This window comes from Mesopusillimonas faecipullorum, from assembly GCF_020539505.1.
Lineage (GTDB): Bacteria > Pseudomonadota > Gammaproteobacteria > Burkholderiales > Burkholderiaceae_B > Mesopusillimonas > Mesopusillimonas faecipullorum.
This window is the reverse complement of record NZ_JACDXW010000001.1, coordinates 230221-286656: the sequence shown is the minus strand read 5'-3', so window position 1 is coordinate 286656 and position 56436 is coordinate 230221. Positions and strand designations below refer to the sequence as shown.

Genomic DNA, 56436 nt, shown 5'->3' with positions numbered 1-56436 from the left:
TGTCCTTTGAGTGGCTGGGCCCGCCCATGCCCTCACGAGTGTTGCCACAAAGATTAGCCGAAGGTATCAACGTTTTCGCGCTGCTTTCTGTGCCGCTGTTTATCTTTGCCGCCGACATAGTGGGACGCGGCCAGATAGGCGCCAAGCTGGTTGCCTTGATGGAAGGGCTGGTTGGTCATTTGCGCGGTGGCTTGGCCATTGCAACGGTGCTGGCCTGCGCCCTGTTTGGCGCCATTTCGGGTATTGGGGCAGCGGCTGTCGTCAGTATCGGCCCCATCGTTTACCCCGCGTTGCTTAAGCAAGGTTACGGCCGTGGTTTTGCGGTGGGCTTGATTCTCTCGGCGTCTACCTTGGCCATGGTCATTCCGCCGGGGGTGGCCATGATCCTGTATTCCGTACAAACGTCTACTTCGGTGTCCAGAGTCTTTCTTGGCGGTTTGGCGGCAGGTGGATGGTTTGTGCTGTTTCTCAGTCTGTATTGCTGGTGGTATGCCGTGCGCCACAAGGTGGAAACTTCTGCGCGCATAGGTTGGAAGCAGAACCTGGTACGCGCAAAAGAGGCGATTTGGGCGGTGGGCTTGCCTGTGGTGATTTTTGGCGGCATTTATAGCGGCGTGTTTACGCCCACCGAAGCGGCGGCTGCGGCCTGCGTTTACGCCGCAATCGTCGAGACGCTGGTTTACCGACAGCTTTCAGTCAAAGATCTTTTCAAGCTTTCTCAGACGTCCTCCATCATGATTGCGACCTTGATGATTGTGATCTCGGTAGGGAGTCTGATGACTTGGTTCATGACGCTGGAGCGTGTGCCGGTCGCTATTACCAATCTGCTTAACGACGTGCCGCCTGCCGCAGTGCTTGCTGTCATCAACGCGATGTTCTTGATTGCCGGCATGTTCATAGATCCGAACTCAGCCGTCATCATTATGGCCCCGTTGATCTCCCCGGCTGCCACCGCTATTGGCATTGACCCTGTTCATTTGGGCACGGTGCTGGTGTTCAACCTGGCGATAGGCATGGTGACACCGCCTTTTGGTCTGAATATTTTTATTGGTATTACTACCTTCCGTCTCCCTTATCTGGAGGTGGTCAAAGCGTCGGTTCCATTCCTCATTTTGTCTTTGCTGACGCTGATGCTGATTACGTACTTGCCCAGTCTGCTGCTTTGGCTGCCCAACCTGGTGCATGGTTAGACGATTAACCCTTTTCCCTGTGTTCAGGAGTTTCCAATGAATCTAGGTGTAGATGTCGTTCGTCCCGCAGTGATTGCCATTGATTTGCACCGTGGCCATCTTGATCCTGAAGTCGCCACCATGCCGCTTTCGGCAGAACGCTCAAAGGCGGTCATTGAAACCAACCGAGTGTTCTTCGAAAAATGCCGCGCCGCCGGCATACCGGTTATTCATTTGCTGACCTTGTACCGCAGTGTTGAAGAAATTCGCACCAACCCGTTTTGGCGTACCCGTGCAGAGGACCCCACCGCGACACGCAAGAACGTGCTCAAACATAATTTATGGGGCTCGCCCGGTACCGAAGTGATCACTGAGCTGCTGGATGAGCGTGATTGGGTGGTAAACACCAAGCGGCGCTATGACTGCTTTATTGGCAGCGACCTTGAGTTCACGCTAAAAAACAATGGCATCAATACGCTGTTGCTGACAGGGGTCAATACCAACTCTTGCGTGTTGGCAACCACAGTTGCCGCGTGCGTGCGCGACTTTGCCGCTATTCTTATCGAGGAGTGTGTTGACACCATAGACGGCCCCAAAGCCCACGAGGCGGCTTTGACGTGCGTACGTGCCGCCTTCGGCTGGGTCATGTCCGGCGATGAAGCGCTGGCAGCGGTACGTAGCTAGGTGAAGTGCCCATGACAGTGCCACATTGGAAGATGATTATCGGCGGCAAAGAGGTTGATGTCGCCGGCACCGAGCCTATCGCTATCGAGAACCCCGCCAATGGTCGCGTCATTGCGAGCGTGCCGGCGGGGGGGGCGGCGCATATCAATGCCGCGGTCAACGCTGCGAGCGAAGCGCAACGCGAGTGGGGGGCACGTGAACCCATAGCGCGCGCCGTGGTGCTCGAAAAATTCGCACGCTTGCTGCGTGAACGCTTGTCCGAATTCATAGATCGTGAAGTCGAACAGATAGGTCGCCCCCTGCGTGAGATGCGTGCGCAAGTCTCGCGTTTACCTGAGTGGTACGAATATTTTGCAGCAGTTGCTCGTACGCATGAGGGGCGCGTGCACCCCTTTGGCGGCCCTTACGTCAACTACACGCGGCGCCAGCCTTTAGGTGTGGTGGGGGTGATCACGCCGTGGAATCATCCCATGTTGATTCTGACTAAAAAACTCGCGCCCGCACTGGCGGCGGGAAATGCGGTCGTGGCCAAACCCAGCGAATTAGCACCCATTACGCCCATTATGCTGGCCGAAGTATTGCGCGAGGCCGGTTTGCCTGATGGGGTTTACAACGTGGTAACGGGTGACGGTGCCACTGCTGGCAAGGAGCTCTCCGAACATCCTGGCATCGCCAAAATCGACGTGACCGGTGGTACGGAAACCGGCCGACATATTGGCGCGGCGGCAGGGCGTAATCTGGCGGGCTTTGCGGCCGAGCTAGGGGGTAAAGCCTCGGTGCTGGTGTTTGAGGACGTGGATATTGATAGGGCGGTCAATGGCGTGCTGTTTGCTTCGTTCATCGCCGCGGGCCAGACCTGCGTGCAAGGAGCCCGCCTCTTGGTTCACGAATCCATTCTGGATCAGGTGCTGAGTCGTCTGCTTACGCGCACGAAAGCCCTGCGGTTGGGAGACCCGACTGATCTGGCCACCGAGATAGGGCCGTTGGTGTCTAAGCGGCAGTTGGATCGCGTTATGAAATACGTAGATATTGGCCAGTCCGAAGGGGCGACGCTGGCAGCGGGTGGGCAGCGCCCCGGTGGTGCGCTGGCTGACGGCTACTATTTGCAACCTACCGTGTTCACCGACGTGAAGCCGGGGATGCGCATAGAGCAAGAAGAGATCTTTGGCCCAGTGGTGTGTGTCATGCCGTTCAAGGACGAAGCACACGCTATTGAACTTGCCAATGCTACCAACTTCGGGCTGGCCGGCAGCGTCTGGACGCGCGACATCGCGCGGGGACACCGGGTGGCTCAGGCATTGGAGATGGGCATTGTTTGGGTCAACGACCACCACCGAATCGATCCCTCTTCACCCTGGGGTGGGTTTAAGGAAAGCGGTATTGGCAAAGAAAACGGCATTGTGACCTATGAGGCCTATACGCGAACACAAAGCGTAGTGGTGAACGTTTCGGATGAGTCGTTTGACTGGTTTGACGACAACAAAACGGTAGAAAAAAGATATAGCTGATGACGGGCTATTTTCGTTTTTGCAAGTCACTTCACGACGAAGCTGCAGGCGGAGTCGCGACAAAACCCTATAAGGCAACGCCATGAATCAGAGCCTCAACGCTACGGTAGCTTGCTCATGCAGCTCGTGCAACGCTTTTCGAGCCATAGATATCCATGCCCATTATTATTCCCAAGAATATATAGACGTCGTTAAACGGCACGGCCCAGCAGACGGTGCAGAATGGGTGGATCTGAATGGCACTCAGGCACTGCGCGCCGGTCCTTTGTTTACTGGTCCTATCGCAAATAAGTTCATTGATCTAGATCTGCGTTTGGCTGACATGGAGCAGTCGGGCGTGACGCAGCAAATACTTTCGCTGACCCAGCCCATGGTGTATTGGGCGCAAGCCGGCTTGGCTGACCGCTTGAGCCAGGTGTTCAATGACTCACTTGCGCAAGCGCATGAAAAAGCGCCTACCCAGCTATTTGGTTTTGCAACGCTGCCCATGCAGTTTCCCGACCTGGCCATCGCCGAAGCCAAGCGCGTTGCAAAAATTTCGGGCATAAAAGGCGTGTACTTGGGTACGGCCATTAACGACACCCAGCTTTCAGCCCCTCTGTTCTGGCCCGTTTATCAGGTGTTGGAAGAACTAGGCCTGCCGATTTTTCTGCATCCGCTAAAAGTGGTGGGCATGCAAGACAGACTCAGCCAATATTTTCTGGCGAATCTGCTGGGCAACCCCTTTGATACCGCCATTGCGGCAGCGCATTTGGTGTTTTCAGGCGTCATGGATGCGTTTCCAAATTTGCAGGTAGCGCTGCCTCATGGGGGCGGCGCATTACCCTTTTTGCTGGGGCGCATTGCGCATGGCTGGTCTGTCCGCCCCGAATGCGCATCGCTGAAACGCAACCCACGCGAATACGCCACACGTTTCTACTACGACACCATTACCCACGACCCGGCAGCCTTGGCTTTCTTAATTCAGCAAGTGGGGGCAGAGCGGGTGATGCTGGGCAGCGACTACTGCTTTGATATGGGCGTAACATCGCCACGCACGCCCATCGAGACCCTGGAGTCATTAAGCGGTGGACAGAAAGACATGATCCTGAGCGGGAATGCCAACCGTCTGTTGAAGCTTGAGGTTAGTTGAGGTTGCGCATCGCCGTTTCCGACAATTGTTGGAAAGCCTCTCGCAGTTCTTCCGGTACGTCTTTCAGCCTGGCCTGCTCGGCATCCATGATGAGTTGGGTCAGGCGTTTACCTTCTTCCTGACCGGCAGGTGTTAGTTCCAACAGCCAAGCGCGTTGGTCTACGGGGTGTGGCTGGCGATCAAGCAAACCCTGGGCTTTGAGCTTATCTAACAAGCGCATCAGGCTAGAGGTTTCCACCCCACAGCGGGCGGCCAATTCTTTTTGCATGATGGGCCCGCCGCCATATAAATGCAGCAAAGGCACCCAGGAAACGTCGGTATAACCTTCGCGCGCCATCAGTTGTACGTCGGAACGTCGCCAGCGGCGTGCCAACTGCATAAGCTGGTAGCTGAACGAAGTGAGCAGATGACAGGGTGACGGCGTCATAATCGTAATGCTGCAATTTAGTTGAAATTCAAACTATATTGTATAGGCTCTCGTCCTCCGTGCTTTCTGTGCTCGGTCTACTTTTCAGAGCAGACACAGTAAATGCCTACCTCTTGCAGCTCCAAGGCAGAAGTTGAGAATTTTTGCATTCAATTTTTGTAGATAAGGGCTATTTGTATGTCAATTTCAAGAAGAGATTTTGTGCTGGGCGCAGGTTTTGGCGCGGCCGGCTTAGCCGTTGGTGCCACCTTGCCCGGCTTGTTCAAGAGCGACGTCCCTTCTGTTGCGCTGAATGTTTTCGACTACCGCGCTCTGGCCCAAGATCGTTTGCTAGGCATGGTGTTTGATTTTCTGGAAGGCGGTTCGGGTAGCGAGCGCTCTTTGCAGCACAACCTGGCGGTGTTCGACCAAATCAGCTTCAAGCCCCGGCGCTTGGTTGACATTAGTCAGCGCAACCAAGCCATAGAACTCTTCGGTAAACGCCAGAGCTCACCTTTCATGATTGGCCCTACCGGTGGTAACGGTGTGTTGTGGCCCAATGCCGACTTGGCGTTGGCTCGCGCTGCCCAAGAAGCCGGCATTCCCTTTACCTTGTCTACGCCTGCCAGTAATTCTATTGAAGAAGTGGCCAAGAACGTAGACGGCGACAAGTGGTTCCAGCTTTACGTTAGCAATCGCGATCAGTCCGAATGGTTTGTGAAGCGTGCCTTGAACGCCGGCTACACCACCTTGGTACTGACCATAGACGTGGCTGTTAACGGCCTGCGCGAGCGTGACATACGTAACGGCTTCAAGATTCCCGTCAGCATGACGCCCGGTGTGATTTGGGACGGTATTACCCACCCCAGCTGGACGATGGACTACATGGCCAACCAGCCCCAGCTTGCCAACTTTGTCAGCAACGACGCTTCAGACATCGCGGCACAGACGCAAGCCATGAGCCGCAGCCTGGACGCCACCTTCGATTGGGAAGCTCTGCGCCAACTGCGCGAAATGTGGCCACACACCTTGCTGGTCAAAGGTATTCTTAACTCTGACGACGCTGTGATGTGCATAGAGAACGGTGCTGACGGCATCATTCTTTCTAACCACGGTGGGCGCCAACTGGCTGAAGTGGTTTCCCCCCTGCAAGTTTTGGCCGAGACCCGTAGCAAAGTCGACAAACCCATCCTCATCGACAGCGGCTTCCGTCGCGGCTCTGACATTGTTAAAGCTTTCGCTTTAGGTGCAGACAGCGTGCGAGTCATGCAAGGCGTTTAATGCCTGGTGCAGAATAAGGCGGGGCCGACATCTGTGATGTCGGCCCCGTTTTTATTTAACTGACGGTGTTGGTGCTATTGCTCAAATCAATGATGGAATCCGCCGGCTTCTTTTTCGCTGAGTGGCTGCTGCACAGGCCGATCAGCAAAATACGTCAGACTGCGACGGATGTCCTCCAGCAACAGGTTAGCAAGGTCGCGGCTGACGCCGTGACGTACCAATATGCGTTGAATCACTAAATCTTCGCGGTTGGCGGGCATAGAATAGGCGGGCACTTGCCAGCCGCGACTGCGCAAGCGATCGGCTAGGTCGTAAAGCGTATAGCCGTCGTTCTTGTGTTCCTCTTTAAGCGTCCATGACAAGGCCGGAATGCCGCGCTTCATATCGCCATCAAAAAGAATTTTGAACGGGCCGATTTTCTCGATCTCGTCGGCCAGAAAGCGTGCCGTGTCATAGCACGCCATCTGTATTTTTGTGTAGCCTTCCCGACCCAGACGCAGGAAGTTGTAGTACTGCGCCACGATCTGGCCGCCAGGGCGAGAGAAATTCAGCGCGAACGTAGGCATATTGCCGCCCAGATAGTTCACGTCGAAAATCAGCTCTTCAGGTAGGTGTGCGGCATCTCGCCACACCACCCAGCCTACCCCCAAAGGCGCAAGGCCAAACTTATGCCCCGAGGTGTTGATAGAGTGCACGCGCGGCAAACGGAAATCCCATTCCAGTTCCGGCGCGCAAAACGGTGCCAGAAAGCCGCCACTTGCACCATCCACGTGAATAGGAATATCTAGGCCGGTGTCTGCTTGCAGCCTGTCCAGTGCGTCGCTGACAGCCTTAACCGGCTCGTAGTCGCACGTGAACGTGACGCCCAAGGTAGGCACCACACCAATGGTGTTCTCGTCGGCCCGCTTGATGACCTCTTCGGGGCTCATGATCAAGCGATCTCCCTCGAGTGGGATCTCGCGCAATTCGACGTCGAAGTATCGAGCGAACTTATGCCAGCATATTTGCACCGGGCCGCAAATCAAATTGGGGCGATCCGTGGGTTTACCGGCTGCCTGCTGCTTCTTGCGCCAAGCCCATTTCAGCGCCAAACCACCCAGCATTGCTGGCTTCGGACGAGCCCGTGGTCGAGCAACCCAGGGTGTTGGCAGCATCCGGAGAGTTCCAGAGGTCGGCCAGCATATGGACGCAGCGCGCCTCGATCTCGGCGGTTTGCGGATACTCGTCCTTGTCGATCATGTTCTTGTCTAGGCATTCGTCCATCAATTTGTGGACTTCATCATCGACCCAGGTCTGGCAAAACGTCGCAAGATTTTGACGCGAGTTGCCGTCGAGCATGAGTTCGTCGTGAACAACCTGGTAGGCATGGCGCGGGTTATGCGCAGATTCCGGGAATTTGTACTTGGGCATACTGACTGACAGATCAGTCGATGCGTAGACATCGTCGAGTAAATCGTCGCGCACTGCGTTCTTGGCGTGTAATGCCATGCGTTACCTCATTGCGTACAGGTGAAAAATGGCTAGGAAACCTTGGTGGATTCAGCCTCGGCCTAACGGGTGATTCGTATACGACGTAAGCTGCTTGGTGTGGTGAGCTTGTTCCGTCGCATCAGTGATGTCATGTGGCTGTGACTCGAGAACCCAGTGATTTTGGCAATTTCCGCTAGCTCCATATCAGTGCTTACAACCAGTTTCTCAGCCTGCTCAAGGCGGATCGCAAGAACATATTGATAGGGTGCTTGGCCAATTGTCTGCTTGAATGCGCGCAGGAAATGGCTGGGCGACAACTCAGCAATCTGTGCAAGCTGACTCACGGAGAGGTTGTCGCCGATGTGGGTCCTGATGTAATCCTCAACGCTACGTCGGGTCTTGGGAGACAACCCTCCTCGAGGCCTGGGTGAAGATCGGTCTCGAAAGGTGGAGTAATTGCGTAGTAGATGGGTGGAGTAGACTGTTAGAAGGGAATCGAGATAAAGGTGATTTAGCAAATTGCAATCTTGAAACTCCTTACGGATCAAATGCGCCAGCATAAGCGCTTGCTGATCCACATGTCCGCAGTCAGTGGGATGAAATTCAAAATCCTCTCTTTCAAATTCTAGCCCGGCGAGTTGTGACAGTTTGTGTGGTGACAACGCGACCAGCAGACATTCTTTAGTCTCCTTCCATTGTGCATAAAGTTCAGCGTTTGCCGGCACGATTTCCATCGTACCGATGGGGGCGGAAAAAACTGATTTCCGATCAGAGTTGAGAGACAGCTCCCTGTTTTGCTGTGGCGTCAAAAGCATCAGAGCCATATGAGAGGGGGCGTTGAATCGGATGGAGTTTGGCCCGATCTGCGTAAGCGTTACTGCCCCGCTTATCGATTGAAATTTTGGTCCCCATCCGTCAGGAATGACTTCTAGGAGTGGGCTCGTGTTATGGCTCAAGTTACTCCTCCCAAACGAAAAATCTCTCCATCAACTGTCGCTGTATGCTCGCATTATATCCAGCATCATTGGTGCCCAATGATGAGCTAATTGCGCATTTTTGGGCACCAGGAAACATCTTCTTTGCTATCGCTATCGTATTCCAATCGCGTTATCTGATCCTCATCATTTTTTCATCGTTCACGAATGCGAATCCTGGACGCAGAAAATGCTCGACCCTACTATTACAAACGCCCTGTGTTTGCCCGCTTTTGCGTGGGAACTAGTAGAAGGACAGGGTGCTAAGAATAGGAAGAGGGCGTGACGGGCATGATAAAGACAAAAGATAGAGGCGTTTGCCGTGATAGAGCACTGTATAGCCTGCTGTGTTGTGCGGTGGTCTCGTCAGCCATTCCTAACGCTTCGGCCCAGGCAGCAACTTCTGAAACGGTCGCAATTGTTCTTAAGCACGTTCCTTCTGACGATGACGCAAAGGATTTTGATGCGCTTGGCATCATGATCGGCGTAAACGGCTCCCAGCCTAGGCTTTATCAGTTTGACACCGGTTCGGACATGTTTATAGGGCAGATAGAAGATGCTCCAGGCGTCGTACCAGTTCCAGGAGTAAAGCCAGATCTATACAGCTATGGCGACGGCACCTACGGATACTGGATGCAACAAGTCATGTTTGAACAATTGTCTTACCATAATCCGGACAGACCTACCGAACTCATTACAAACACATCAGGTAGCTATATTGCAGCTCGGATGCTCGACTGGGTGTATAGCAAGCAGCATGATGGTTTCCAGGAACATAAGGTGTCCGATAAGCCGGTGGGCACTAGAGAAGGCACCCATTATTACGCAGACCTGGAGGTCCGAGAGCGGATCCGGAAAGGAGAGCCCAGTGACCACCCCCCGTTTTATGGCACGTATGGCGCAGGTAATTTCACCGATTACAGCACGGGGACGTCCGCTCCTGGAGGGCAAACTAAAACGGGTTATGTGATTTCAGCCAATGCCAATATGGGAGACAAAAACACTCCTGGCTGTGCGCCATGCCTTAACTTGCATTTAACGCCTAGCATGCGTGCACAGTTCACAGCCCTGATGCCTTGGGGCAAACTTGATTACGAAACGGCTCAGCGCCACTTCCCTGGTTCGGGAGCAAATGCATCGAACGAGCACGACGGCAACTTCAGCTATACGATCTCAGTTCCGATCGGCAAAAAAAAGCGTGCCGTCGACTTCAAGGGCCCTATTCTGTTTGATACGGGTAATGCCGAGTTCCTTCTGGTTGACGCGGATGCAATGCTGAAAAAGTTCCGTGCCAAAGGTTTTAAGCTGGCCGAGTATGACAATGCGAGTGTTGATATTAAGTTCTACGGTTTTGACGACAAACTCAACAACCTGGAATATGAAGATATTACGATCAGCCGTCTTGCAGATGAGGATGAGGGAAATACGCTAACTGTCGGCCTCCCCTTCTTTCAGCAAAATTCGGTTATGTACGACCTCGCTAATAGGATCACTGCTTATTCTCCGTATTTCGTCACTGTCGGCGATTTTTCCACTGACCGGAATGATGGCACGGCCACCCATCTTGCCAAGATCAATGAGGATATCGGAAGTTCAGGCTGGATTGGTCTAGCGGGGAGTCTTTCTGGGAGTGGAGACTTCGTCCTAGAGAAAGGTGCAAATGTACGGATGACAGGGGTGAATACTTATACGGGTGCGACACGCATCGCGAAGGAAAGCTATCTTCACCTCGCTGGCCCAGGCAGCATCGAGCACTCCTCACATATTGTGATCGACGGTTTGTTCTATATCGACCAGAAGGGCGCGCATATGGATGCTTGGGGCGTTAACCAAACCTCCTCTGACGCTGTGGTCCGAAATATAGAGGGAACAGGTGACATCCTGCTTGGCCCAAACCGGCTTGTCTTGACAGCAGCGAGCGGTCGGTTCGATGGCACCATCACTGATTACGGCAACAACGATAAGAATATGGGTGGTGGCCTCGTTGTAGCGGCTGGCAGGCTCATTCTGGGTAATACAGACAATGACTATTCAGGCCTGACAGAGGTTGCTGCAGGGGCTGAGCTACATGTGACTGGGGAACTGACGGGGGATGTTGCTGTGTCTGGAAAACTGGTCGTTGACGGCACGGTACATGGCACAGTCACAGTTAAGGAGGGTGGGCAACTATTGGGGACTGGTGCTGTGGGTGTAGTGAACGTGCTTCCCGGTGGAAGTGCTGCCCGGCTGAAGGCAATCCCAACTAACGGCTGATGTTTAAAACGAATTTTTGAATTGGAAAGAGTATGACTAAAAAATATCTTTTCGCTGCTACTTGCGCTCTCTTGATATTCTGGGTCTCTCCCGAGACTCAGGCTCAATCCACTGTCGAGTGCCAATCACGCCATTATCAGTATGGCGAATGCTGGGCTGGCTCTCTCAAGCAACCGCAACTTATTCATCAGACCTCCAGTAGCTCCTGCATATTGAACCGGACTTGGGGCTATAACCCTAAAAGCGGATATATATGGGTTGCTGAAGGTTGTTCGGGCGTGTTCGCCGATGTTGGTGGCTACCATCATGGGCGTGGAGACAGCTTCGACGAAAACGCACGTATGTACGATCATCGCGGCCACGATGCTGGGTCCGTGGTGGCCGGCGCAGTGCTTGGTGCGATTGTGGCTGGGATGGTCGACGACCATAACTCAAACCGACGCCACACTACGTCTAATTACGACTATAGCGATGATTATAACGGCTGCCATGGCGTGGGCTGCTTAGTCGATAACCCCGATGAAGTTGTGGATGATAGGCCTCAGTTCGATAAGGACGGAGAGCCCAATTTTGATACAGAAGGAAATTATCAGGGCTGCCATGGCATAGGTTGCCTCGTTGATGATCCCGACACTGACTAATGAACAGCATTATGGATTTTATCTGTCGCGATGAAGGCGTATGACTGAAATGCACATTTTTTCAGGCATAAGAAGGCGCTTGGTGGCCACAGCAACGATGACCTCCACTGCTGTCGTCCCGATGGTGCTCATTGGTATGGGTGTGGTCATGGGTAGAGCGAGCACCGCATCCGCTCAGGAATCTACGCCCATCCCTCTCGAATACATCTACAAGGACAATGGAGCGGGTGGACAAGATATGAGCCGACTCGGCATCTGGGTCGGGGTGAATGACGGCAAAGCGCGTCGCTACTTGTTTGACACAGGTTCTGATCAGTTCAACGCGGCGGTCGGAAACGATGTGAAGGCGACCCCGGGTAAGCCTTTAAAGTATTATTCCTACGGCGACGGCACCTACGGCTACAGTCTTCAGGAGACCAGTTTCAACAAACTGTCCTACTTTGGTAAGAACGACACCACGTCACCAGTGAAAGTCCTGAACGGGAACTACCAGCTCGCAAAGATAACCGATAATTTATATACGACGGATTCCTCCTATCTCGGCGGTGTACATCTATCCCCCAAGCCGGTATGTGTTACTTCTAAAGCCGCAAACTACCTTAATTGTTACGAGCCAGGAGACCTAGCTCAAGACAAGGTATCTAAAGAATATCATGCCGATCTCGATGCCTGACACAAAATCGAGGCTGGATTACCATTCGAAGAAGGGGACATATTCTCAGGCACGTTTGGGGCGGCTGACTATCTGTTTTCCACCAGCTTACTATCCAGCGCTCTGCCTGGGATGACCAAATCCGGTTTTGTCGTGGCGGCAAACAGCGAGAACGGAGAAGGGGCGAATGCCGCCAACCATTCCACGCCGGGGTGTTCGCCGTGCGTGATTATCGATGTGAACGAGGCTGTACGCGCACAATTCAGATCAGTGTCGCCTTGGGAAGATCAGCCCAGGGATGGATTTGTCGCGCAGTTTCCTGGTGAAGAGGGCAATGCATCGACAATGTTCGAAGGTGCCTACGTTCTCAAACCCGGGGCGATTCAGGAACAAACGACCAAAAGACCAAAAGTTAGTGGCTGACAAGCTGCCTCTCATGCTTGACACGGGCACGCCTGGTGGCGGCACCTTGAAGCTCGGCAAAGCGAAGTTCGACGAACTGCTCGAAGCGAAGATCATAAGGATCGCTCAGAAGAACAGGCCAACTGATCCCGATCAGTACGAAATGGATCTTTCGATTTCGGCGCCCAAAGGGGATGAGGTCTTCCTCATGAGCGTCTCCGTTGCAAAAAGCGACACTGACAACACCGAGTTTGTTGTCGGCCTCGATTTCTTTCGTTCTCAGTCTGTTGTGTTCGATCTGGAAAAGAAAACTACAGCCTATACGCCATATTTCGTCAGCGCGAATTATTTCACGACCGATGGAGGAGGAGAGCCCCTTAGCGTGATTACGCGGAAGATGGGTAATCAGTTGCAGCGAGAAAAGCTGGCGGGTCGGTCTGCTTGCCGGCTACAGCCATACGTCTTTCGATGCGGATAATCGTGCGTCATCCGGCTCGAGCGACAATTATCATCTCGGCCTTCATGGCCAACTCGGGTTCCGCTCCGGTCTTGCCTACACCTGGCATCGCATGAAGCACAATAGGTCGGTCGTATTTCCCGGCTTCTTTGACAGCTTGTCGAGTAACTATGATGCCGGAACGTTTCAGGCTTTCGGAGAACTCGGCTACCGTATAGACATTCCCACGGCGTCATTCGAGCCTTACGGTAACCTTGCTTATGTGCATCTGAAGGCAGACGGTTTCAGCGAAAGGGGCGGCCCAGCTGCGCTGGGCGGGTCAGGCGGATCGAGCGACACTACCCTCACCATGCTCCGGCTTGCGGGCCTCAACCGATTTGCAGTTCGGCGCGGTTCCCGTCACGGTGCGGGGCACCCTTGCATGGCGTCACGCCTTCGGTGATATAGCACCAAAATCGATTTTAGCTTTTGCAGACAGCGATACGTTCGCAGTGAGAGGCGCACCAATCGTAAAAGACGCCGCGCTCATTGAAGCGGGCCTCGATATCAATTTCACGCCGAACGCATCGATCGGTGTGGCGTATCAGGGACAGATCGCTTCGAACGCGCGGGGGCATGGCTTCAACGCCAAGCTCCGTATCCGGTTCTGATATGTTTTAAATCCCGGCTTCTTTAACGCCATCACGACACATCTGTGACGGGGAGACTCGTTCAACTGACAAGTTCCCGACGAAGGATTTCTCCATGAAAATTGCATTGCTCACAATCGCTGCTGCACTGCTCTTTCCAACCACTGTTTTCGCCAAGGACAGAGGCTCCGATCCGCAGGATCAGGCGACAATGAATGAATGCGCCGGAGCTTCGCTCAAGCAATCTCACAAAAAACTCAACGATCTCTTCAAGCATATCGAGATCCGCCTGACGGACGATGCGGCGTGGCGGATAGCAGCACAAGGTTGCGATGCTTCGCTTGGCGTGAGGAAGGTTGCTTAAAAAGTTGCCAGTTTGAGGCCTCATGCAGGTGGCTTGTTAGCCTGAACGTTGTTCTTTAACAATCTGAATTTCGTTTTTGTGAGGCTAGCTCAAGTTACTGGCCTAAGCCCTCTATTTAATTTAATTGCATAACTAAATTAGCCCGCCTCGTAGCGGCCCAATTTGCTTATTTTTCACGCGTTAAAGTACCTGCATCTTCATAAACATCCAGTGGTCTGTCCAGAACTCCCAATTTTTTTTCATCAACTAATTGCAGCGTGCTTTTGGACCTCACACCAAACACCCAATCGTCTTCATTTTTGTTAGGCGTGAGGCGTAAGAGGGTGTGTTTCCCGTTGGTTTCCACTGACCATGTTCCCCGGACCGTCGCTTCAACCGCTCCGCCGCTGAGCGTGTATTTGCCTTGGCTGTCCAGTTTTAACCGAATGTCATCGCCAGTGAACGTCCCAGCTGGAAATCCCACAGCGGATATGGCAGTTGGTTTTGTGCTGTCTTTGAGTGAGGGCTGCTTATCAAGACCTGTAGCGCCACTTTGTAAGGCTATTGCAGATAAGCTAAATATCAACAATGCATGCGTGAAGCGAGATCGACTCATTTTCCAATAACTCCTGCAGATCGTTATACGGTATTTGCTTTTTTTAGTCCTTTGGAGGAACAGGGCAGCTCATGTCGCCTTCTTCGCAGGAAAGGTAGGTTTTGAATTCTTTGACCCGAGTCTGAGTAAGCTGATCGCGACACATGCTGACCAGCATTCCGTATGCACTGCCGCCTTGTGTGTTGAGCGTAGCAAAGTCGCATTCGGCATCGCGAAAAGCGATCCAGGCCCTTTGTGCCGAGACAAGCTTCTTTACGGTATCGGGTTGATCACTCAGGCGGCTTCGAATCTCTTTATAAAGCTTGTTCAACTCAGTATCCGACTTCTTGTAGTCCTTGCCTGCGCACTCATTCAGCGTGCTTTGGTCGCTGGCGTTGGCGCAGTCAGCAGCATACGAGTTTCGAGTAAGTGCCGTGGCACCAAGCCCGAAAGAGATCAGTGTTATGAGCAAGAGCGTCCGCATTAGATTCTCCGGTGTGACTTGTAAGAGCATTAACTGAAGCTTATTCATGGATTTGCGCCGAAATATCTGGTTTTCAGCTCTTCAACCCGACCATTATCAACTGCACCCAGTACTGCAAGAGTCACTTCTCGGGAGAGGGGGCTATGAAGGGGAAGCGCAAATCCATATTTGTCGTGCTCGAAGATTCTGCCAACCACCTTGACCGGCAGTTCAGAATTTTTGTGAGCGTAATATTCAAGCACTGGCGCATCCGCAATGATGGCGGTAACCTCGTCATTTGTCAGCGCTGCAACGGCAGCGTTCAAGCTGGTATAGCTACGGACGGCAAGCCCTTTTTCGCGCGCATAATCCTCTTCCACCGATCCGGTCAAGACGGCCACAGTTCTGCCAGCCAGGTCATCTACGCTATTAATCTGATTTGTGATGGCTAGTGTAGTCATCACACTGGTCACTGACGAGGTAACAAATGCAAGTACCGCAACACCGCAGACTAACCAGAGTGCCTGCCATATGCGGCCTAACCAACCAAATAGGTTCTTTCTGGAAGGCGGGCGACCTGAAGTAACCACCGACATGACTGTATAAAAGCTTTCGGCAACACCATCACGCCAACGAACGGGAAATGATTTGTCGAACCGACGATCAAAAAACGTAAGAAGAGCTGTTGCGAAGATAATGACAAATGCTATCCAGGCGTAGGCAGTAATGAAGCCTGCCTGGGCAAGTCCTTTAATGATGCCGCGAAAACCGGTTCCTTGTTCGGTGTTGATCATAAGACGCATGCCACCATCGAACCATGGTTGCGTGAAGTCTACTTTAAGGGCTCGTTGTTGAGTAATAGTGAGACTTGTCATCGCCAGATCAACTTGAGCTGAACTGGTTGCTTCGATCAGTTCACGAAACGTTTTGTACTCTTGATACTCAAATTCCCAACCCTTTTTTGTGGCTATTTCCTCCCAAAGATCAATTGCTAACCCCGTAAATTTCCCGTCATTACCTATCACGAATGGCGGTGATGCCAATACCCCTATAGTCAGTGGTTGGGTTTGTGCATTACTGGGGGGAGGAAGGATTGCCAAGAATGCAAGCAGGACGTAGGCAAGGAGAATCGCAAAGTTAGGGGCAGTAATAATTCTGTGCCCCACCAGCTCGGTAGCGATATCACCTTTGTGTGTGACTTTTTCAAACTTGGAGATGGTATGTGACTGTGGGGAAGGCATCTTGTTATGCGCCTTACTCAGTGTCTGTGTTTATATTCTTCTTGCCGTTCAATACGATCCAAGGCGTGCTGAGTTGCATTTTCGCTAATGGCTTGTTGCTGCAGCATACATTGTTCGAAATTTGCTGAACCTGGTTGGATGCCTAAGTTTTGGCATTTTTGCCGAAACTCGTCTGCTTCCATTTCGTCTAAGGCCGCGCATCCGGAAAGTAGGCCAATTGTTAATACTCCCGTGAGTAGTGCGGAACTTTTGACTATCAGTAATTTCTTCATCTTTTCGTGTTTCTAAAATTAAAAAATAGCTTTGCTATTTGTAGCCGACAGTAATCTATCTGCACGCTGACTCGCCTATTGGCGCTTTGGGAGCAGCCAACCAGAATTAGCTTCATTAACATAGATGTGGTCGACTGAAGGTGCAATTTTTCTTCCATCATTGGAGTGCATATCACTTTTATAATAGGCTGTTAGGGGCCGCTTGGCTCAAGAGTGCAGCCCATTGTGGCTTTAAAAGTGATTCGGATCTGATAGAAGGTAAGAATGTGATAAATTACTTAGTCGGCCCTGAAATATTCATTTCAAGCCTGAGAGAGCCTGCCAGCACCAAAGGTCAGCCGGTTGGCCAGGGTTGATCGGCCATCAGCAGCCCAAGAGCGCATGCCCATCACAGCGGCCAGCCAAGAACGCCCCTGCGTGCTGGCCTGCTGCAGGCACAACAAAATGGTTGTGAGGAAGGTAACCCCCTTCCTGGCGATCATGCGCAGCAGCCACTTGATGTTGTAGCCGGCCGCGCACAGCACCGCGTGCAGGCGGTCACCCGTTTCGCCCTTGAGGTGGCAGCGATCCATGCGGTGATCGGCCTTGAGGTGTCCGATGATGGGTTCAATAGCCTGGCGCCGCCTGAGCAGCTTTCTTTCCTGCTCACTGATCCGCTTGGCCTTGCCCCGGTGCACGATGTGCACATCCGGGTTGTCCGCATCCACCCCCCGGTAGCCCAGATCGACAAAGGCTGTCGCTGGTTTTGCATCGCTGTCCTGCATCAGGATCGTGGCCTGCTCCAGCTGTTCGCGCAGTGTGTGACCGTCGTACGGGTTGCCGTGGAAGGCCCGGGCGCCCACGATCAGGTTGCCTTTGAGCGTGCTGGCAATGCCCACCTTCACGCCGAACTCGTAGGGCTGCTTGGCCTTGCCTTTGCTGATGCAGTCCACCTCCGGGGCATGCCAGGCGTACAGCTTGGGCTGTCCATCCACCGCCTTGCGCTGGCCGCTCTGGGCCACGATGCGCGCGGCCTTGCTCAATGTCTGGGCGAGCGCTTGGCGCACGGCTTGCCCGATGGCGCTGGCCCCAGTGGCGATCTTCCTCTCGATCTCGCGCTGCAGCCGCCCGACGATGGTGCGCTGGCGCTTGATGGCGCGGCGCATGCGCTTGAACTGGCGCGCGTGGGCATAGCGCCCGGCCTTGCGGCCCAGCTCCTTGCCTTCCTTGGCAAAGGTCTGCTTCAAGTCGATGCCGGCACCCTTGGCTGCTTCGACCAGCTTGACCCTGGCTGTCTCCAGCAGGCGGCTGTCGGTGGGGTGCGCAATCGCCTTGTGCTGCACCGTGCTGTCCACGATCACGCGGGTCAGCTCCTGCGGCTTGATCAGCTTGATCTCAAGCGCCACGTTGATCGTCTGTGCCAGAAGTTCTTCCACGCCTTCTTCGCCGAGCAACTGGCGGAACTTGACCAGGGTGGTGGCGTCGCAGGGACGCTGGTGTTCAAAGTACGCCTGGCCTGAGAAGAACTGCCAGGTCGGCGTCTCGCCCCAGCGGTCAACGACACCTTCATCGGACTCGTTGAACGCGTGCTTGAGGTACAGCAGCGAGACCATGATGCGCAGCGCCACGCGCGGGCGCCCGGCCTTGCTGGCCGCAGCCTTGCGCTGGGGCTTCTCGCCGAACAAATCCAGATCGGGCATGGCCTGCCCGGCGTGGGCCTTGCGCACCAGCAGGTGGGCCACCCGCGCCTCGATCTCCTGCCAGGGCATGCGCGAAGACAGCACCGCCAGCGGATGGCGCAGATCGATCATCTGGTCGATGCGCGAGCGGAAGAAATCGTCGGTGGCGGGGCAGGTGAACATCACGGCACGAAACTCCCAGAAATCAAGGCGGATGCGCTATCAGAACGGGAGAAATTATACGCCGGAATGAAGAAAATATCCAGCAAAATCAATGGCTTACGAATAAATCAGGGGCGACTACTTAATGGAGATGGGGCGTTTTTATCGGTTTAGGTCAGTCTTGCGTTTTTCTAAGGATAGAAAATTCATTTACCGAGATTTTCTTGTATCGCCTGGTACTAAGCTATCGAAACATCGAAAGACACAATATCTTTCAGGAACAGAGCGTCATCGACCATGCTTTGGTAGTCGGTGCTCAACCTTGGGGAGACATCGCATTGGGTTCATACACCTAAGCGTCTTGCTTCTCAAAGAAGTCATGTAGCGAGATGTTCAGGCGTGGGATTTCCTCGAACGCTGCGGCAGAGCGCCGAGGCAGCACGTTAATCCACTGTACAGCTTGCGCCAGTAGCAATTCCAAAACATCTGGTCGACGTTCTCCATCTGGTAGCAGTTTGGTGCTTATCTCAAATTGGTTGACGTCGCCTGAGCTACAAAAAGAGCAAAGGTTGACGCCATGAAAGCCGCCTTGAAATCCCGAGACGTGATAGCTAAGAGCGGGCCATAGGACTTTGGAGTACATCAGGTGGAGCTGCTTGCTCCGCGCCCTAAAGAAAATGATGTCGTCAGTGACGTCCCACTGATACTGAATCTTGTGCTGCCATCGGAGCAAGAGGGCTACCCAGCGATGGAGATACCGAAGCTGGCGCAGCGTGTCGTCCAGTGAGTCCAGTGCAAGACGTCCTCTTTTTGAAAACCGTTCGTAGGCGCGTAGGTCGTACTTTGAGTTTTGCTTGGGCATTGCAAGGGCACGCGGTATGCCTTTGGTCAGCTCGTAGCTTCCGGGCTTTTTGTTGCTGATATAAAGCTCGAGGTGTCGGAGCGCAATAGGAAGCGCCTCCATGCGAAAAAGTTCGGTGTGCCCGTCGCCAGAATCTTCGGGAGAGTCAAACTCGTCCAGGAAGCAGTGCAGGGCACGTTCCAGTCGAAAGACCAATGACTCCTCTGCTTTGACGCAGTAGGACGCGTCGTAGTCTGGCTCACCCCACCATCGCTTAAGCGTAGCCAGGCGGTTAAGGATGTCGTTCGCTTTGCCTACTTTAACGACCTTTTTTTCTGGAAAAACGAGAAGGTAGAGGTAAGCAGCTTGGGACGGCACGGTCATGCTCCATTTATGAGTTGGGCCAATGCTACATGAGCTAAGTAACGCGAAACATGGCGGACTTTCAATCATTTGCCTCTGATTCAGAGGTGGGAGACTTCCTGCTTGAGCAGCAGACGGCTTTTGTGGGCGACATCACACACTATTCAACGTACACTCTCGTTACTGCGAGCGGCGTCCAGAAACCTGTCGGTCTCGCGCACTACAAAATTTCAGAATGCTTATGACCTCATTGAATGTAATCCGCTGCTCACTGATCTCTACAGTGGCCCTTGCGCTTTCCGCCTGCAATGGTTCTGGCGGATCCGACGTCCCGCCGGGCCCCGACGTTGTCTGCGCTGAGTCTGGCCCTTATGCGTGCGAGACAGGTGCGTCGGAGCCTTTGTACACATTTCAGTGGGCGTTAAATTATCAAGACAGCTACTTCAAGGATTATCCGGAGGTTTTCTCAGGCGGGATGGATCTGAACGTCGAGCCGGTCCATCGGCAAGGCATCAAAGGTCAGGGAGTGAATGTGCTGGTGGTTGATTCGGGCGTCGACCTTCACACTGAAGACTTGGCACCTAACGCGGACTTCTCGCTATCCTGGAACTTGGGTTCGAATACACAAGATCCCTATCCCACAAATCCGGCGTCTAGTTCTGCTCCACACGGCACGGCAGTGGCGGGCATTATTGCTGCCGCTCAGAACGGCAAAGGCGTGATGGGCATCGCTCCGCGCGTCAATGTCGGCGGTGTCAACTACCTTGAGCATCAAGGCATTGCGAATTGGGCGGCGGCAATGGGAGGCGCACCGTGGTCCAGCTCTGCGGATGTCATCAACGCTTCCTTGGGATACTCCGGAGCACCTTTTTCATACGACTCCGAAGACGATAGCTTTACACCGGTCATGCGCGCGCTCAAGAAACTGCGTGGCGGCAAGGGAGCCATCTACCTGAAGGCTGCGGGTAATGACTTCGACGGTATCGAATGTGGACTGGACGAAGCCTATTACGATTGCAGTAACCCGGGCAATGATGAAATAGGATCGAAAGAGCCCAACACCATCGTGGTGGCAGCAGTCAATGCGTTCGGCCAATCCAGCAGCTACAGTAGCGTGGGGTCGGTCAACTGGATCAGTGGACTGGGCGGCGAGTTTGGTAACGGTGGCACTTATGGTGAAGTTGCTACCAGCTACTACAGCGGGCCCACCATCTTTTCCACTGATATCCAAGGCTGCACCTTGGGCTATAGCACCAAGAGCAGCAAACGCACAGCCTTTTTGCGGGGCGAATCAAAGCGTAATGGCGTGCCTGACAACCCCGATTGTGATTATGCTTACATGAATGGCACATCCGCTGCGACGCCGACGATCGCAGGTGTGGTTGCGTTGATGCTTACCGCCAACCCTGATTTGGGCTGGCGTGACGTTCGCGACATCTTGCGAATATCAGCGCGCAAGGTTGACGCCGGTTACGAGCAAGAGTCGCCCCACTGGCAAGGCCTGATTCCTTATGGCGCGCGCATGGACCTCGTCACCAACGAATTGCTAGAGGAGCTGGGTGGTAAGGACGATATTCGGCCTGGCTCGAAGGTGTTCCCGATCGATCTTGGTTGGCAAAAAAATGGCGCTGGCTACGAGCATTCCAATTGGTATGGGTTCGGTTTGCCCGATGCGGCGCGCGCCGTAGAGTTGGCACAGGAGTACAAACGTGATCCGGCGCTGAGCCGGCTCGACGATGTCAAGATACCCGAATTCCAGGATATCAGCACTTGGTACCAAGGAGACTCGTATGCAGAGGACATCGAAGAGGAAGGTATAAGCAACGCGCTAGCGCGCGATTTTCCTTACCGGGAAATTACTCTTCTGGGAACCCTGAACATGGCAGAGCAGACCGTGGACACCGTGCAGGTCCGCTTGTCTGGGGATAACGTTTGTCTGGGTTCTGTTGGGATTGCCGTGCAGTCTCCGCTGGGCACGATGTCGCTACTGAAGCTTCCCAACGACATTTTTCGCTCACAAGAGATCTTGGCGTTCGAGGATTATGGCATGAGCAGTGTGGCTTTCTATGGCGAGGCCGCAGCCGGCAATTGGAACGTCTACTTGGTGGCGGCCAATCCTGAGCTTGCGCTAAGTTACGGGCAGAAGAATGACGCAACAGGGGAGACTGAGGAAGTGATTTCTCCAAACTGTTTCGGCGGTGCCGCCGCCCCGGCTGACTATCTCCTGCATGCGCAGGCTCGTATCATTGCCCAATAAATAGGCCTTGCCTGACACAAGGACACATCATGAAATGGATCAATAGTATTTTGGGCGGCGTCGCTGCGGTTCTGCTGGTTGTTGGTGCTGAAGCTGCCGGTACATATACGCCTGGCAGCAGAATTTCGGCCGACGAGCTCGGCCAACTCATCGATCTGCCGACTTACAACGTAGGCAAGCAATCCTACCGTCTGCTGCCGCAGAAAGGTGTCGATGGCGCCAGCTTATTGGTTGATAGTCGCGGTTTGGTAGTAAGCAGTGCAAACGAAATCCTTGTCACCGGAGCATCGGAAGCCGAGATTCGTTCAGGCACAACCACCGGTCCCGCCCCAGCGTCGATTCAATATTCCCCAGCTACTGGTATTGCGCTGGTGCGCTATGCCGATTTCCCGACAGCGGTGGCTGCCATGGCACCGCTGCAACAGAGCTTGCCCGAGGCGTCCGTACGCCTGGCTATTAGCCGCGGAAAGGCGCGGGCCTATTAGTGCCAATTGCCGCAGCACGGCGTTTGTGTCCCTTAATCAAGCCCGTAGGAAAATGAATATGAGAAAATTTCAGACTCTTTGAGTTAGGGTGTTTATGCTTAATTCACCAGCAGCTATCTACCTGTTGATAGCCATCGTCTTCGAGGTGGTAGCAACTCCGCACTGAAGTCTTCTGAATCATTTACAAAGCTCGTCCCGACGGTGGTGGTTGCGTTGGGCTACCTTGGCGCTTTCTGGTTCTTGTCCCTGACTCTCAAAACCATGCCGGTTGGTATCGCCTATGCCATTTGGTCTGGCGTCGGTATTGTTTTGATCTCCTTGGTTGGCTGGCTGCTCTTCAAACAAAGTCTCGATTGGCCCGCCGTTATAGGTATGGTTTTAATCGTGGCGGGTGTACTAACCATCAATCTTTTCTCAAAGATGTCAGCGCATTGACGCGAAGGCATTGGCTAAGGCGCTGACTCTGTGCTGTTCTCTTGCTGGGCATAGGCGCCAGCAGTTCGGTAGTGTGGACAGGGTAGGTGATTTGTATGTGTTCGATATCGGCGGCAACAAGTATCGCTTGATCGCTTTCTTGCATGCGGCGCATCAGTTGGTATACATCAAGCACGTACTGACGCATTCCGAGTACGACAAGGGAGATTGGAAGAAATGAATCTGAACGACATTCGAGCGAGCTGGGCGGCGCTGCGGGGCGTCACGGGGCTCGGCCCCATTCATGATGATGAGGGCTATACACGCATGGTGGAGCTCGCTGACGCGCTGATTGACAGCGGTCTGGCAGGAGAGGGTGGGGAGCTTTCTGGCCTGTTCGGCCTGGTAAGTGGCTTGATTGCGGACTACGATGACAGGCAGTATCAGCTGCCGCAGGCGTCTCCACGTGACATGCTGCGATTTTTCATGGAGCAGCACGGGCTGACGCAATCGGATTTGCCGGAGATCGGTAGCCAGGGGGTGGTATCCGAGATTCTGTCAGGCCGCCGGATGCTCAACGCCCGTCAGATTGCCGCCCTGGTCGCGCGCTTTGGCGTGAGTGCGGATCTATTCATCGAGCCCGCCACGGGCCATTCTCATTGATCCACGCAAGTGCGGCGGGGGCGGTCTGCTACGATTCAGAGGTCTTCAGGGCGCGCCATGAGCGACATACACCCGGTAATCGCGTTTTCCAAAGCCAGCGCTGAGGCGCTGGACGCCACTGGCAGGAAAGCGGGTTTTTAATGAATTGGACTGAATGAAATTGACAAGAAAAAACCCGCAAACCAAATAGGATTGCGGGTTTTGGAAGGTTTTACCCTAGATGTCTTGGTGGAGTCGGGGGGAATTGAACCCCCGTCCGCAAGCCCTCTGCAGGCAGCCCTACATGCTTAGTCAGTTCATTTTGAGTTTTAACCTTGGATCATGCCAACCGACAGGCCCTTCCTTGGCGATTCACTTTTAATTTAGGGTTTGAACTAGTGACCCGATCAGACCCGATTCTTTGAAAATGACGCTGCTGTAGGTTGCCCTACCTGACCCAAAGACAAATCAGTGCAGCGGCTCACCGCTTAAGCGGCTAGAGCGAAACGCTCGTCGTTGGCGTTTGTAGTTTTCCAGTGGATTTACGAGCGAACTGGTGCTCGGCATGCACTACTCTGTTTCGTGACCCACGTCGAAGCCAGATCGACCCCAATGTGAAGCAAGGATTGTACTCGACAATCTTATCGTAAGACAGGCATTACTTATTAAAGTTCCGCCCCCTGCTTACCGCAAGCTAACCTTGAAGCCTATATGGCGCCGGAAGGAGGTTTTTCAAGGGTGCACTCAAGCCCACCCCAGCGACTCTTTAACCGAACCCAGTACGGACCAAACCAGTAAAGCCGCCATAGCAAGATTGAACCAACGCATCTTGCGCGAATCGCTAAGTACGTGACGTAAAGCGTCTCCCATGACTGCCCAGGCGGCGACGCAGGGAATACCGATCAGGGCATATAGCGCGGCGATCATCAGGTAGGTCATCACACCACTTTGCGGATTGGTGTAAACGACGACCGCCCCGGCAATCATGATCCAGGCTTTGGGGTTGACCCATTGAAACAGGGCAGCAGGCAGAAAACCCCAAGGTTTTACAACGGTGCTGTCTAGCTTGGCAGCGCCCGCCGTGGCCAAGCCATAGGCTAGATATAGCAAATACGCTATACCCAACCAACGTATGGTTTCGAATAAGGGGCCCGAGGTACCCAATAAAGACCCCGCCCCCAGCCCCACCATAAACACCATGACACTAAAACCAAAGCCTACGCCTAGAATAGCGGGCAAGGTTTTGCGAAAGCCGAAGTTCACACCGCAGGCTGTCACCATGACATTATTAGGGCCGGGGGTGATGGATGTAATGGCTGCGTACAAGATAAAAGACCAAAACATCGACATATCCATACTTCACCCACCGCATGCGACCAGGCCCCTTTCAATTGGGAAAGCACCTAGCCGAGAAGATTGCAAAACGGCAATGATACGAGGTTTACGACATGCCGATGCAACTTATGGGGGTGGCGACCTGTGGGCGTTTCTCCTATAAAATGGCCCGCACACCTTTTGTACCTTTCTTTTTCAGGCTGACTCATGACCCAGCATACACCCCAGATTTTCCGCGCCGATCAAGTCGGCAGTTTTCTGCGCCCCAAGTACCTGCTCGAGGCACGTGACCAGTTCGCCAAAGGCCAAATCAATGCCGAGCAACTGCGTGCGGTAGAAGACAAAGCCATTGCCGAGATCGTCAAGTTTCAAGAAGACGTCGGTCTGAAAAGCATTACTGATGGCGAGTTTCGCCGTACCTTCTTCCACGTCGACTTCCTGCAGCAACTGGGTGGTGTCCATGCCGACTCCCCCTTTGCGGTAGAAAAACCAGACGGCACCCTGCAGTTGTCGCCACCCAAAATCACGGTGGTGGATAAGGTTCGTCACGTCAAAGACATCCAACGCGCCGATTTTGAATACCTGAAGTCGCAAATCTCGGCAGGCCACACGGCTAAGGTGTGCATCCCCTCGCCCACCATGCTGCACTTCCGTGGCGGTCGTGGCGGCATCAGCGAAGCCCACTACCCCACCCTGGACCCCGACTTCTACCAAGACGTTGCCGACGCGTACGGCGCCGAACTGCGCTCGCTGGCTGAGGCCGGCTGCACCTACGTGCAACTGGACGACACCAACTTGGCTTACCTGTGCGACGAAAAAATGCGTGAAGCGGCTCGCCAACGTGGTGACGACCCCAACGAATTGCCGCATCGTTACGCCAGCTTCATCAACCGTGTGGTCGCCCAGAAACCCGCCGGCATGACGCTGGGTATTCACCTGTGCCGTGGCAACTTCAAAAGCACCTATGCAGCCGAAGGCAACTACGAGCCCGTCGCCGAAGCCCTGCTGGCGGAAATGGACGTCGATACCTACTTCCTGGAATACGACGACGACCGCAGTGGCGACTTCCGCCCCCTGCGTTTCCTGCCCAAGAACAAAATCGTCATTCTGGGCTTGGTCACCACCAAGGTCGGCACGATGGAAAGCAAAGACGACTTGAAGCGCCGCATTGACGAAGCCGCCAAGTACGCGCCTCTGGAACAACTGGCGCTGTCGCCCCAGTGTGGCTTCTCTAGCACCGTGCACGGGAACGACATCGCCGTCGAAGACCAGCGCAAGAAACTGCGCTTGGTCATCGAAGTAGCCGAGGAAGTCTGGGGCGGCATCTAAGCCTCAGCTTTTTTAATGACCGTGGCGCTTACTGGGCAACCAGGCAGCGCTCGGTAGGCGGAAGAATGCCCCATGCTATTTCCAGCATGGGGCTTTTTTCTGAAGACCACCGTTGCTGGACGACGCCGCTCCAGGCTGAATGGCCTCGCAGGAGTATGAGATCTTCGGCAACGAAGTCTTCATTGTTGTCATAAACCACTAGAGCACCACACTCCAGCGTGGTCGCCGGGTCTAACCAAGGCGACTTCTGAAAATTCGCATCGATGAACACTTGAGTTTGTGGACTGACATGAACAGCGATATTGCCCCCCAACCAGGTTTCAGCGGCTACTAAACGTAAGGGCGTGCCTGGAACATGTTCTTGCCAAAGCGCATGCATTTGCGCTGCCAGCTGCGGACCTGGAAACGTAGGGCGCGAGTCCCGCCCCAATTGGTAGGCTACCGGCCCGCGTGCCACGCTGTAGGCAACCGCCATCAGCACGTGCAGACCGACCACCAGCACCAACATACGGCGTAAGTTCAAGCGCACGTCGCCCGACAGCCACCAAAAGATAAAAAAGCCGTACAAAATGAAGAAAGTCGTAGCCCAGGAAGCCGCCAATACCGAGCCTGTGAGCAGCGCCACCAGCACTGTCAGACCCAGGGGGCCCAAGCCCACCCACAACAAGAAGGACTTGTCCCAATCGGCCAAATCGTGGGCGTAGCTATTTGCAGAGCGATTGCCTGTACGCCGATTCCACCAAGCCAGGGCCAACCACGCCACTAGCAAAGGGCTGTTGCGAGCCAATTGGTCGCTTAGAAAACCCCATATTTCAGCCAAGCGCTTGCCCAGGCCCATGTCTTCAGCGCTGCGGGACTCAAGATAGGCGAGTGGTGCAAAATCGGACTGAACCAACCATATCAGGTGCGGTGTCACCACCAGCAGGAACAGCACCGCAGCAAGACAGGCCCCCTTCCAAAATGAAGGGCGGCGCCAATACCCTTGCCTGAGCGCAAACAAGGCAAAGGCAGCCAACTGCACCACCACACTGTACTTAGTGAGAAAAGCCAAGCCGACAAGCAGCCCCAAGGCCAGCCAACTGGAAAGGCGTTCGTATTTGAGTGCACGATAGTAAAACCACGTGGCGGCAGCGACAGACCACAGCTGCGCCGTGTTGTGGTTGTATATCGTCCCCCGCATCGAGAAGTACGCCGTGGTGGACAATGCCAGCACCGCTATCAAGGACCGCGCAGGAGTCGTCCATTCGCAACCCAAACGCCAAATGAACCATAGCGCCAGCGCTGTGAGCACTTGCGCCGCCAAGAATGGCAGCCACACCGGTTTACCGAACAGCCAGGTCAATGGATACAGAAACCAAGTGGGAAGCGGGGGATGCTTGTAATAACCCCATTCGAAGCTGGAAGCCCACACCAGTTCCTCCATGCCATCGAGATCAGGTGCTTGATGAGTCACGCCCACCAGTCCCGCCCACAGCAAGACCATGCCGCACAGCAAGGCAGGTAACAACCAAACGGGTAACGCTGGGTCGTTAGCAGACGCCCCCAGTCGCATCTTCGTTCGGTCTGGAGTACTCGATGAAGCCATGAAAACTTCTCTGTTATGAAAAGAATTATTACAAGGCGACATATTATTAGCTCACGGGCTCATCGGCAATCCAATCGCATTGCCGCCCTTTCAAACTGTCATTTCTGGACGCCTAGACACTAGGTATACTTACGTCCATCCGCGAATCCACCTTCGGCCGCGACCAGATCCTAGAGGCTATATGAACGATCGCCGTCTGCATTTCCGCACTTTTATGGTGTTGCTGATCATCGTCACTTTGGCCTTCATCTGGCTACTGTTGCCTTACTATGGTGCCATCTTCTGGGGCGCCATTTTGGCCATCAGCTTCATGCCTTTGCACCGCAAGCTGCAGAGCCGCTTTCCTCGCTCGCCCAATCTAACGGCCTTGGGTACGGTGCTCATCTGCCTGCTCATCGTCATTTTGCCGCTCATTCTGTTGGCTAGTTCGCTATTGAAAGAGGGCATAGAGCTCTACAACCGCATGGAAGGCGGGCAACTGAACCTGGGTTCGTATTTCGACCAGGTCGTCAACGCTTTGCCTCCAGGCCTGCACAGCCTGCTTGACCGCTTCGGGCTGACTGACATCTTCAGTATTCAAGAAAAGCTCTCCAGCAGCATGCTTCAGGCTAGCCGGTTTCTGGCCTCACATGCCGTCAACATCGGGCAAAACACCTTTGGCTTTGTCGTCAGCCTAGGCATCATGCTGTATTTGCTGTTCTTCCTCTTTCGCGACGGCGCGCAATTGATGCGCAAAATCATTTCAGTCGTCCCACTCAGCAATCCGCACAAACAGTTGCTTATCCGCAAATTTGTGGCGGTCGTTCGTGCCACCCTGAAAGGCAATATTGTGGTGGCGGCCACCCAAGGGGCATTGGGTGGCTTGATATTTTGGGTGCTGGGCATTCAAAGCGCGTTACTCTGGGGCGTGGTCATGGCTTTTCTATCATTGCTGCCCGCAGTCGGTGCGGCCTTGATCTGGCTGCCTGTGGCAATCTATTACCTCGTCACGGGCGACATCCTGCACGGCATCATCCTAGCCGCTTACGGCGTGCTGGTCATAGGCTTGGTCGACAACGTGTTGCGCCCTGTGCTGGTAGGCAAAGACACCAAAATGCCCGATTACGTTATTCTGATTTCCACCCTTGGGGGCTTAACCACCTTCGGTTTGAACGGCTTCGTTATCGGCCCGCTTATTGCCGCCTTGTTCATGGCTGTGTGGGCGCTGCTGCCTTCCGCCTCCCAAGAGAGCTAGCCACACACAAGCCAGAAAATATATGTATAATAGCTGGCTTGGTGCATCGCTTGCCGATGTAGCTCAGTCGGTAGAGCAGCTCATTCGTAATGAGAAGGTCGAGGGTTCAATTCCTTTCATCGGCACCAGTCGCTACAACGCGGTATGATGGCAGCACCAAGTAGTATCAGGCAGTGAAAAGCAGTTGCAGTAAAAACAGTGGTGACCGTAGCTCAGTTGGTAGAGTCCCGGATTGTGATTCCGGTTGTCGTGGGTTCGAGCCCCATCGGTCACCCCAGAATTCTTTGGAAAATCATCACCTTACAAACAAGATGATTTTTCATACTCCGAAATAGAGAACAAAAAACAATTAGAGAAGTTTGCCCGCCTCTGTGCGGGCTTTTTTGCGTCTGGGGGTTATCCTACCGGAGGGTGGAGCGCTTACCCGTGAGGGGGGATAGCATTTAAGCTGTTGCTGTGATAGATGCGCTGCTATCATGTCTGCGTAGGGGGCTGTCATCCGGCTACGCTCCTGCAACCGGAGAAGCGCCGATGCAAGCACCGTTCGCCCCCATCCCTCACCGTGCTGCGCCCTGCAGTCGGAGGCAGTTTCTAGGTTACGGCACCGCCGGTATGCTGGCAGTGGTTCTGCCTGGGTGTCACTCAGACTCAGATGACAACCCACCCAGCCCGTCCAACGTCGACTACTCGCAGACCATAGAATGGGGGCGCAAAGAAATCGAGCGCGCCCTGGCCGGCGACCGGCAGAATGTGGCCGCTGTCTCGATTGCCCTGCTCAAGAACGATACGGTGGTCTGGCAGCAGGCCTTTGGGCGCGCCTCGGTACAGGACAACATCGCCGCCACCACCCAAACACGTTTCAATATCGGCTCGGTCAGCAAGGTACTGGCGGCGTTGGCCGCCATGATCCTGCGGGACCGTGGCTTGCTAGACCTGGATGTGCCGGCCGCGCGCTATCTGCCCGGCTTTAGCATGCTGTCGCCCGAATACGCACAAATCACGACCCGGCATCTGCTGTCGCATTCCTCGGGCCTGCCTGGCACCAGCATGCGTAATGCTTTCACCTTCGAGCCCTTGCCGGGCTACGCGGTCAACGCCGAAGCGGCATTAGCCGATCAGCACCTGAAGCATCTGCCCGGGATGCTGGCTGTTTATTGCAACGATGGCTTCACCATGATTGAGCGGCTGGTGGCAGCCCTGGCCAAGCAGGACTACGCTTCCTTCATCCAGGACAACGTGCTGGATCCGCTGGGCATGAGCGACTCAGGCTTTTTAACCGAGTGGCCGGAGGGTGGCTTGTTTGCGCTGCCTTATTCCAAGGGCAAGCAATACGCTCAGGAATTCGTCAGCCCCTTGGCCACCGGGGGATTGACGACCACGCCAGGCGACATGATGAAGCTGGCGCAGTTGTTTCTGGAGCAGGGCACCTACCAATCGCGGCGCATCGTGTCGGCTGACGGCGTTGCGCAGATGGGTACCGATCAGACTACGGGTTTGATTATCAATCCTTCGCCGCAATGGGTGTGGGGGCTGGGTTGGGACAGCGTGCGGCATCCTGGCTTGGCAGCAGCCGGGGTTCAGGCCTGGCAGAAAAACGGCGGTACGGCGTTTTTTTCCAGCGACTTCTATGTGCTGCCGGATCAGCAGTTGGCCCTGATGGTGACGGGCGGGACGGGCGATGCGCAACTGCCTGACACCTATCGCGCCGGTGCGCTGGCCGAAGGTGTGTTGCTGCGTGCTCTGGTCGAAGAGGGTTCGATATCTGGCTTGCCGCCGCTGGTTGCGTATACAGCGCCGCCTAGAGCCACCGCCCCCGACCTGGCAGACGCCGTGGGTGTTTATGCCAACTATAACCAGCCCATACGCGTCACTGCCAACCCAGACGGCAGCTTTTCACTTTCAGCTTGGAACGGCAACGCTTGGCAAGCGATGAATGGCGATGCCAGCTACAGCTACCGCAGCGATGACTGGTGGTGGAGCAACGATGCCCCCATCAGCTACCGTTTCGAGGTCGTGTCTGGCACCGATGCCAATGGGCAAGCCTACCAGTACCGTTACTTGATGCTGCGTGGCCCCCTGTTTGGCGCAGGCTATAACGAGTCCACCTTGCCCATGGGGCAGCAACTGCTACCGCAGGCCCCACTGAACGCGGTTTGGCAGACGCGGATGGGCAAAACCTGGACTGTCATCAACGAATCCCCGAAGACGGTGCCATCCACCTTGAGCCTGGACCACACACTCTACGCCACGCTAAGCGGCTTGCCTGAACTGCCAGGCTATATTCTGGTGCGTAACAGCAGCTATGACGACGGCTCGCCTGAATATCAGTTGCTGGCCCCAATCGCAGACGACCGTGCCGGGATGACCGTCAAAATTCCCGCCAACGCCGGGCGCGACCTATATGAATTGCACTTCACCATGGCGGGTGACAAAGAAATACTGACGATAGGTAGTTGGGTCTACGAGCCGGCTATCGTTTGAGTAGGAGTGGGAGCCTGCTGCCCGCTGGCGGCTTTTTTCTTTTTGTCTTGGTCGTAATGCCATTTGATGGCAAAGAACATGCCCACGCCGAACACGACAATCTTGAACGTGATGAAAACTATTGGGAACCAATCCATGATTTTTTCAGTATAAACAGGCTATTACTTGACGCTATCCATCGTGAAGGGCGCTGGCGCAAAGTGCCGTTTATACGGCTTCACGATTTGTTCAAACCACCGCCGAATCTACTCAAGATCATAGCATTTCCCTCTCTCGACATAGCGTGATGAGGCTGGACCTTAGCGTCACCTCAGCCCAACAACCCGTTTCAAAGCTGGCATAAGGTCACAAGATCACACAAGGGGAAACTTGCTAAAGGGGCCTGGGGTTTGTCACTATGGACATTACATTAACGCTGAACAAGGAGTGTCCATGATTCGATCAACCAAAGCCTTTATCACCTCAGCTGCACTGGTGGCTGGACTGGCCTCGGTACCTGCCCTGGCGCAGACGGATGGGCAAGCCGCACCCCCTGTGTCCGCGCAGCCCTCCGCACCCGCGATTCAGCCTTCAGATGCACAGTTGCAAAAATTCGTGCAGGCTTCCGAAAAAGTGTCGGGCGTGGCAGACGAGTACCGCCCCAAGGTCAACGCTTCACCCGACGAAGCTTCTAGGCAGAAAGTGATTCAAGAGGCCGATGAAAAAATGGCGCGCTTGGTTACTGAAGACGGCCTGACGGTTGACGAATTTGTTGCCATCAACGATGCCATCCAGCAAGATCCCCAACTGCGTGATCGTGTCATCAAGATAGCAAACAGCGGCACAAAATAAGCTGTTGCCACCCTAATAAAAAATAGGGGAATCGGGTTCCCGGAGGGGTGCGGTCACGACGTGCTTCGCCTGTCCGGCGACTCCAGCAGTGCCTGTCGCGCAATGCGACTGAGTAGGCGCACTGCGCTTCTAGTAGCATAGGGGTTTGCCCCCTCTTATTGCGGAGTCTCTATGTCTACTCAACGTGCTGCCACCTTGATACTGCTGATGGGTGTGGTTGCTCCTGCTTGGGCGGCTGAGCCTGCTTGCGAGCGTAAGGCGCTAGCCATTCAAAAACAGATAGAAATAGCGGAAGCCGCGGGCAATCGCTCGCGTCTGAGCGGCTTACAGAAGGCATTGTCATCAGTGAAAGCGCATTGCACCGATGCGGGCTTGATTGCTGACAAGCAAAAGGATATCGCCGAGCAACAAGAAGAAATCGATGAGCTTCGGGCGGAGATCCAGGAGAAAACGTCGGAAGGGCGTGACGATAAAGTAACAAAACTTGAACGGAAATTGGCGCGCGAGCAAGCCGAGCTTCAGATTTTGGAGCAAGAGCTGGCTGAACTGCGTCAGCCCTGAGTTTGGGCATACTTTATAAGTTGAAAGCTTGGGCAGGCCCATCTCTGCAAGTCATTAAGATTTGAGCGATAGAATGCAGGATGCGTTCGATCATTAGTGGTCGACGTGGCCGGCAGTCGATATGTGTTGCCGGTGTCTAACGGACATTCAGGAGGAAAGCGGCATGCAATATCGTGTTCTTGGTGAGTCAGGTCTCAAAATAAGTCTGATCGGGCTGGGCACCATGACTTGGGGCGAGCAGAACACAGAGGCGGATGCGCACGCTCAACTGAATTTGGCGCTGGATCACGGCGTGAATTTTGTGGATGCGGCTGAGATGTATCCGGTGCCGCCCAAGCCCGAAACACAGGGGCGTACTGAAACTTATATTGGCACGTGGCTGGCTGGCACGGGGCGGCGCCAAGACATAGTCTTGGCTACCAAGGCGGCGGGTCGGGCACATGATGCGGGGCGACCCAACCACATACGCGGCGGGCGCACCACCTTTGCACGTGAACATTTATTCGAAGCACTGGACGAAAGCCTCAAACGCTTACAGACAGACTACGTCGATCTCTATCAGTTGCATTGGCCCGATCGCTTGACAGCCACCTTCGGCAAACTGGCCTACCCCTGGACAGAACCGCAAGCGTACTCCGAGCCTATTCTCGATACCTTGCAGGCGCTGGCCGAGTTGGTGAAGGCTGGCAAGGTGCGCCACATTGGTCTTTCGAACGAGACGCCTTGGGGGCTGGCGCAGTTTCTAAAGCACGCTGAAATAGCCGGCCTGCCCAAAGTGGTTTCGGTACAGAACCCCTATAACCTGCTCAACCGTCTATACGAAAGCGGCTTGTCCGAATTTGCTCGTCACGAGAATGTCGGCTTACTGGCTTATTCCCCGTTGGCCATGGGTATGCTGACCGGTAAGTATCATGACGGCGCGCGCCCTGAAGGGGCACGACTGACGCTGTTTAACCGTTTTACGCGTTATAGCAATGCGGAAGCGGTCGCCGCCGCACATGCCTATGTAGAACTTGCACGCAAGCATGGTTTGTCTCCTGCGCAAATGGCTTTGTCCTGGGTCAACCAGCAGCCGTTCGTGGTCAGCAATATTGTGGGTGCCACCACCTTGGCGCAGCTTAAAGAAAACATAGGCAGCGTCGATGTCAGCTTGGCGCCCGAGGTGTTGGAAGGTATTCAGCGCATCCATATCACCCAGCCGAATCCTGCGCCTTAAGCGCTTGCTGCTGCACGGTCCATGTTTAATTTACGGAACACATTGTGAGTTCGATTGCTGCTGTCCTGATTGTGAAAAACGAGGCTGAAAATCTTGATGCCTGCCTGGCCTCGTTGGCCTGGGCCGATGAAATCGTGGTGTTGGATTCGGGTAGTACGGATGCAACTGAGTCTGTCGCACGCACCCGCGGTGCCCGATTTTTTCGCAATGACGATTGGCAGGGTTTTGGCCGGCAGCGTCAACGTGCAGAAGCGCTGGTTGAAAGTGAATGGATATTCATGGTGGATGCTGATGAGCGAGTCACCGACACCTTGCGCGACAGTATTCGCCAGTGTGTCGATCAAGGGCCTGCCATAGGCAGCATGGCTCGCTTAAGCTGGTGCTTTGGTAGTTTCATTCGTCACGGTGGTTGGTACCCCGACCGGGTGCTGCGCCTATACCCCAAGGGTTTGGCTGGCTATGACGATGCCCGCGTGCACGAAAAGCTTCGCAACGACCATGGTCTTGCCGTGCGGAAGTTGCAAGGCGATCTGCTGCACTACACCTATCGCGACCTTAGGCACTATCTAGAGAAATCCGCTCATTACGCCCAGGCTTGGGCGCAAGCGCGGCAAGAGCAAGGACGAAGCGGCAGCCTGACGGCGGGTGTGCTGCATGCTGTGGGATGTTTCTTGCGTATGTACATACTCAAGTTGGGCGTGCTGGACGGTCGCCAAGGCTTGCTGTTGGCCTTGTTGTCTTCCCACTCCACCTTTGCCAAGTATGCCGACTTGTGGGTTCGTACGCGAACCTCGTCGCGCTAAGCGTAGGGTCGACATGCCCTTGAAAAATCAGCTCGCTAAGCCGCGCATCCTGGTGGTGCGTAACGACAAGATTGGCGACTTCATGCTGGCGTGGCCGGCTTTGGCCTTGCTGCGTCGTTCCATGCCGGATGCGCACATCAGCGTGTTGGTGCCGGCGTACACGCGTGACCTTGCGCGTTGTTGCCCCTGGATAGACGAGGTCTTGCTGGATCCGGCTGATCTGCGTTGCATGAATCGTGAAAATTTCGATCTGCTGTTGACGCTGTTTTCCACGCCGCGTATTGCCTGGAACGCCTGGAAGGGGCGCATACCCTTACGTGTGGCGCCTGCCACCAAATGGGCCCAAGTGTTTTACAACCATCGTGTGCGGCAGCGTCGTTCGCAGTCGCGCAAACCCGAGTACGAATACAACCTTGAGCTTGCCGCCTATGCCATCAAGCTCTTGGGGGGTACTGTCGCAAGCAACCCCGCAGCTTACTGGCCTTTAGCACCAGACACCCGGTTGGAGCAACGTCGTCAACTGGCACAGCGCTTAGACCTACCCTTGGATAGGCCTTGGGTGTTTGTGCATGCGGGTTCGGGCGGTTCGGCCGTCAACCTTAGCGTGGGGCAATATGCCTCGCTGATCAAACGCCTGCAACAGATTTGGCCAGGCCAGAACTCACCCGCGTGGATATTGACCGCCGGCCCTGGCGAGCAGCCCATGATGCAGGCGTTGCTGGAACAAGTGTGCGACGCCGAGACGCTGGTAAGGCCCTATCTCTCTACCGAGGGTTTGGCCACGTTTGCGCAGTCACTTTGCTGCGCCGATGTGTTCGTGGCGGGTTCCACCGGCCCCTTGCATGTGGCTGGCGCACTCAATGTGCCTACCGTGGGGTTTTTCCCAGCTAAACGTTCGGCGACCGCGTTGCGCTGGAGGCCTTGCAATGGCCCCGGACGCACATTGGCCATTTCAGCGTCTCAGGAAGCGGCGGAGCAAGAGAACCCCATGGCGGCTATAGACATGGAAGCCGCAGCACAGGAAATCCGCAATTGGCAGCTGGGCTTGGCAAGCCTATCGTAGGTGCTAGGGTCCAGCTTAGTCCGTGCGCTCTTGCAAGAGGGCCTTATACAAAGCCAGGTAGTCTGCGGCGATATTGGGCCAGGCATGGCGGTGCGCGACGCCTAGCGCGTGATGGCGTAGATGCTGTCTTAGCTTAGGGCTTGTGGCAATTTCCTGGGTCAGGCGCGCCAAGCCGTCGGCATCTTCAGGATGATCCAGCAGCAGAGCATCTTGTCCCGGCTTTAGATACTGGGCAAAGCCGCAGTAGGGGGCGGGGCTAAGGACGACAGGCAAGCCATATGCCATGGCTTCTAAGGGGGCCATGCCAAAGCTGTCGTTCAGCGTGGGGTGTATGTATTGGTCAGCGGCTGTGTAGTAAGGGGCTACATCAGAAGTCTCACGCACCAAGCGGACTCTATCGGCTAAGGTTTGGTATTGCGCCGTGTTGTGCAACTTGGTTTCGCCGGCCTCGTCCGTGCCAACCACCAGCAACTTGAAATGTTGGGGCAGCTTGGCCAAGGCCCGCAGCGCAGTGGGCAGGCCTTTGCGCCAAGGGTCGCGTGCGACCAGCAACAGGATTTGATCTTCAGCTTGATACCCCAGGCTTTGGCGTGTGGCGTCTCGTTGTGGGGGCGTGCTGCTCTGAGGGAGATCGACCCCAGGTGGGATGACCGGATAATCTTGTGCGGTGCCGTAGGCTTGCTGCAATTGATCGTGTGTTAACGGCGAGACTGCGACGACCCGGTGGGCGCGCCGTGCGGCGACGCGGCGCGCCTCAAGCCAAAGATAGGTCTGTACGCGCAGGCTGAAGCGAGACAAGACGCGCTTTACCCAAGGAAGAGGCCGTACGCGCCAGTTATAGCGTACGGGTGTGACGTGTATGACTTCCACATCACCACATTGCCCGTTGACGTGCGAATGCACGATGTCAAAACGTTTTTGGGTTTGCTTGCGTGCGCGGTGGGCAAACAAAGCCACTCTTAGCCAACTGGGATACCGGGAACTGACGTTTACGCGCTCCCAGGGAAGGTTGGCCAGCGGCTCATCATACTGTCGCGCGATGACCGTTACATCGTGTTCTTTGGCCAGTTCACGCATCAAGGCTACGCCGTAGGCTTCGGCCCCGCCAAAACGCCGCCCGAAACGGTCTACGACGTAGGCGATCTTCAGGCGAGTGGTGGGGCTAGTCATTGCTGGAGCGTCGCCGGTCTTCCAGCCGGGTCAGGCACTTTTGCAGAAACCTCAGCAAATGCGTAGAGCGCGCCACGGTGACGCGTGGCAGCTCGAACAAGTCGTCATCCGGCCGCACCAAACCCCGTGCCGTGGTGGTGGCATTAAGATAGCCGGCCTCACGCGCCAGCTGGCGGATGGCGGGTGATTCGTCGCCATAGGGGTAACAGAAAGCCGTGACGGGGCGGTCTATCAAGGCTTCGAGTTCGCCGCGCGATTGGCGAATCTGCAGGATGGCGATTTCGGTGGAGAGGGCCGGCAAATGCGGGTGGTCCAGGGTGTGGGAGCCGACTTCCATGCCCGCATCGTGCCAGCGTCTGACTGTTTCTTGATTCATCAGCGGCGCAGCGGGGATGCCTAGGTCGTGGTCCCACACATTGCTGCCGCCTAATTGGCGCACGACAAAGTAATTGGTGGCGGTAAAACCGCAGTGCTGCAACACCGGCAGAGCGTTATCAAACACATTCTGATAGCCGTCGTCGAATGTAATACCCACCACTTTGCCCTGGCGTTCGCCTTTCAGATAGGGCATAAGGTCGCGCATGGACAGGCCGCGGTAGCCTAGCAGGCGCAGCCAATGCATTTGCCGCTTGAAAGAGTCTGGATGGACGGTCAGCCCCCGGAACGGCGTACCTTTGGCTGCCGGCTGCCCAACCTGGTGGTACATGAGGATAGGAATCATGGGGTGGAATGTGTCTTGATGAGCGCTGCGCCTATATACGCAGCCAGCCTGTCGATTATAGGCAATTGCCCGCGCGACTTAGAGAAGGCTGCCTCGCCTTAAACGTACAAGAGGGACAAATCCGTATCCGGTTCTGCGAGTTGTGCACGCACGGAAGCGCTACTATGCAAGGAAGCGTTCGATAAGGATATTCCCATGTCTGCATCCCCGCACATTCAAGCCTTCTTTGATGATGCCACCAACACGGTCAGCTATCTGGTGACCGACCCTGCCACACGGCGGGCAGCAGTTATCGACCCCGTGCTCGACTACGATCATCGTAGCGGCAAGCTTGCCCATAAGTCGGCGCACAAGCTACTAGAGGCCCTTAAGCAACAGGGGCTGAAGCTAGAGTGGATAATGGAAACCCATGCGCATGCAGACCATCTCAGTGCCGCGCCCTACCTGAAAACGCACACCGGTGCCCAGGTGGTAATAGGTGAGCACATCAGTAAAGTACAACGCCTTTTTAGCCCTATTTTCAACCTGAGTGGCGTATCAGGTGAAGGAAGCGAATTCGACAAGCTCGTCTGTGACGGCGAAACTTTCAAGCTGGGTGAACTGACAATAGAGGTGATGCATACGCCGGGCCATACCCCAGCCTGCGTCTCTTATCGCATCGGTGATGCAGTATTTGTAGGCGACACCTTGTTCATGCCGGATTACGGTACCGCTCGCGCCGACTTCCCTGGTGGCAGCGCACGCACGCTGTATCGTTCCATCCAGAAGCTGTTGGCCCTCCCGCCCGATACGCACTTGTATATGTGCCACGATTACAAAGCGCCTGGGCGAGACAGCTATGCTTGGGAGACTACGGTGTTGCAGCAACGCACCTACAACGTGCATGTTCGTGAAGGGATAAGCGAAGATGCGTTCGTTGCCATGCGCGAGGCAAGAGACGCCACTTTGGCGGCACCCATGCTGCTGCTGCCGGCTATACAGGTCAATATTTGTGCGGGGCATTTGCCCGAGGCAGAGTCCAACGGCACACGCTACCTGAAGATACCTTTGCGACAGCCTTCTGCATAGTTGAATGCTCTTGCATTGCAGCATGCGGCGCGGGGCAAACAATTTGTAAGAATGAGATAATAAAGTAATCAAATCTGCAAGTTGGTGTGCATGAAACAGTTCTTTTGGCGCATAGTCCTTGGGCTGGCCCTTGCATTGGCGGCCTGTGCACTGTACTGGGGGCAATTACTCAGCTCTCAGCGTAGCCAATTGCAGTACGCCGAAGAACAAATCAGCTACCGAGCTACCCGTTTGGCCGAAACTCTGGCCCTGCAGGTCGACACCTTGTTGTCCGGTCTCGAGTACTTGGCCAATAGCCTGGCGGTGGCTTATGTCACAGAGGGGGGGCTTTATTTTCCCATCATGCTGCAAACCGCCATGCGCACTTTTCCTGAAGAAAGTCTTGTACAGGTGTCCGTGGTGGATGCCAGCGGCGATTTGGTTTACAGCAGCTTGCGGGGAATAGACAGCGTGCCTAACGGTGGGGAAAAACTGGGCACTATCGCAGATCGCGAGCACTTTACCGTTCACCTTAACAACCCTTCCGAGCGCGTCTATGTCAGCCGGCCCGTATTCGGTCGGCTCTCTCAACGGTGGACAATACAGATCTCCCACGCTATCCGGCGCGATGGGCAATTTCTAGGCGTTGTCGTGCTGTCGGTGGCGCCCAGTTATATCTCTGGTTACTTTCGCGAGGTTTTTACCAGCCCGGGCGACACCGCAGCACTGCTATACCAAGACGGTACTTACATGGCGCGTTCCAGTCGCGAGGCCTTCGTGATGGATATGAAAGTGCCCGAAGACAATCCAATCTTGCAACAACCAAACGCCGTTTCCGGCGAATTTCGCATGACACCGGCTTTTGATCCGGTAGATCGTCTGTATGCCTGGCATCGTGTGGCGGATTATCCCTTGGTAGTCGGCATTGGCTTGGATCGAGACGCCGGCTTGTCCACCCTCAAGCATCTACAGCGAACCTCGCTTATGCACAGCTTGCTCGGTTCTTTGGTGTTTCTTGTTTTTGCTGGTTGGGTAGCGTGGCTGATAGCCAGGTTGAAATACGATCATCTGCGATTAGAGGCCAGCGAGCGACAGCTTAAAGAGGACGCCAAGCTACGCGAGGCGCTCTTTGACAATAGTGCGGCGGACATTCTGCTGATTCATCCGGGTACGCGAAAAATTCTGTCCTCCAACCGCCGAGCCAATCAGACATTTTCGCGGGATGGGCAGCCTTTGGTGGATCAGTCCGAAGCCAGTCTGCATACCGCCGAAGAACACGCCAGGCGTTTTCAGTCCATTTATGCCGAGTTGAAGCTGCGGGGCGCCGTGCAGGTCGAAGCGCCATTGCGCAATGCAGAGGGGCAAGAACGCTGGTTTTCCATTAACGGCACTTTGCTTGACAGAGACAACCCAGACGGTGATGTGATCTGGACCATGCTCGACATCACTCAGCGAAGGCAGATGGAGCAAAGCCTGGCCGATGCCTGGGTGCGCCTGACGCAAGTGATAGAGCACTTTCCAGGGGGGGTATTGGTCGAGGACGAAGCGGGCAAGGTCCTGGTGATCAACCAGATGTTCTGCGATCTGTTCAGCTTGGGTAAAGAGGCCGCAACGGTCATGGGACAGCACACGGTTTTGCTCGCCGATAGCTTGGGGCCTGAAGATGCAGCACTGCTTCGTTCCATTTTGCCCATCGGGATCGACGAAACAGAGCCCGAACATTTCACCACCGAGCTGCTTTATCGTGATCGCGTTTTGCACATCAACGTCATCCGGGTAAGGCGCAAAGAAATCAATCGTGGTCGGCTTTGGATGGTGGAAGACGTCACGGCACGTGTGAAGCACGAATCCGATCTGAATCGCATGGCCACTACCGACGCCCTAACCGGCTTGCCCAATCGTGCTGCCTTCTTGAGTCGTCTCGAGCTTGAGCTCAGAGCCGCCCCCTTGGGTGAGCGTCGAGGGGTGTTGATGATGGCGGATCTGGATCGGTTCAAGCTGGTGAACGACACCTATGGTCATGCGGCGGGCGATGATGTCTTGTGCTTTTTGTCGGATGTTTTTCAGAGGGCATTGCGCAAGACCGACATGGCTGGGCGCCTGGGCGGTGAGGAGTTCTCTATCTTGATGCCGGACGCTGATGAGAAAGCGGCTTGGCAGGTGGCAGAGCGCATTCGGACCATGCTGGAAAATAGCGAGATTCCTACTTCCGCCGGTATTGTGCGTATTACCGTCAGCATAGGCATGGCAGATTTGAACGCTGGTGACGCGGCTGCTATTTTGGCAGCGGCCGATGCTGCCTTGTACAAAGCTAAACGCAGTGGTCGCAATCGTGTCGAGGCGGCGTGGGAAAATTCCCTGATCAGCTGAGTGGTCCGGCTATTGGCATGGCAGGGTAGACTGCCCCATTATTACAACTGCCTGCTTAAGTCCGTCATGTCCAAATCTGCTTCAGTAAATCCCCTGCGAACCCTCGCTGTACTGTATTGCCTTTCATGGACGCTTGCCCCTGTGGCCTGGGGGCAATCCGTGGGTGGGTTTCAAGACGCCGAATTAGACTTGAAAGCCCGCAACGTTTACTGGCGGCAGGATTACCGAGATGGTGCGCCCTCTAGTCGAGAGTGGGGCCAGGGCTTGATGATGGAGTTTCGCTCGGGCGACACCCCAGGTGTCATTGGCCTAGGCATAGAAGCCAGCGCTTATGCGTCGGCAAAGCTTGACCAACGCAATTGGGCAGCCGCGCGAGCCGGTGTATTAACGCGCAATGATGACCACTTGCGTAATGCCTCGGCATGGGCGGGTGGAGCCTTAAGGCTACGAGCCTTTGACACCGAGTTGCGTTACGGTAGCAACCTGCGGCCTTACAACCCTGTCTTTGCGCCGGCTGACACGCGCTTATTGCCCAGTACTGCCACCGGCTGGTGGTTAAGCAGTCGGGCAGTATCCGACACCTTTTTGGAAGCGGGATATTTCACTGGCGGCAAAGACTACAGCAGCAACCGTAGCCGGCGAGAGTTCTATGCTTCGTATGCGGGTGTCAGTACTGATCGCGTCAGCTACATAGGGGGCAGCCATACCCTGAGTGATAACTCAGGCTTCATGCTGTATGCCTCGGAGTTTCGAAATATCTGGCGACAGTACTTTATGAATGTCAGTCATGCGTGGACGCTGGATGAGCGTCGTCTTAGCATGGATTTCAACCTGTACCATTCGCAAGGTCAGGGGCGTAAATTAGCAGGCGACATTGACGTGAGCGCGTGGTCCTTCGCCTTGGGGCATACCAGGGGGGCTCATACTGTACGGCTCAGCTATCAGCGCATAGAGGGGGATCAGCCCTTTGATTATCTGGGCATGGCGCCGGGCAGCTATCACGACTCCATTTATCTGGCTAACTCATCGCAGATGTCGGATTTCAATGGCCCTCATGAGAAATCGTGGGGCATTTTTTACGATCTGGATATGTCGCACTATGACATGCCCGGGTTAAGCTTGCATGCCCGGCATATCAGGGGCTACGGGGCGGATGGCAGCGCCATGAACCCCCACAGCCCGTATGCTTACTATGGCAGCAACGAGAAACATTGGACCGCCGAAGTAGATGTGCGCTACGAGATACAAAACGGTGCTGCCAGGGGTTTGTCAGCCCGTTTGCGTGTCGGCGTGCATCGTATGTTGCAAGGCAGCTCTAATGTGTCGTCGCGGCAAATCAGGTTGTACCTAGAATACCCGTATTCCATATTCTAGTTTGCCTGATGTGCCGCAGTAACAGGTTTTATCTTGCTGCAGGGCCAATAAACGACTTCGTGCTGTATAGGGAATGATCCAGGCGCAGAATGGCCGGATATCCGGTGCTGTCACGGGCAAGAGTGTCGATATACGTTAGCAAAACATCAGCGTCTTGAACCCCTACGTCGTAGCGGCGTTCATCGGGGATCTGTGCCAATGTCTCATAACCGTCGCCGCCTGTGGCGTTGAAGCCCAGTACGAACAGACGGTAGTGGCTTGACTCATCCAGCGGTAGCCAGCTCCCTGAAACATTGTCGAATTTTTCGAAGTTGCTAGCGCGTGAACCCCTGGGTTTGTTAGCGTCTACATCCCAACGCAAGCCCCCGGCGTAAGGGTAAGGACCAGTGCTGCCATTCGGGCCGAAGGTGGCCTCCAAACCGTCTTCGATCATGGCTTTGGCTTCAGCGCCGGTAATGCTGAGTTTCCAAAGCTTCATGTCGAAAGGCAGCACCTCAATCACGTTGGCTGCAGTCACTTGAGCTTGCAGAGGCAGGCGAACGCCGCCTCCGCTTTGTAGTGAGAAGTCGGCACCGCCATACTGCAGGTTGGCGACATCGAGGTAGGCCTGAGCGACAAGTTGCTGGATATCACCGCCGCGCGTGTCCACGCTGCCTTCCGCATTGCAGGAAGCGCTAGAGCGGGTGTAGTCTACCGAGCCGGGGCCGCCGGGGACACGCCGTGAGCAAAGTTCGATAGGCGCATTGGCAACCACCGTTTCTTTGTAGATTTCCACGCTTTCTTGGTAGGGTTTCAAAATCGCACTGGCGGTGAGATCGGGGGCCGTGACGCGTAAAAAGCCGCTGGCTGCGATGTCCGCCAGAATGGCGCTACGATCGCCCGCGCTGACGGCTTCGCCTTGAATCTGGAAGTTGTCGCCGATAAGGACATGAGGTGTGCCGTTGCAGGCGGTTACGCGGCCGTCGCTATCAAAACTGACTTTAAGCTCGCCCACGACTTGAGCGTATTCCCAGGCTTGCGCCAAACACACATTGTCGCCATCGCGGTTTTTCAGTGCGGCGCCGTAGGTACCGCCCGTAGAGCCTACGCCATAGAGGGTAAGCGCTTCCGGGCCCAACAAAGTATGAGAGTCAGCACCGATGACTACGTCGACGCCAGATAGCACGGCCAATACCTGTTTGTCGTACTCATAGCCAATGTGGCTAAGCACCACGATTTTATTGACGTCTTGCTCTTGCAGCGTGTCGATGGCGCGCTGTGCGGCGACGATTTCGTCTTCAAAGGTGGTGTCGGCGTCTGGACTGGATGAGGACTTGGTTTTATCGGCAATGGTCAAGCCGACAATACCGATTTTTTGACCAGCACGCTCTACGATGGTGTAGGGGCTTACGAGGCCTGGAGAGTGACTATCGTGCAGGGCAGACTCAGCGCCGAACTGTACGTTGGCGCTTAGGGCCGGGGTTTGGCAGTCGCCTGAATTGAGCAGCTCTAGCCACTGCTTAAGTACCGTGTCACCTTTGTCGAATTCGTGATTTCCCAAGGTAAACGCATCGAAGCAAACTGCGTTCATCATTGCCGCGTCGGCTTCCCCTATTTCTCCAGCACGGCTGAAGTACAAGGTGCCAGTGAGGGCGTCGCCGGCATGCAGTTTGAGTACATGGTCTGACTCAGCTTCTAGCTCTGAGAAAGCCGAGACGATGCGTGTAAAACCGCCTGCATCCACGGTGACCGCTGTACGATCACCTGAATCATTCAGCAGTTGCAATGTCTTGTTCTTGCTGTCCAGGTTTGAGTGGTGATCGTTGATGTGCAGGATGGTCAGCTCTAGCGATTGAGCAGGCAGGGGGTGAGGGGCTTCTCGGCTGTCGTTGTTGTCTCCGCCACAGGCTACGAGCATACTGGCGGTCAGTAACGAAAGTGTCCAGTTGCGCACGCCGCCTAGCGTTGGCAGGCGGTACGTCCATCGATTGATATCCCTGCCTTGCTTCATGATCGTTCCGTCGTTGGGGGCGAAGTTGAGCATATCATGGAGTTCTTTTATGACCTCCTTATTTATAGGGGGACAGGGCGTAGCGGGCAAGTTGTGCTCTGTCTCTTGCCCGCGGCCTCTATAGCAATCACGCTAGCTCAGCCGCATCCACCATGACGACCTCGGCATCTTCGATGGCTGTGACGCGGATCTCTGTTTCGCCATGTATGGCGGCACCATCGCCAGCGCCAATAAGCACTTCATTGATCTTGACGCTGCCTTTAGCCGGCACCAGGTAACCGTATCGCTCTGCTTCAGCGAAGCGATAGACTGCGGTTTCCCCCGCTTTGATCGTCGCGCCCAATACTCGGGCACTTGCGCGAATGCGCAGAGCCTCTTCGTCACCGGGCAGACCACTGGCCAGTGCAACAAATCGGCCGCTGCGGTCGTCCTTTGGGAAGGGGCGTGTACCCCAGCTGGGCTGGCCTCCACGCGCATCGGGCAGAATCCAGATCTGGAAGATGCGTGTGGCGACGTCTTCTTGGTTGTACTCGGCATGGCGGATGCCGGTACCCGCGCTCATCACCTGCACGTCGCCTGCCACTGTACGGCCCTGATTGCCCAGGCTGTCTTCATGGCTGATGGCGCCCTCTCGGACATAGGTAATGATTTCCATATCGGCATGCGGATGGGGCGGAAAGCCCGAAGCCGCTGCGATGGTGTCATCATTCCAGACTCGCAAGGCGCCCCAGTGCACACGCGCCGGGTCGTGGTAATGAGCGAATGAGAAATGGTGTTTGGTGTCCAGCCAACCGTGATGGTCGCCGCCCAATTTTTCGTATGGTCGTCGTTCTATCATGATGTCCTCGTTATTTGCTGTAGTGCTTAACAGATAGTGTAAAGATACGGCTGCAAGACATAAATGGGGCTAAAGGAGTTTCACTGTTCTACTTTTGATGCGTGTTGTCCCATTCGCTGGCGTTTAGCTCATTTGTCTGGCACCGCTACCTTCCTCTAAGATGCTGCCTGCGAGTTTCCCGTGGAGAAACCGCCTTTCCGGACTCGCTAGCTCAGGGCGTCAGTACCAACGACGTGCTCAATGAGCTTTTGCAAGCTGCCTTAGAGGCGTAATACAAGGCGTTGGTTAAGGTGGTGATGAGTGATTTGCCTATTGTGATGTTGCCGGGCCTGCTGTGCGATGCAAATTTGTTTGCGCCGCAGGCCAAGCTGCTGTCCGAGCGCCGCCAGGTCATGGTGGCGGATTTGTCGAAAGACAGTAGCTTGCCCGCAATGGCACGTCGATTGTTGAAGCAAGCGCCGGCCCAGTTCAACTTGCTGGGGCTGTCTATGGGCGGCTACTTGGCCTTCGAGATCATGCGCCAGGCCCCTCATAGAGTGGCAGGCTTGGCGCTACTGGGTACGTCGGCCCGGCCCGACACCCCAGAGTCGCAGCGTATCCGACGCCAGATGATAGCTTGGGCGCGCAAGGGCAAACTGGCTTTGCTGCAACAAGAGGGCTATGCACGCAGTGTGCATGCCTCGCGCGCGCAGGACACCGCCTTACGCAAGGTACTGATGGACATGGCTTTGGACTTGGGGCCTGAATGCTTCGAGCGCCAACAACGTGCCATCATGGCGCGCCCGGACTCCCGGCCATTGCTACCCGCGATTTCTTGCCCCGTGCTGGTAATGGTCGGAGACGGCGACCAGATCACGCCAACGGAATATGCGCGGGAAATCGCGCAGGCCATTCCACATGCCACTTTGCATGTGTTGCCGCAGTGTGGGCATATCAGTACGCTAGAACGCCCTGACGAGGTCAATGCCGTGCTGACGACGTGGTTGTCAGGCAGTGGTCAGCGGCTTTAGACGTAAAATGTTGCTTTAAGGGCGCTAGGCTGGTGGTCCCAGAGATCTCCAGCGCTGGCTAGCGGCCTCATCAGTTTTGCTGCACCTCATGCCTCTTCTTCGTTCCTCCAGTTCATCTTCAAGTCCCCCCGCTCTGGTCATCTTCGCGCTTGCCATTGGTGCTTTTGCCATAGGCACGACAGAGTTCGCGACCATGAGCCTGCTCCCATACTTTGCCAAGGACCTCGGCATAGACGCGCCTACGGCAGGGCATGTAATCAGCGCCTATGCGCTGGGCGTGGTGGTTGGCGCGCCCTTGCTGACGGTCGTGGCGGCTCGTATGGCTCGCCGAACCTTGCTGCTATGGTTGATGGCGATGTTCACGGTCTTCAACGGCTTGTGCGCATTTGCCCCCAACTATCAATGGATGCTGGCGCTGCGCTTTCTTAGCGGTTTGCCGCACGGCGCCTATTTTGGCATCGGGGCATTGGTGGTGGTGTCGCTGGTGCCTTTAAGCAAACGTACGCAAGCGGTGGGGCGCATGTTTCTGGGTTTGACGGTCGCCACCATTATCGGCGTGCCATTTGCCAACTGGCTGGGTCACGTAGTGGGATGGCGTTGGGGCTTTGGTTTGGTTGCTTTGGCAGGAGGGCTGACTATTGTTATGTTGGCACGCTTGGCGCCTTACGCGCCGCCCGAGCCGGGCGCCAGTCCCCTTAAAGAACTGGGTGCCTTAAAGCATGCTCAGGTTTGGCTAACCTTGGGTGTCGGTGCCGTGGGCTTTGGCGGTATGTTCTGTATTTATACCTACCTTGCTGATACCTTGCTAGAGGTGACACGGGCTTCGCCCACCATGGTGGCCGTGGTGCTGGGCATATTCGGTCTGGGGCTTACCGCCGGCAATCTGATTGTGCCTTGGTTTGCAGATCGGGCTCAGCTTAAAACGGCGGGTGGTTTGCTGCTGTGGAGTGCCGCTACGGCTTTATTGTTCATAGTATCGGCGGGCAATATCTGGACGCTTTCCTTGAACGTGTTCTTGATAGGCATGGGTGGCGCCTTGGGAACCGTCTTGCAAACCCGTTTGATGGACGTGGCACAAGACGCTCAAGGCTTGGCGGCGGCGCTGAACCATTCCGCTTTTAACTTTGCCAATGCTTTAGGGCCGTTACTGGGTGGTATGGCCATTGCCGCTGGCTACGGGTGGACGTCTACCGGATGGGTGGCCAGCTTGTTGGCTTTAGGCGGCTTTTTCCTGCTGCTGGTGTCGGTAGCCCTGGAAAAATCGCGCAAGCGCTAGTTCATTATTCGTCTGTAGCTTGAACCGAGCGAATTACGCCCTTATAGCCGGTTTCTTCGATAGCTGAAAGCAAATGCGCGGTTGCGTATCCCTCGGGGACAACGACCACGGCTTCGTTGCGGGTGAGCGAGGTTTTGGCTCTTTGCACCTCGGGTAAAGACCGTAGCGCTTTATTGATGGCGGTGACGCATAAAGAACAGGTCATGCCTTCGACGTGTATGGTCACCGCCTGATTGGCGCTTAGGGCGATAGCAGGCCAGCAGCATAGCGCCGCCAGTGCCAGGCTTTGTAGTTTGCGGTGTGTTCGTTTCATGATGTGTGTCCGCGAAGAGTAAGGGCTAGTTTGCGCATGCGCTTATTCCAGCAACCACGGCAATATAAAAGGGTACGAGAGCAAAGCCAGCACCCATAAGGCAACCAGCCAAAAACCGATGACTAGCCACGGGCGCGACACGCGTCCAGCGCACAGTGGGCGCTTGGAAATATAGAGCCTAAAGAAAACGACGCCTAGGCAGGTAAGCGCTATAAGCCCCATGGGCAGCTGCAGCCAAGCTAGGCCGTTAAGGCCCGAAAGTGCGGCAGCCGACACGCCAAAAAGCAAGTAAACCAATGGGGCCGCACAACACAGCCCGGCAGCCAAGGCCGACAAAAAGGCTGCGCCCAAACCCCAATGTAAACGAGAGGAGTGGGGCGCAGTCGTATCAGCTTTGTTCCTGAGAGAGGTACTCATAGACGAAGGTTGCTGCGTCGTAGTAATCCAGCGGGTCGCCGTCGGCTTCGGCGTAAGGGTAGCCAAAGTTATTCAGCGGGCCCATTTCGGGAGCAGGATTGAGCAGGAAGTCGCGACCGTAATTGAAGCCTACCCAGTTCATATCCCAGTTGCCGAAAAGGTAGTCGTTGACCGCTTGAACGTCGGCGTCTTCGTGTTTTTTCTTTTCGGTCAGGCGCATCTTGGTGACGTCGGCGGGGTCGCAGGGCACCCAGCCAAAACCCGCCAGGTAGAACTGTGCACGGCAGTGCTGCCCGCCTGTAACGTTGGAGACCCCTTGGGCATCGGCGGAACCGAAAGCCGTTTTGGAGTAGGGCTCGAGCACGCCTGGCCGGCCCAGACGAATGCCGAACATTTCGCGAGCGGGTATGCCGGCTGCGCGCGCCAGCGCGACAAAAACCGAACTCATGTCTGTACATTTTCCCAGAAGCTTGCCGCTGGTAAGGATTTTTCCTACGTCGCCGACGCCGCAACCGATGACGCTATTGTCGCGTTCCATGTTGGCCGATACCCAGTCGTAAATAAGGCGTGCCTGCTTGAGCGGGTTGGTTTCGCGGCCAATGATGCGATCTGCATATTCTTTGACGATGCCGTCGGTTTGAATATGGCGGCTGGATTCCAGAAAGCGGGCGACTTCAGGCGGGTAGTGTATGGCCGCCGGCGGCTGATAAGCGTTCAGCAGCCCTAGCTTGCCGGGTTCCCAGTCGTGGGTTTCGATCAGCATATCCACGTTAAGGTGCATGGGCTTGGTGCAGTCGTCCCAGCGGGCGACCAGCGTTTTGGCGCCGTAGGCGTTGTCGCTGTTCAGGTAGGTGTCTTGGGCGTCGCCCGACCAGCGTAGTTGGCGCAAGTGCTGAAAAGGGGCCGCATCTTCAGGTACCGGCACCCACAACAGCATGGCACCCTTTGAGCCTTGCGGTGCTTTAAGCGCATAGGTTTGCTTTAATAAAAAGCGCCGAGAACGCGGGGCGCTGGTGGCCTGAGCAGGAACCACGCTGGCCTGAGCCTGCACCAGTGTGGGGGCCAAAGAGGCGGCTGTGGTCAATAAGGCCGAATTGATCATGAATGAACGTCTGTCCATGCTGGCTATTCCTTAGCGAAGAGACCCGTACACAGTCGAGCCGATGCAAGCACGCCGGTTGAAAGAACAACCGGATCACGCTGCGACTAGGCAGGATCGATTGATAGGAAAGGTCAGGGCCAGTGAATATGCGCAGGATGAAACTGTGCAATCGAGTAGGCACCTGGCTAGCTCAGCATCTAAGTGTGGCCAATACGGCATGGCACTTAGACAATGAAGGGCAGCCACCAGACTGAATTCATTTTATATGAGCTCCCGAGCCCGGGGAAGAGCGAAACAAATCGGGCGTCCTGAAGATGGAATCTACCTGATGCGAGTAAAATTCCAAGAATGATTCTTGTTTAATTCCGCTATGGATATTTCCCCCAGCATTCTTATCGTTGACGATCACCAAAGCATACGTGACCCTCTGTCTGCTTACCTGAGCAAATTCGACTTCTATGTGGAAGCCGTGGAAGATGGTAAGGCAATGAGGCAGAGGTTGCGCGAGCGAGGCTTCAGCCTGATTGTGCTGGATATTATGTTGCCCGGCGAAAATGGCTTGTCTTTGTGCCGTTATGTGTCCGAGCATCACGGCATACCCGTGATTCTTTTGACGGCAGTCACCGAGCAAGCCGACCGCGTAGCGGGTTTGGAAATCGGGGCTGACGACTACATCGTCAAGCCTTTCGACCCGCGGGAACTGGTGGCCAGAATACGCAGTGTGCTTAGGCGCAGCGCGACTCAGATGGATGTCGATGCCGACGATGGCTCGGGGACAAGTTTTCATGCTTACCTTTTCAATGGCTGGTGTTTCTATGTAGACACGCGTGAACTGCGCGACCCCAGCGGGAAAATCGTAGGCATCAGTACGGCCGAGTTTCATCTTTTGCGAGCATTGGTCGAAAACGCCAACCGGGTTCTTAGCCGAGAGCAACTGTTGGACCTCACCCAGAAGCATGGCGCGATTTCTTTTGATCGAAGCATAGACAGCCAGATCAGCCGCTTACGCAAGAAGCTGGAAGTCGACACCCGACAGCCCCGCATGATCAAGACCGTGCGCGGCGACGGCTACATGCTTACCGGCAGTATTAAAAAAACCAAAGCCGCCTAAAAATCAGGAATCCTCCATGAGGCTGTTTCCCCGCAGCATGTTCGGGCAGTTGCTAGTGGTATGGATATTGGCTCTGCTCACGGCTCACGGAGTCGCTGTATTCATGATGTCTTGGTGGCGTGTGGATCACACCACCATTCATCCCATGTCTGCGCACAAAATTGTCAGTCGTACCGCATCCGCCTATCAATTGGTGGCCGACGATGACAACAAGGATGAGTTGCTGAGTCGGATCAGTCTGCATGATTCCGTTTTTCAGGTGGGGCAAAGCCATGCACCTTTGCATTGGCCCATCATGGACGAGAAGGAAAGCGATATCGCCGAATCTTTGCGCGGCATGTTGCACCTTCCCGTGCAATGGCCGGTGCACGTGCAGCTTCAGCAGATACCAGCCAGTCAAGAAGTGCAGGACGTGCGCAACTGGCTAGAGAGAATATTGGGCGGGCGGCGCGCCTGGCGACTGGATATCGAGGTGGCGCTTCCTGATGGTCAGATATTGATGGGTAGCCATTGGCCTACGCCCATGCCTGCACATTGGGGGCAGGTGCTGAGGTTTTCTTTATTGGTGGGCATGATTCCCGCCATATTGATGGCGCTTATTTTTGGGCGTCGCATCATGAGTCCCCTTAGGATGCTGACTCAGGCGGCCCGCCGTGTCAGTCGGGGAGAAACCGTGATGCTGGCGCCTGCGGTGGGGCCGGACGGCGTACGCGAAATCACGCAAGCTTTTAACGATATGCAAGAGAGTCTGGGCCGCATCGTCAAAGGGCGTACCCAGATGCTGGCTGCCATAGGTCACGACTTGCGTACGCCGCTGACCTCTTTGCGTATACGCGCCGAATTTGTGGAAGATGAATCACTGCGTGTGGCCATGGTGCGCACCTTGGACGAAATGCGGGTCATGCTGGAAGAAACCTTGAATTTCGCCAAAGACGATGCCTTGCAAGAACCCACGCAAGAGGTGCCACTGAACCAGTTGGTCGCCGAAGTGGTAGAGGAGCAGCGTGTTCTGGGTAGGGTGCTTAGTTTTCAGTCTCAATTGGAGGAGGGCTTTCTGTATCGATGCAGGCCTGTGCACCTGAAACGGGCGCTGAACAATCTAGTTGATAATGCCGCTCGTTATGGGGCGGTAGACGTACACCTGCGGGCTGTCGGGCACCGCCTTCAGATAGAAGTTCTGGATCAAGGGCCAGGGATAGATCCTGATCAACTCAAACACGTTTTCGAACCCTTCGTCAGACTGGATCCGTCCCGCTCGCCAAGCACTGGCGGGGCAGGTTTGGGGCTGACCATTGCCCACTCATGCGTGCGCGCGCATGGGGGCGACATTGTGTTGCGTAATCGCGATACAGCTGGATTAAGTGCCGTCATCGAGCTCCCTAGCTGACGCCACAAATTGCCACAATCCGGCAAATTTCCACAACAACAAATAGCAATCATTCCTATTTGTTTGTTATCCCACTTTACGAGAGATTCATCGTGCCTGAACAGTTCGTCCAGCCGCCGCGCAGCGGCGCCTCGCGTATGTATAACAGCCTAGCCATGGCTTTAGTTACGCCTTCTTTATTCATCGGGTCGGCCCTTGCCCAGACCAATTCTTCTGGCGCCGTGTCCGAACTGTCACCGGTGCAGGTTCGTGGTACGGCCGAGACGCCTTACGATGTTAAGGAGTCTGCCTCGCAGAAATTCACAGCGCCCTTGCTCGACACCCCGAAATCGGTGCAGATCATTCCTGAGCAGCTTATGCAGGAACAAGCGGCTTCTTCGCTGACCGATGTGCTGCGCAACACCCCGGGCATTACGTTTGGTTCCGGCGAAGGCGGCAACCCCTTGGGCGATCGTCCCTTTATCCGTGGTTTCGACGCCCAAGCCAGTACCTTCGTAGACGGCATGCGTGACATCGGTGCCACTTCGCGTGAGATCTTCAACCTGGAACAGGTAGAGGTGATCAAGGGTTCAGACGGTGCTTATGGCGGGCGTGGTGGTGCCGGCGGCAGTATCAACCTGATCAGCAAGACCCCCAAGTTGGACAACTTTACTCGTGGCACCTTGGGCATAGGCACTGACAAATACTATCGCGGCACCATAGATGGGAACTGGCAGCTTTCCGAAACCTCCGCGTTCCGTTTGAATGGCATGTGGCATAAGGCTGATGTGGCAGGCCGCGACACAGTGCGCAACAAGCGTTGGGGGGTTGCACCCAGCTTCAGTTTCGGGCTCGGTACGCCTACTCGCGTCACCCTAAGCTACTACCGCATGTCTACCGACGACATTCCCGATAGCGGTCTTCCTTATCAATGGCCGCGTCTGGATGTGTCTGGGCCTGTTGACGTGGATCGCAATAATTTCTATGGCTTGACCAGCGATTTTCGCAAGACGAACAGCGATCTTGCCACCTTGGGTGTCGAACATGACTTCAACGACAACCTTACCTTGCGCAACACGACGCGCTACACCCACGCCGACCAGAAATACGTCTGGACTCAACCCGATGATTCGCAAGGCAACGTGGCCAATGGCCTGGTCTGGCGTCGTGCCAATACCCGAGACAGTTCGGTTCATACCATTGCCAACCTGACCGAATTGGTAGGCAAGGCACAAACGGGTTCGCTCAAGCACAGCTTTAACGTAGGTATGGAGTTCTCGCAAGAAAAGGGCAAGAAAGACAGTCTGGGTATCCAGCGTGGCTCGGGTAGCGGCGCCAACAATGCGTGTCTGGCTGGCCCCGGCGCGGCGTCTGGCTACAACTGCACCAGTCTTTACGACCCCGATCCCAACGACCCCTGGGTGAACACGGGTACTGGCGATCCCACCGGCGCGCTGACAAGGTCGAAAACCACGACGAAGTCCATCTATGTGTTCGACACCATAGAGTTCAGCAAGCAATGGCAAGCCGGGCTGGGCGTTCGCGTCGATGACTATTCCACGACGTTCACGAACACGCCTGCCAATGGCTCGACCGAGATCGACCGCGATGACACCTTGGTCAATTATCAATTGGGTCTGGTTTACAAACCTGTTGAGAACGGCAGCATCTACGTGTCGTATGCCACGTCCTCCACACCGGCCAACGCTACCTTGGGTGAGGGCTCAGAAGAGCAATCGCTAACCCCGGGCCGCGGCGGCGTAGGCGTCAATGCGGCAGATATGGCGCCTGAAAAGAACAGAACGCTGGAATTAGGTACCAAGTGGGATCTGTTTGATGAGCGCTTGAGCCTGACAGCGGCGGTATTCCGCACGGAAACCACCAACGCGCGCGTCACCTTGGCCAATAACGACTACGCCATGGCGGGTAAGAAACAGGTAGACGGGTTCGAACTGGGCATCACGGGCGCTTTGACGCCCAAATGGTACGTGTTTGGCGGTTATACCTTCTTGGATAGCAAACTGAAGGAAAACGGCAAAAACACCCAGAACGATGGCAACCGGTTCCCGAACACGCCTCGTAATAGTTTCAGCTTTTGGTCCACGTATCAGGTCACGCCCGAGTTTACTTTCGGGGCGGGGGCATACTTTGTTGATAGCCAGTATGGTGATGCCGCTAATAAGTTGAAGATTCCCTCGTACTGGCGTTTCGATGCCATGGCGTCATATCGCTTCAACAAGAACCTGACCGCGCAGTTGAATGTTCTGAATTTGGCTAACAAAACCTATTACGACAAGGCCTATGCTGCGCACTACGTCAGCGTCGCTCCTGGGCGTAGCGCCATTCTGAACCTCAATCTGTCGTACTGATTGCAGGCTTAGGCATACCTACCCGGCTTCACGCACATGCCGAAGCCGGGGAACCGAACTAAAATGGCGGCTTCATAAAGGCGCGCAGCTTAGGGCAAGCGCCGAAAATGCAGCCTATATCTTGGGTTCAGGGGATTGCCATCTACAAAGCTTACGTACTACTGGCACTGACGACATTGTTTTGGGGTGGAAACTCCATCGCAGGTAAATGGGCCGTCGGTCATGCATCGCCGATGATTCTGGTCAGCGTTCGTTGGCTGACTTTGCTGGTTCTGCTTTTCGTGTTTGGCCGGCGGCACATTGCGACCGACTGGCCTGCCATTCGTAGCCGGATGGGCTACCTGTTACTGCAGGGCACCTTGGGGTTCACCGTTTTCAGCGTAGCGCTTTACTACGCCTTGGTTTACACCAGCGCTATCAACGCCAGCATATTGCAAGGAAGCACGCCGCTATTCGTATTCGGCGCCAGTTTCCTGCTTTTTTCCAGTCGCGTACGTTGGGCCCAGGCCTTGGGCTTTGCGGTTTCCTTCGTGGGCGTCATGGTGATTGCCGTGCGAGGCGAGTTTGCCAACCTGCTGGCCCTGGACATCAATTTTGGCGATGCCTTGATGTTCGTGGCCGTGCTGGCCTACGGTATTTATACCGCCGCTTTACGCAGTAAACCCCAGATACATTGGGTCAGCCTGATGTTTGTGCTGTGCTTGGGCGCGACACTTTCCGCGCTCCCCATGCTGGCGATAGAGGCGGCTCAGGGCAAGATGTTGCTTCCCGATAGCCGTGGCTGGATAGCGATTGCCTACATTGTTATTTTCCCTTCGTTGCTGAGCCAAGTGTTTTATATACGTTCGGTGGAACTCATAGGCGCAAACCGGGCAAGCTTGTTCATCAACCTGCTACCCGTGTGGGGGGCGCTGTTGGCCATACTGGTATTGGGGGAAGCCTTTCAGGTGTACCACTTCCTTGGGCTGGTCATGATTCTGTTGGGAATCGCCTTTGCCGAGTACCGTGGTAAAAGCAAGCAGGCGCCTTCTTAAACAGGCCGCCTCATGGCTTTTTGGTGGCGTCGAAGCTCTGTACCAAGTAGTCGATCATGACCCTGACCTTGGCGGGTGGGCGTCTGTCGGGCGGATACAGGACATGTATGCCGCCGATGTCCACCACGTGTTTGTCCAGCTCTAGTGGCATCAGCTTGCCGCTTGCCAGCGCTGCCGCGACGATGAAATCCGGCTGATAGATGATGCCCTGGCCCCGAATGGCCGCCTCTAGCAAGGCGTCCCCGTTATTGGCCAAGAGGTTGCCTTGAACCGGAACCCGTATTTCACCGTTGACCCCAAATGCCCAGTATTCACGGTTTTGCGTGCTGGTAAGCGTATAGCTTAAGCAATTGTGCTGTATGAGTTCGCTTACCCGCCTGGGAATACCGCGTTGGTCCAGGTAATGCGGCGAGGCGCAGACCCGCATGGGGCTCTCACCCAATCGCCGCGCCTGCAAGGGGCTGTCGGCAAGGCGCCCAATGCGCACGGCCATATCCCAGTTGCCCGCAATAATGTCTAGCTCGGCATCGCTTAAGCCCAGTTCGACCACGACTTCGGGGTGAAGGCGGCTGAATGCCGGTAACAGTGGCGCCAGAAAACTGCGCCCGAAGGAATGCGGCACGTTCATTCTTAGCAAACCGGTAGCTTTCAAGCGTTGCGAAGTGGCAGCGGCTTCTGCTTCGTCTATTTCGGGCAAGATGCGCTGGCAGGCGGCAAGGTAGTTGCTACCTGCTTCGGTGAGTGCGAGTTGCCTGGTGGTGCGGTGAAACAATTTCACGCCCAGCCGTGCTTCCAGTGCATTGACGTGCTTGGTGGCCATGGCAGGTGACATACCTAGATGGCGTGCAGCCGCAGACAGGCTGCCGTCGGTGGCGGCCTGAACAAAGACGCGCATGCTGGTGACTCTATCCATAAGCCAGTCTAACACCAATAGTGTTAAGTGTTGCTTGATATTGGTGGGTTCTATAACTGATTGGTAGAGATGATAATAATAAACATGAATACAACGAACCCTTCTCATACCAGTCATGTGGCCGCTTCCCCAGGCAGCGTACGCATGCCCGTTCTCTTCATTCCTCATGGTGCGGGGTCTTGT

Annotated in this window: 53 protein-coding genes, 2 tRNA genes, 1 other RNA gene and 3 pseudogenes (2 of these 59 cut by a window edge); 37 read left to right on the top strand and 22 right to left on the bottom strand. The window is 55.1% G+C overall.

What is annotated here, in order from left to right:
• The 4 genes from H0484_RS01345 to H0484_RS01330 form a co-directional block, all read left to right on the top strand.
• A protein-coding gene (locus H0484_RS01345) for a TRAP transporter large permease (RefSeq protein WP_226952637.1) crosses the window boundary here: on the top strand, positions 1-1190 show its 3' portion. The gene continues 88 nt to the left of window position 1, outside the view; only the last 1190 of its 1278 coding nucleotides appear in the window; the start codon falls outside the window, past its left edge; it ends in the stop codon at positions 1188-1190.
• 36 nt (positions 1191-1226) lie between these two features.
• A complete protein-coding gene (locus H0484_RS01340; protein WP_226952636.1) occupies positions 1227-1853 on the top strand; it encodes a cysteine hydrolase family protein in 627 nt (208 codons plus the stop codon).
• 11 nt (positions 1854-1864) lie between these two features.
• Complete coding sequence (locus tag H0484_RS01335) at positions 1865-3361, top strand: aldehyde dehydrogenase (RefSeq protein WP_226952635.1); 1497 nt, start codon at positions 1865-1867, stop codon at positions 3359-3361.
• 82 nt (positions 3362-3443) lie between these two features.
• The gene (locus tag H0484_RS01330) at positions 3444-4493 is read left to right on the top strand and encodes an amidohydrolase family protein (RefSeq protein ID WP_226952634.1); all 1050 of its coding nucleotides are present in this window, start codon (positions 3444-3446) and stop codon (positions 4491-4493) included.
• Here the strand turns inward: H0484_RS01330 and H0484_RS01325 are convergent.
• Complete coding sequence (locus tag H0484_RS01325; protein ID WP_226952633.1) at positions 4486-4920, bottom strand: MarR family winged helix-turn-helix transcriptional regulator; 435 nt, start codon at positions 4918-4920, stop codon at positions 4486-4488. The genes H0484_RS01330 and H0484_RS01325 overlap by 8 nt on opposite strands.
• Before the next feature lie 177 nt (positions 4921-5097).
• Here H0484_RS01325 and H0484_RS01320 point away from each other — a divergent pair, with 177 nt between their 5' ends.
• Complete coding sequence (locus H0484_RS01320) at positions 5098-6180, top strand: alpha-hydroxy-acid oxidizing protein (RefSeq protein ID WP_226952632.1); 1083 nt, start codon at positions 5098-5100, stop codon at positions 6178-6180.
• An 86-nt stretch (positions 6181-6266) separates the two neighbouring features.
• Here the strand turns inward: H0484_RS01320 and H0484_RS01315 are convergent, their stop codons facing one another.
• From H0484_RS01315 to H0484_RS01310, 3 genes are all read right to left on the bottom strand, one after another.
• Complete coding sequence (locus H0484_RS01315; RefSeq protein WP_255644227.1) at positions 6267-7283, bottom strand: glutamate decarboxylase; 1017 nt, start codon at positions 7281-7283, stop codon at positions 6267-6269.
• Positions 7225-7668 carry a pyridoxal-dependent decarboxylase gene (locus H0484_RS15140; RefSeq protein WP_255644225.1) on the bottom strand — a complete coding sequence of 148 codons (444 nt, stop codon included), beginning with the start codon at positions 7666-7668 and terminating at the stop codon, positions 7225-7227. Before H0484_RS15140 ends, H0484_RS01315 begins: the two co-directional genes overlap by 59 nt.
• A 62-nt stretch (positions 7669-7730) precedes the next feature.
• Positions 7731-8474, bottom strand: a complete 744-nt coding sequence (locus H0484_RS01310; protein WP_226952631.1) for a helix-turn-helix domain-containing protein — start codon at positions 8472-8474, stop codon at positions 7731-7733.
• Between the two features lie 432 nt (positions 8475-8906).
• On the opposite strand from H0484_RS01310, the gene H0484_RS01305 reads away from it, so the two are divergent.
• The 7 genes and pseudogenes from H0484_RS01305 (at position 8907) to H0484_RS01275 (ending at position 14022) form a co-directional block, all read left to right on the top strand.
• Positions 8907-10877: a hypothetical protein gene (locus H0484_RS01305; RefSeq protein ID WP_226952630.1), complete on the top strand. Its 1971-nt coding sequence runs from the start codon at positions 8907-8909 to the stop codon at positions 10875-10877.
• 32 nt (positions 10878-10909) lie between these two features.
• Positions 10910-11518, top strand: a complete 609-nt coding sequence (locus H0484_RS01300) for a DUF3011 domain-containing protein (RefSeq protein WP_226952629.1) — start codon at positions 10910-10912, stop codon at positions 11516-11518.
• Positions 11519-11558: 40 nt separating this feature from the next.
• Positions 11559-12191 carry a hypothetical protein gene (locus H0484_RS01295; RefSeq protein WP_226952628.1) on the top strand — a complete coding sequence of 211 codons (633 nt, stop codon included), beginning with the start codon at positions 11559-11561 and terminating at the stop codon, positions 12189-12191.
• A gap of 111 nt (positions 12192-12302) precedes the next feature.
• Positions 12303-12593: a hypothetical protein gene (locus H0484_RS01290; RefSeq protein ID WP_226952627.1), complete on the top strand. Its 291-nt coding sequence runs from the start codon at positions 12303-12305 to the stop codon at positions 12591-12593.
• A 13-nt stretch (positions 12594-12606) separates the two neighbouring features.
• The gene (locus tag H0484_RS01285; RefSeq protein WP_226952626.1) at positions 12607-13050 is read left to right on the top strand and encodes a hypothetical protein; all 444 of its coding nucleotides are present in this window, start codon (positions 12607-12609) and stop codon (positions 13048-13050) included.
• Positions 12977-13616 (top strand): annotated as a pseudogene (locus H0484_RS15230) (autotransporter outer membrane beta-barrel domain-containing protein); the annotation flags it as partial. The gene H0484_RS01285 and the pseudogene H0484_RS15230, both read left to right, overlap by 74 nt.
• A 157-nt stretch (positions 13617-13773) precedes the next feature.
• Complete coding sequence (locus tag H0484_RS01275) at positions 13774-14022, top strand: lysozyme inhibitor LprI family protein (protein ID WP_226952625.1); 249 nt, start codon at positions 13774-13776, stop codon at positions 14020-14022.
• A 166-nt stretch (positions 14023-14188) separates the two neighbouring features.
• Here H0484_RS01275 and H0484_RS01270 read toward each other — a convergent pair whose 3' ends face one another.
• The 6 genes and pseudogenes from H0484_RS01270 to H0484_RS01245 form a co-directional block, all read right to left on the bottom strand.
• Positions 14189-14617, bottom strand: coding sequence for a hypothetical protein (locus H0484_RS01270; protein WP_226952624.1), 429 nt, complete (start codon positions 14615-14617; stop codon positions 14189-14191).
• Between the two features lie 43 nt (positions 14618-14660).
• Entirely contained in the window at positions 14661-15128 is a 468-nt protein-coding gene (locus H0484_RS01265; RefSeq protein WP_226952623.1) for a lysozyme inhibitor LprI family protein, read from the bottom strand.
• Positions 15125-16300, bottom strand: a complete 1176-nt coding sequence (locus H0484_RS01260) for a transporter substrate-binding domain-containing protein (RefSeq protein ID WP_226952622.1) — start codon at positions 16298-16300, stop codon at positions 15125-15127. Before H0484_RS01260 ends, H0484_RS01265 begins: the two co-directional genes overlap by 4 nt.
• A 17-nt stretch (positions 16301-16317) precedes the next feature.
• Positions 16318-16572: a hypothetical protein gene (locus tag H0484_RS01255; RefSeq protein ID WP_226952621.1), complete on the bottom strand. Its 255-nt coding sequence runs from the start codon at positions 16570-16572 to the stop codon at positions 16318-16320.
• A gap of 419 nt (positions 16573-16991) precedes the next feature.
• Positions 16992-18413, bottom strand: a pseudogene (locus tag H0484_RS01250) (IS5 family transposase); the annotation flags it as partial.
• Between the two features lie 331 nt (positions 18414-18744).
• Entirely contained in the window at positions 18745-19617 is an 873-nt protein-coding gene (locus H0484_RS01245) for a GIY-YIG nuclease family protein (RefSeq protein WP_226952620.1), read from the bottom strand.
• Between the two features lie 379 nt (positions 19618-19996).
• On the opposite strand from H0484_RS01245, the gene H0484_RS01240 reads away from it, so the two are divergent.
• From H0484_RS01240 to H0484_RS01220, 5 genes and pseudogenes are all read left to right on the top strand, one after another.
• Positions 19997-21853, top strand: a complete 1857-nt coding sequence (locus H0484_RS01240; RefSeq protein WP_226952619.1) for a S8 family serine peptidase — start codon at positions 19997-19999, stop codon at positions 21851-21853.
• A gap of 29 nt (positions 21854-21882) precedes the next feature.
• Positions 21883-22338, top strand: coding sequence for a hypothetical protein (locus H0484_RS01235; RefSeq protein WP_226952618.1), 456 nt, complete (start codon positions 21883-21885; stop codon positions 22336-22338).
• Between the two features lie 94 nt (positions 22339-22432).
• Positions 22433-22773 (top strand): annotated as a pseudogene (locus H0484_RS01230) (DMT family transporter).
• A gap of 10 nt (positions 22774-22783) precedes the next feature.
• Complete coding sequence (locus H0484_RS01225) at positions 22784-22993, top strand: type II toxin-antitoxin system HigB family toxin (RefSeq protein ID WP_226952617.1); 210 nt, start codon at positions 22784-22786, stop codon at positions 22991-22993.
• On the top strand, positions 22990-23415 hold the full coding sequence (locus H0484_RS01220) for a helix-turn-helix domain-containing protein (protein WP_226952616.1): 426 nt from the start codon (positions 22990-22992) through the stop codon (positions 23413-23415). Before H0484_RS01225 ends, H0484_RS01220 begins: the two co-directional genes overlap by 4 nt.
• A 226-nt stretch (positions 23416-23641) precedes the next feature.
• Here the strand turns inward: H0484_RS01220 and ssrA are convergent.
• Positions 23642-24005: a transfer-messenger RNA gene (gene ssrA / locus H0484_RS01215) on the bottom strand.
• A 133-nt stretch (positions 24006-24138) separates the two neighbouring features.
• Positions 24139-24738, bottom strand: coding sequence for a LysE family translocator (locus H0484_RS01210; protein ID WP_226952615.1), 600 nt, complete (start codon positions 24736-24738; stop codon positions 24139-24141).
• 198 nt (positions 24739-24936) lie between these two features.
• On the opposite strand from H0484_RS01210, the gene H0484_RS01205 reads away from it, so the two are divergent.
• Positions 24937-26058, top strand: a complete 1122-nt coding sequence (locus H0484_RS01205) for a 5-methyltetrahydropteroyltriglutamate--homocysteine S-methyltransferase (protein WP_226952614.1) — start codon at positions 24937-24939, stop codon at positions 26056-26058.
• Positions 26059-26086: 28 nt separating this feature from the next.
• On the opposite strand, the gene H0484_RS01200 is transcribed toward H0484_RS01205, so the two are convergent.
• Positions 26087-27643 carry a glycosyltransferase family 39 protein gene (locus H0484_RS01200; protein ID WP_226952613.1) on the bottom strand — a complete coding sequence of 519 codons (1557 nt, stop codon included), beginning with the start codon at positions 27641-27643 and terminating at the stop codon, positions 26087-26089.
• A 181-nt stretch (positions 27644-27824) separates the two neighbouring features.
• Between H0484_RS01200 and H0484_RS01195 the strand changes: the two genes are divergently transcribed.
• The 4 genes from H0484_RS01195 to H0484_RS01180 all read left to right on the top strand — a co-directional run bounded on the left by H0484_RS01195 (position 27825) and on the right by H0484_RS01180 (position 31358).
• The gene (locus H0484_RS01195) at positions 27825-28877 is read left to right on the top strand and encodes an AI-2E family transporter (protein WP_226952612.1); all 1053 of its coding nucleotides are present in this window, start codon (positions 27825-27827) and stop codon (positions 28875-28877) included.
• A gap of 52 nt (positions 28878-28929) precedes the next feature.
• Positions 28930-29005, top strand: a tRNA-Thr gene (locus H0484_RS01190).
• A gap of 73 nt (positions 29006-29078) precedes the next feature.
• Positions 29079-29154: transfer RNA gene (locus H0484_RS01185), tRNA-His, on the top strand.
• Positions 29155-29408: 254 nt separating this feature from the next.
• Positions 29409-31358, top strand: a complete 1950-nt coding sequence (locus H0484_RS01180) for a serine hydrolase domain-containing protein (RefSeq protein WP_226952611.1) — start codon at positions 29409-29411, stop codon at positions 31356-31358.
• Here the strand turns inward: H0484_RS01180 and H0484_RS01175 are convergent.
• The gene (locus H0484_RS01175) at positions 31337-31495 is read right to left on the bottom strand and encodes a hypothetical protein (protein ID WP_226952610.1); all 159 of its coding nucleotides are present in this window, start codon (positions 31493-31495) and stop codon (positions 31337-31339) included. The two genes, H0484_RS01180 and H0484_RS01175, sit on opposite strands and share 22 nt — an antisense overlap.
• A 295-nt stretch (positions 31496-31790) precedes the next feature.
• On the opposite strand from H0484_RS01175, the gene H0484_RS01170 reads away from it, so the two are divergent.
• From H0484_RS01170 to H0484_RS01150, 5 genes are all read left to right on the top strand, one after another.
• The gene (locus tag H0484_RS01170; RefSeq protein ID WP_226952609.1) at positions 31791-32189 is read left to right on the top strand and encodes a DUF4168 domain-containing protein; all 399 of its coding nucleotides are present in this window, start codon (positions 31791-31793) and stop codon (positions 32187-32189) included.
• 171 nt (positions 32190-32360) lie between these two features.
• Positions 32361-32750: a DUF1090 domain-containing protein gene (locus tag H0484_RS01165; protein WP_226952608.1), complete on the top strand. Its 390-nt coding sequence runs from the start codon at positions 32361-32363 to the stop codon at positions 32748-32750.
• A gap of 163 nt (positions 32751-32913) precedes the next feature.
• On the top strand, positions 32914-33966 hold the full coding sequence (locus H0484_RS01160) for an NADP(H)-dependent aldo-keto reductase (protein ID WP_226952607.1): 1053 nt from the start codon (positions 32914-32916) through the stop codon (positions 33964-33966).
• A 44-nt stretch (positions 33967-34010) separates the two neighbouring features.
• Positions 34011-34769: a glycosyltransferase family 2 protein gene (locus H0484_RS01155; RefSeq protein WP_226952606.1), complete on the top strand. Its 759-nt coding sequence runs from the start codon at positions 34011-34013 to the stop codon at positions 34767-34769.
• Between the two features lie 13 nt (positions 34770-34782).
• Positions 34783-35832 (top strand): glycosyltransferase family 9 protein, encoded by a 1050-nt coding sequence (locus tag H0484_RS01150; RefSeq protein ID WP_226952605.1) that lies wholly within the window; start codon positions 34783-34785, stop codon positions 35830-35832.
• 15 nt (positions 35833-35847) lie between these two features.
• On the opposite strand, the gene H0484_RS01145 is transcribed toward H0484_RS01150, so the two are convergent.
• The gene (locus H0484_RS01145; protein ID WP_226952604.1) at positions 35848-37002 is read right to left on the bottom strand and encodes a glycosyltransferase family 4 protein; all 1155 of its coding nucleotides are present in this window, start codon (positions 37000-37002) and stop codon (positions 35848-35850) included.
• The gene (locus tag H0484_RS01140; RefSeq protein WP_226953005.1) at positions 36995-37708 is read right to left on the bottom strand and encodes a polysaccharide deacetylase family protein; all 714 of its coding nucleotides are present in this window, start codon (positions 37706-37708) and stop codon (positions 36995-36997) included. The genes H0484_RS01145 and H0484_RS01140 overlap by 8 nt, the downstream gene beginning before the upstream one ends.
• Before the next feature lie 210 nt (positions 37709-37918).
• Here H0484_RS01140 and H0484_RS01135 point away from each other — a divergent pair, with 210 nt between their 5' ends.
• The 3 genes from H0484_RS01135 (at position 37919) to H0484_RS01125 (ending at position 42514) form a co-directional block, all read left to right on the top strand.
• Positions 37919-38791: an MBL fold metallo-hydrolase gene (locus tag H0484_RS01135; RefSeq protein ID WP_226952603.1), complete on the top strand. Its 873-nt coding sequence runs from the start codon at positions 37919-37921 to the stop codon at positions 38789-38791.
• A 90-nt stretch (positions 38792-38881) separates the two neighbouring features.
• On the top strand, positions 38882-41140 hold the full coding sequence (locus H0484_RS01130; protein WP_226952602.1) for a diguanylate cyclase: 2259 nt from the start codon (positions 38882-38884) through the stop codon (positions 41138-41140).
• Between the two features lie 66 nt (positions 41141-41206).
• Positions 41207-42514 carry an OprD family outer membrane porin gene (locus H0484_RS01125; RefSeq protein WP_226952601.1) on the top strand — a complete coding sequence of 436 codons (1308 nt, stop codon included), beginning with the start codon at positions 41207-41209 and terminating at the stop codon, positions 42512-42514.
• 28 nt (positions 42515-42542) lie between these two features.
• Here the strand turns inward: H0484_RS01125 and H0484_RS01120 are convergent, their stop codons facing one another.
• Positions 42543-44504 (bottom strand): bifunctional metallophosphatase/5'-nucleotidase, encoded by a 1962-nt coding sequence (locus tag H0484_RS01120; protein WP_390624802.1) that lies wholly within the window; start codon positions 44502-44504, stop codon positions 42543-42545.
• Between the two features lie 127 nt (positions 44505-44631).
• Complete coding sequence (locus tag H0484_RS01115; protein WP_226952600.1) at positions 44632-45342, bottom strand: pirin family protein; 711 nt, start codon at positions 45340-45342, stop codon at positions 44632-44634.
• 296 nt (positions 45343-45638) lie between these two features.
• Between H0484_RS01115 and H0484_RS01110 the strand changes: the two genes are divergently transcribed.
• Both H0484_RS01110 and H0484_RS01105 read left to right on the top strand, forming a co-directional pair.
• Entirely contained in the window at positions 45639-46352 is a 714-nt protein-coding gene (locus H0484_RS01110; RefSeq protein ID WP_226952599.1) for an alpha/beta fold hydrolase, read from the top strand.
• Positions 46353-46440: 88 nt separating this feature from the next.
• The gene (locus tag H0484_RS01105; protein ID WP_226952598.1) at positions 46441-47628 is read left to right on the top strand and encodes an MFS transporter; all 1188 of its coding nucleotides are present in this window, start codon (positions 46441-46443) and stop codon (positions 47626-47628) included.
• 4 nt (positions 47629-47632) lie between these two features.
• Here the strand turns inward: H0484_RS01105 and H0484_RS01100 are convergent, their stop codons facing one another.
• From H0484_RS01100 to H0484_RS01090, 3 genes are read right to left on the bottom strand one after another with little or no spacing between them, the layout of a single operon-like run.
• Complete coding sequence (locus H0484_RS01100; protein ID WP_226952597.1) at positions 47633-47941, bottom strand: heavy-metal-associated domain-containing protein; 309 nt, start codon at positions 47939-47941, stop codon at positions 47633-47635.
• 42 nt (positions 47942-47983) lie between these two features.
• Complete coding sequence (locus tag H0484_RS01095) at positions 47984-48358, bottom strand: hypothetical protein (RefSeq protein WP_226952596.1); 375 nt, start codon at positions 48356-48358, stop codon at positions 47984-47986.
• Positions 48330-49478 (bottom strand): transglutaminase-like domain-containing protein, encoded by a 1149-nt coding sequence (locus tag H0484_RS01090; RefSeq protein WP_226952595.1) that lies wholly within the window; start codon positions 49476-49478, stop codon positions 48330-48332. Before H0484_RS01090 ends, H0484_RS01095 begins: the two co-directional genes overlap by 29 nt.
• 352 nt (positions 49479-49830) lie before the next feature.
• Between H0484_RS01090 and H0484_RS01085 the strand changes: the two genes are divergently transcribed.
• The 4 genes from H0484_RS01085 (at position 49831) to H0484_RS01070 (ending at position 55340) form a co-directional block, all read left to right on the top strand.
• Entirely contained in the window at positions 49831-50571 is a 741-nt protein-coding gene (locus tag H0484_RS01085; protein WP_226952594.1) for a response regulator, read from the top strand.
• A 16-nt stretch (positions 50572-50587) separates the two neighbouring features.
• Entirely contained in the window at positions 50588-51958 is a 1371-nt protein-coding gene (locus H0484_RS01080; protein ID WP_226952593.1) for an ATP-binding protein, read from the top strand.
• 137 nt (positions 51959-52095) lie between these two features.
• A complete protein-coding gene (locus H0484_RS01075; RefSeq protein ID WP_390624808.1) occupies positions 52096-54306 on the top strand; it encodes a TonB-dependent receptor in 2211 nt (736 codons plus the stop codon).
• A gap of 107 nt (positions 54307-54413) precedes the next feature.
• Positions 54414-55340, top strand: coding sequence for a DMT family transporter (locus H0484_RS01070; RefSeq protein ID WP_226952591.1), 927 nt, complete (start codon positions 54414-54416; stop codon positions 55338-55340).
• 10 nt (positions 55341-55350) lie between these two features.
• Here the strand turns inward: H0484_RS01070 and H0484_RS01065 are convergent, their stop codons facing one another.
• Positions 55351-56235, bottom strand: coding sequence for a LysR family transcriptional regulator (locus H0484_RS01065; RefSeq protein ID WP_226952590.1), 885 nt, complete (start codon positions 56233-56235; stop codon positions 55351-55353).
• A gap of 102 nt (positions 56236-56337) precedes the next feature.
• Here H0484_RS01065 and H0484_RS01060 point away from each other — a divergent pair, with 102 nt between their 5' ends.
• A protein-coding gene (locus tag H0484_RS01060) for a DODA-type extradiol aromatic ring-opening family dioxygenase (protein WP_226952588.1) crosses the window boundary here: on the top strand, positions 56338-56436 show its 5' end (the start). The gene runs 687 nt beyond the window's last position; only the first 99 of its 786 coding nucleotides appear in the window; its start codon is at positions 56338-56340; its stop codon lies beyond the right edge, outside the window.

Coding starts and splice junctions, on each gene's coding strand:
- H0484_RS01340 (WP_226952636.1), top strand. CDS start 1,227: ATGAATCTAGGTGTAGATGTCGTTCGTCCCGCAGTGATTGCCATTGAT.
- H0484_RS01335 (WP_226952635.1), top strand. CDS start 1,865: ATGACAGTGCCACATTGGAAGATGATTATCGGCGGCAAAGAGGTTGAT.
- H0484_RS01330 (WP_226952634.1), top strand. CDS start 3,444: ATGAATCAGAGCCTCAACGCTACGGTAGCTTGCTCATGCAGCTCGTGC.
- H0484_RS01325 (WP_226952633.1), bottom strand. CDS start 4,920: ATGACGCCGTCACCCTGTCATCTGCTCACTTCGTTCAGCTACCAGCTT.
- H0484_RS01320 (WP_226952632.1), top strand. CDS start 5,098: ATGTCAATTTCAAGAAGAGATTTTGTGCTGGGCGCAGGTTTTGGCGCG.
- H0484_RS01315 (WP_255644227.1), bottom strand. CDS start 7,283: ATGCTGGGTGGTTTGGCGCTGAAATGGGCTTGGCGCAAGAAGCAGCAG.
- H0484_RS15140 (WP_255644225.1), bottom strand. CDS start 7,668: ATGGCATTACACGCCAAGAACGCAGTGCGCGACGATTTACTCGACGAT.
- H0484_RS01310 (WP_226952631.1), bottom strand. CDS start 8,474: ATGGCTCTGATGCTTTTGACGCCACAGCAAAACAGGGAGCTGTCTCTC.
- H0484_RS01300 (WP_226952629.1), top strand. CDS start 10,910: ATGACTAAAAAATATCTTTTCGCTGCTACTTGCGCTCTCTTGATATTC.
- H0484_RS01295 (WP_226952628.1), top strand. CDS start 11,559: ATGACTGAAATGCACATTTTTTCAGGCATAAGAAGGCGCTTGGTGGCC.
- H0484_RS01290 (WP_226952627.1), top strand. CDS start 12,303: ATGACCAAATCCGGTTTTGTCGTGGCGGCAAACAGCGAGAACGGAGAA.
- H0484_RS01285 (WP_226952626.1), top strand. CDS start 12,607: ATGCTTGACACGGGCACGCCTGGTGGCGGCACCTTGAAGCTCGGCAAA.
- H0484_RS01275 (WP_226952625.1), top strand. CDS start 13,774: ATGAAAATTGCATTGCTCACAATCGCTGCTGCACTGCTCTTTCCAACC.
- H0484_RS01270 (WP_226952624.1), bottom strand. CDS start 14,617: ATGAGTCGATCTCGCTTCACGCATGCATTGTTGATATTTAGCTTATCT.
- H0484_RS01265 (WP_226952623.1), bottom strand. CDS start 15,128: ATGAATAAGCTTCAGTTAATGCTCTTACAAGTCACACCGGAGAATCTA.
- H0484_RS01260 (WP_226952622.1), bottom strand. CDS start 16,300: ATGCCTTCCCCACAGTCACATACCATCTCCAAGTTTGAAAAAGTCACA.
- H0484_RS01255 (WP_226952621.1), bottom strand. CDS start 16,572: ATGAAGAAATTACTGATAGTCAAAAGTTCCGCACTACTCACGGGAGTA.
- H0484_RS01245 (WP_226952620.1), bottom strand. CDS start 19,617: ATGACCGTGCCGTCCCAAGCTGCTTACCTCTACCTTCTCGTTTTTCCA.
- H0484_RS01235 (WP_226952618.1), top strand. CDS start 21,883: ATGAAATGGATCAATAGTATTTTGGGCGGCGTCGCTGCGGTTCTGCTG.
- H0484_RS01220 (WP_226952616.1), top strand. CDS start 22,990: ATGAATCTGAACGACATTCGAGCGAGCTGGGCGGCGCTGCGGGGCGTC.
- H0484_RS01210 (WP_226952615.1), bottom strand. CDS start 24,738: ATGTTTTGGTCTTTTATCTTGTACGCAGCCATTACATCCATCACCCCC.
- H0484_RS01205 (WP_226952614.1), top strand. CDS start 24,937: ATGACCCAGCATACACCCCAGATTTTCCGCGCCGATCAAGTCGGCAGT.
- H0484_RS01200 (WP_226952613.1), bottom strand. CDS start 27,643: ATGGCTTCATCGAGTACTCCAGACCGAACGAAGATGCGACTGGGGGCG.
- H0484_RS01195 (WP_226952612.1), top strand. CDS start 27,825: ATGAACGATCGCCGTCTGCATTTCCGCACTTTTATGGTGTTGCTGATC.
- H0484_RS01180 (WP_226952611.1), top strand. CDS start 29,409: ATGCAAGCACCGTTCGCCCCCATCCCTCACCGTGCTGCGCCCTGCAGT.
- H0484_RS01175 (WP_226952610.1), bottom strand. CDS start 31,495: ATGGATTGGTTCCCAATAGTTTTCATCACGTTCAAGATTGTCGTGTTC.
- H0484_RS01170 (WP_226952609.1), top strand. CDS start 31,791: ATGATTCGATCAACCAAAGCCTTTATCACCTCAGCTGCACTGGTGGCT.
- H0484_RS01165 (WP_226952608.1), top strand. CDS start 32,361: ATGTCTACTCAACGTGCTGCCACCTTGATACTGCTGATGGGTGTGGTT.
- H0484_RS01160 (WP_226952607.1), top strand. CDS start 32,914: ATGCAATATCGTGTTCTTGGTGAGTCAGGTCTCAAAATAAGTCTGATC.
- H0484_RS01150 (WP_226952605.1), top strand. CDS start 34,783: ATGCCCTTGAAAAATCAGCTCGCTAAGCCGCGCATCCTGGTGGTGCGT.
- H0484_RS01145 (WP_226952604.1), bottom strand. CDS start 37,002: ATGACTAGCCCCACCACTCGCCTGAAGATCGCCTACGTCGTAGACCGT.
- H0484_RS01140 (WP_226953005.1), bottom strand. CDS start 37,708: ATGTACCACCAGGTTGGGCAGCCGGCAGCCAAAGGTACGCCGTTCCGG.
- H0484_RS01135 (WP_226952603.1), top strand. CDS start 37,919: ATGTCTGCATCCCCGCACATTCAAGCCTTCTTTGATGATGCCACCAAC.
- H0484_RS01130 (WP_226952602.1), top strand. CDS start 38,882: ATGAAACAGTTCTTTTGGCGCATAGTCCTTGGGCTGGCCCTTGCATTG.
- H0484_RS01125 (WP_226952601.1), top strand. CDS start 41,207: ATGTCCAAATCTGCTTCAGTAAATCCCCTGCGAACCCTCGCTGTACTG.
- H0484_RS01120 (WP_390624802.1), bottom strand. CDS start 44,504: ATGAAGCAAGGCAGGGATATCAATCGATGGACGTACCGCCTGCCAACG.
- H0484_RS01115 (WP_226952600.1), bottom strand. CDS start 45,342: ATGATAGAACGACGACCATACGAAAAATTGGGCGGCGACCATCACGGT.
- H0484_RS01110 (WP_226952599.1), top strand. CDS start 45,639: ATGAGTGATTTGCCTATTGTGATGTTGCCGGGCCTGCTGTGCGATGCA.
- H0484_RS01105 (WP_226952598.1), top strand. CDS start 46,441: ATGCCTCTTCTTCGTTCCTCCAGTTCATCTTCAAGTCCCCCCGCTCTG.
- H0484_RS01100 (WP_226952597.1), bottom strand. CDS start 47,941: ATGAAACGAACACACCGCAAACTACAAAGCCTGGCACTGGCGGCGCTA.
- H0484_RS01095 (WP_226952596.1), bottom strand. CDS start 48,358: ATGAGTACCTCTCTCAGGAACAAAGCTGATACGACTGCGCCCCACTCC.
- H0484_RS01090 (WP_226952595.1), bottom strand. CDS start 49,478: ATGGACAGACGTTCATTCATGATCAATTCGGCCTTATTGACCACAGCC.
- H0484_RS01085 (WP_226952594.1), top strand. CDS start 49,831: ATGGATATTTCCCCCAGCATTCTTATCGTTGACGATCACCAAAGCATA.
- H0484_RS01080 (WP_226952593.1), top strand. CDS start 50,588: ATGAGGCTGTTTCCCCGCAGCATGTTCGGGCAGTTGCTAGTGGTATGG.
- H0484_RS01075 (WP_390624808.1), top strand. CDS start 52,096: ATGTATAACAGCCTAGCCATGGCTTTAGTTACGCCTTCTTTATTCATC.
- H0484_RS01070 (WP_226952591.1), top strand. CDS start 54,414: ATGCAGCCTATATCTTGGGTTCAGGGGATTGCCATCTACAAAGCTTAC.
- H0484_RS01065 (WP_226952590.1), bottom strand. CDS start 56,235: ATGCGCGTCTTTGTTCAGGCCGCCACCGACGGCAGCCTGTCTGCGGCT.